Annotated in this window: 57 protein-coding genes (2 of these 57 running past the window's edge); 24 read left to right on the top strand and 33 right to left on the bottom strand. The window is 69.3% G+C overall.

All coding sequences use genetic code 11. The features are described from left to right. The 5 genes from ftsY to BLQ76_RS00305 all read right to left on the bottom strand — a co-directional run. Positions 1–730 carry the 5' portion of a signal recognition particle-docking protein FtsY gene (gene ftsY / locus BLQ76_RS00290; protein ID WP_244519421.1) on the bottom strand. The gene continues 608 nt to the left of window position 1, outside the view, so 730 of the gene's 1338 nt are visible here — the first part of the coding sequence; the start codon lies at positions 728–730; its stop codon lies beyond the left edge, outside the window. A 149-nt stretch (positions 731–879) separates the two neighbouring features. Further along, a complete protein-coding gene (locus BLQ76_RS22420) occupies positions 880–1152 on the bottom strand; it encodes a hypothetical protein (RefSeq protein ID WP_210285752.1) in 273 nt (90 codons plus the stop codon). 4 nt (positions 1153–1156) lie between these two features. Then, positions 1157–2449, bottom strand: a complete 1293-nt coding sequence (mtaB, locus tag BLQ76_RS00295; RefSeq protein WP_090667237.1) for a tRNA (N(6)-L-threonylcarbamoyladenosine(37)-C(2))-methylthiotransferase MtaB — start codon at positions 2447–2449, stop codon at positions 1157–1159. Further along, positions 2446–3321 carry a diaminopimelate epimerase gene (dapF, locus tag BLQ76_RS00300; RefSeq protein ID WP_090667241.1) on the bottom strand — a complete coding sequence of 292 codons (876 nt, stop codon included), beginning with the start codon at positions 3319–3321 and terminating at the stop codon, positions 2446–2448. Before dapF ends, mtaB begins: the two co-directional genes overlap by 4 nt. Positions 3322–3385: 64 nt before the next feature. Next, on the bottom strand, positions 3386–4150 hold the full coding sequence (locus tag BLQ76_RS00305) for a sulfite exporter TauE/SafE family protein (protein ID WP_090667243.1): 765 nt from the start codon (positions 4148–4150) through the stop codon (positions 3386–3388). Between the two features lie 194 nt (positions 4151–4344). On the opposite strand from BLQ76_RS00305, the gene rplS reads away from it, so the two are divergent. From rplS to leuC, 7 genes are all read left to right on the top strand, one after another. Further along, on the top strand, positions 4345–4803 hold the full coding sequence (gene rplS, locus BLQ76_RS00310) for a 50S ribosomal protein L19 (protein ID WP_090669369.1): 459 nt from the start codon (positions 4345–4347) through the stop codon (positions 4801–4803). Positions 4804–4893: 90 nt separating this feature from the next. After that, positions 4894–5715, top strand: a complete 822-nt coding sequence (locus BLQ76_RS00315) for a class I SAM-dependent methyltransferase (protein WP_090667247.1) — start codon at positions 4894–4896, stop codon at positions 5713–5715. 123 nt (positions 5716–5838) lie between these two features. Continuing rightward, the gene (locus BLQ76_RS00320; RefSeq protein WP_090667250.1) at positions 5839–6879 is read left to right on the top strand and encodes a bile acid:sodium symporter family protein; all 1041 of its coding nucleotides are present in this window, start codon (positions 5839–5841) and stop codon (positions 6877–6879) included. A 96-nt stretch (positions 6880–6975) separates the two neighbouring features. Then, complete coding sequence (locus BLQ76_RS00325) at positions 6976–7782, top strand: transporter substrate-binding domain-containing protein (protein WP_090667253.1); 807 nt, start codon at positions 6976–6978, stop codon at positions 7780–7782. A 4-nt stretch (positions 7783–7786) separates the two neighbouring features. Then, positions 7787–8611, top strand: a complete 825-nt coding sequence (locus BLQ76_RS00330; protein WP_244519422.1) for an amino acid ABC transporter permease — start codon at positions 7787–7789, stop codon at positions 8609–8611. Between the two features lie 44 nt (positions 8612–8655). Continuing rightward, positions 8656–8781, top strand: coding sequence for a hypothetical protein (locus tag BLQ76_RS22640; protein WP_280140041.1), 126 nt, complete (start codon positions 8656–8658; stop codon positions 8779–8781). A gap of 91 nt (positions 8782–8872) precedes the next feature. Beyond that, complete coding sequence (leuC, locus tag BLQ76_RS00335; RefSeq protein WP_090667260.1) at positions 8873–10291, top strand: 3-isopropylmalate dehydratase large subunit; 1419 nt, start codon at positions 8873–8875, stop codon at positions 10289–10291. Positions 10292–10316: 25 nt separating this feature from the next. On the opposite strand, the gene BLQ76_RS00340 is transcribed toward leuC, so the two are convergent. Further along, positions 10317–11498, bottom strand: coding sequence for a GGDEF domain-containing protein (locus BLQ76_RS00340; RefSeq protein ID WP_090667263.1), 1182 nt, complete (start codon positions 11496–11498; stop codon positions 10317–10319). 120 nt (positions 11499–11618) lie between these two features. Here BLQ76_RS00340 and BLQ76_RS00345 point away from each other — a divergent pair, with 120 nt between their 5' ends. The 8 genes from BLQ76_RS00345 to dps all read left to right on the top strand — a co-directional run bounded on the left by BLQ76_RS00345 (position 11619) and on the right by dps (position 18463). Then, on the top strand, positions 11619–12089 hold the full coding sequence (locus tag BLQ76_RS00345; RefSeq protein WP_090669372.1) for a GNAT family N-acetyltransferase: 471 nt from the start codon (positions 11619–11621) through the stop codon (positions 12087–12089). A gap of 231 nt (positions 12090–12320) precedes the next feature. Further along, a complete protein-coding gene (gene sdhC, locus BLQ76_RS00350; RefSeq protein ID WP_090669375.1) occupies positions 12321–12683 on the top strand; it encodes a succinate dehydrogenase, cytochrome b556 subunit in 363 nt (120 codons plus the stop codon). 11 nt (positions 12684–12694) lie between these two features. Then, the gene (gene sdhD, locus BLQ76_RS00355; RefSeq protein ID WP_090667266.1) at positions 12695–13072 is read left to right on the top strand and encodes a succinate dehydrogenase, hydrophobic membrane anchor protein; all 378 of its coding nucleotides are present in this window, start codon (positions 12695–12697) and stop codon (positions 13070–13072) included. A gap of 5 nt (positions 13073–13077) precedes the next feature. Next, positions 13078–14916, top strand: coding sequence for a succinate dehydrogenase flavoprotein subunit (gene sdhA / locus BLQ76_RS00360; RefSeq protein WP_090667269.1), 1839 nt, complete (start codon positions 13078–13080; stop codon positions 14914–14916). An 83-nt stretch (positions 14917–14999) separates the two neighbouring features. Beyond that, entirely contained in the window at positions 15000–15704 is a 705-nt protein-coding gene (locus BLQ76_RS21885) for a lysozyme inhibitor LprI family protein (protein ID WP_170842409.1), read from the top strand. 79 nt (positions 15705–15783) lie between these two features. Beyond that, positions 15784–16938 (top strand): App1 family protein phosphatidate phosphatase, encoded by a 1155-nt coding sequence (locus tag BLQ76_RS00365; RefSeq protein WP_170842410.1) that lies wholly within the window; start codon positions 15784–15786, stop codon positions 16936–16938. A gap of 131 nt (positions 16939–17069) precedes the next feature. Next, complete coding sequence (locus BLQ76_RS00370) at positions 17070–17849, top strand: succinate dehydrogenase iron-sulfur subunit (protein ID WP_090667275.1); 780 nt, start codon at positions 17070–17072, stop codon at positions 17847–17849. Positions 17850–17959: 110 nt separating this feature from the next. Next, the gene (gene dps / locus BLQ76_RS00375; protein WP_090667278.1) at positions 17960–18463 is read left to right on the top strand and encodes a DNA starvation/stationary phase protection protein Dps; all 504 of its coding nucleotides are present in this window, start codon (positions 17960–17962) and stop codon (positions 18461–18463) included. A 76-nt stretch (positions 18464–18539) separates the two neighbouring features. Here dps and fsa read toward each other — a convergent pair whose 3' ends face one another. Then, positions 18540–19193 carry a fructose-6-phosphate aldolase gene (fsa, locus tag BLQ76_RS00380; protein WP_090667281.1) on the bottom strand — a complete coding sequence of 218 codons (654 nt, stop codon included), beginning with the start codon at positions 19191–19193 and terminating at the stop codon, positions 18540–18542. A gap of 197 nt (positions 19194–19390) precedes the next feature. On the opposite strand from fsa, the gene BLQ76_RS00385 reads away from it, so the two are divergent. From BLQ76_RS00385 to BLQ76_RS00420, 8 genes are all read left to right on the top strand, one after another. Further along, the gene (locus BLQ76_RS00385) at positions 19391–21643 is read left to right on the top strand and encodes a primosomal protein N' (protein ID WP_090667284.1); all 2253 of its coding nucleotides are present in this window, start codon (positions 19391–19393) and stop codon (positions 21641–21643) included. 98 nt (positions 21644–21741) lie between these two features. Then, entirely contained in the window at positions 21742–22131 is a 390-nt protein-coding gene (locus tag BLQ76_RS00390; RefSeq protein WP_090667287.1) for an AGROH133_08824 family phage infection protein, read from the top strand. A gap of 225 nt (positions 22132–22356) precedes the next feature. Next, entirely contained in the window at positions 22357–22917 is a 561-nt protein-coding gene (locus tag BLQ76_RS00395; protein WP_090667289.1) for a F0F1 ATP synthase subunit delta, read from the top strand. Beyond that, a complete protein-coding gene (gene atpA, locus BLQ76_RS00400; RefSeq protein ID WP_090667291.1) occupies positions 22917–24449 on the top strand; it encodes a F0F1 ATP synthase subunit alpha in 1533 nt (510 codons plus the stop codon). Before BLQ76_RS00395 ends, atpA begins: the two co-directional genes overlap by 1 nt. Positions 24450–24486: 37 nt before the next feature. Continuing rightward, the gene (locus BLQ76_RS00405) at positions 24487–25365 is read left to right on the top strand and encodes a F0F1 ATP synthase subunit gamma (protein ID WP_090667294.1); all 879 of its coding nucleotides are present in this window, start codon (positions 24487–24489) and stop codon (positions 25363–25365) included. 98 nt (positions 25366–25463) lie between these two features. Next, a complete protein-coding gene (gene atpD, locus BLQ76_RS00410; RefSeq protein ID WP_090667297.1) occupies positions 25464–26915 on the top strand; it encodes a F0F1 ATP synthase subunit beta in 1452 nt (483 codons plus the stop codon). Next, on the top strand, positions 26915–27145 hold the full coding sequence (locus BLQ76_RS00415) for an eL24 family ribosomal protein (RefSeq protein ID WP_090667300.1): 231 nt from the start codon (positions 26915–26917) through the stop codon (positions 27143–27145). The genes atpD and BLQ76_RS00415 overlap by 1 nt, the downstream gene beginning before the upstream one ends. After that, positions 27138–27542, top strand: a complete 405-nt coding sequence (locus BLQ76_RS00420; protein ID WP_090667302.1) for a F0F1 ATP synthase subunit epsilon — start codon at positions 27138–27140, stop codon at positions 27540–27542. The genes BLQ76_RS00415 and BLQ76_RS00420 overlap by 8 nt, the downstream gene beginning before the upstream one ends. Before the next feature lie 57 nt (positions 27543–27599). On the opposite strand, the gene BLQ76_RS00425 is transcribed toward BLQ76_RS00420, so the two are convergent. The 23 genes from BLQ76_RS00425 to oiaX all read right to left on the bottom strand — a co-directional run bounded on the left by BLQ76_RS00425 (position 27600) and on the right by oiaX (position 50019). Further along, positions 27600–28109 (bottom strand): GNAT family N-acetyltransferase, encoded by a 510-nt coding sequence (locus BLQ76_RS00425; RefSeq protein WP_090667304.1) that lies wholly within the window; start codon positions 28107–28109, stop codon positions 27600–27602. After that, positions 28106–28618, bottom strand: coding sequence for an RNA pyrophosphohydrolase (locus BLQ76_RS00430; RefSeq protein WP_090667307.1), 513 nt, complete (start codon positions 28616–28618; stop codon positions 28106–28108). Before BLQ76_RS00430 ends, BLQ76_RS00425 begins: the two co-directional genes overlap by 4 nt. An 85-nt stretch (positions 28619–28703) precedes the next feature. Next, positions 28704–29879 carry a divergent polysaccharide deacetylase family protein gene (locus tag BLQ76_RS00435; protein ID WP_090667310.1) on the bottom strand — a complete coding sequence of 392 codons (1176 nt, stop codon included), beginning with the start codon at positions 29877–29879 and terminating at the stop codon, positions 28704–28706. Positions 29880–29987: 108 nt separating this feature from the next. After that, a complete protein-coding gene (locus tag BLQ76_RS00440; protein ID WP_090667313.1) occupies positions 29988–31334 on the bottom strand; it encodes a S41 family peptidase in 1347 nt (448 codons plus the stop codon). Then, entirely contained in the window at positions 31324–32775 is a 1452-nt protein-coding gene (locus BLQ76_RS00445) for a murein hydrolase activator EnvC family protein (RefSeq protein WP_090667316.1), read from the bottom strand. Before BLQ76_RS00445 ends, BLQ76_RS00440 begins: the two co-directional genes overlap by 11 nt. Positions 32776–32981: 206 nt before the next feature. After that, a complete protein-coding gene (rlmH, locus tag BLQ76_RS00450) occupies positions 32982–33464 on the bottom strand; it encodes a 23S rRNA (pseudouridine(1915)-N(3))-methyltransferase RlmH (RefSeq protein WP_090667318.1) in 483 nt (160 codons plus the stop codon). A gap of 10 nt (positions 33465–33474) precedes the next feature. After that, a complete protein-coding gene (gene rsfS / locus BLQ76_RS00455; protein WP_425285131.1) occupies positions 33475–33873 on the bottom strand; it encodes a ribosome silencing factor in 399 nt (132 codons plus the stop codon). 90 nt (positions 33874–33963) lie between these two features. Further along, positions 33964–34617 (bottom strand): nicotinate-nucleotide adenylyltransferase, encoded by a 654-nt coding sequence (locus tag BLQ76_RS22425; protein WP_425285125.1) that lies wholly within the window; start codon positions 34615–34617, stop codon positions 33964–33966. Beyond that, positions 34614–35885 carry a glutamate-5-semialdehyde dehydrogenase gene (locus BLQ76_RS22430; protein ID WP_244519424.1) on the bottom strand — a complete coding sequence of 424 codons (1272 nt, stop codon included), beginning with the start codon at positions 35883–35885 and terminating at the stop codon, positions 34614–34616. Before BLQ76_RS22430 ends, BLQ76_RS22425 begins: the two co-directional genes overlap by 4 nt. Then, the gene (proB, locus tag BLQ76_RS00470) at positions 35875–37041 is read right to left on the bottom strand and encodes a glutamate 5-kinase (protein WP_090667322.1); all 1167 of its coding nucleotides are present in this window, start codon (positions 37039–37041) and stop codon (positions 35875–35877) included. The genes BLQ76_RS22430 and proB overlap by 11 nt, the downstream gene beginning before the upstream one ends. Beyond that, entirely contained in the window at positions 37038–38108 is a 1071-nt protein-coding gene (gene obgE / locus BLQ76_RS00475; protein WP_090667326.1) for a GTPase ObgE, read from the bottom strand. The genes proB and obgE overlap by 4 nt, the downstream gene beginning before the upstream one ends. A 95-nt stretch (positions 38109–38203) precedes the next feature. Then, entirely contained in the window at positions 38204–38746 is a 543-nt protein-coding gene (locus tag BLQ76_RS00480) for a DUF3833 family protein (RefSeq protein ID WP_090667328.1), read from the bottom strand. Continuing rightward, positions 38743–39315 (bottom strand): GNAT family N-acetyltransferase, encoded by a 573-nt coding sequence (locus BLQ76_RS00485; RefSeq protein WP_090667331.1) that lies wholly within the window; start codon positions 39313–39315, stop codon positions 38743–38745. The genes BLQ76_RS00480 and BLQ76_RS00485 overlap by 4 nt, the downstream gene beginning before the upstream one ends. A 135-nt stretch (positions 39316–39450) precedes the next feature. After that, on the bottom strand, positions 39451–39717 hold the full coding sequence (gene rpmA, locus BLQ76_RS00490) for a 50S ribosomal protein L27 (RefSeq protein ID WP_090667333.1): 267 nt from the start codon (positions 39715–39717) through the stop codon (positions 39451–39453). A 127-nt stretch (positions 39718–39844) separates the two neighbouring features. Beyond that, entirely contained in the window at positions 39845–40303 is a 459-nt protein-coding gene (rplU, locus tag BLQ76_RS00495) for a 50S ribosomal protein L21 (protein ID WP_090667336.1), read from the bottom strand. Between the two features lie 184 nt (positions 40304–40487). Continuing rightward, positions 40488–42104, bottom strand: a complete 1617-nt coding sequence (locus BLQ76_RS00500; RefSeq protein ID WP_090667339.1) for an FGGY-family carbohydrate kinase — start codon at positions 42102–42104, stop codon at positions 40488–40490. A 23-nt stretch (positions 42105–42127) separates the two neighbouring features. Next, entirely contained in the window at positions 42128–42856 is a 729-nt protein-coding gene (locus BLQ76_RS00505; protein WP_090667342.1) for an SDR family oxidoreductase, read from the bottom strand. 66 nt (positions 42857–42922) lie between these two features. Next, positions 42923–44176: a sugar ABC transporter permease gene (locus BLQ76_RS00510; protein WP_090667344.1), complete on the bottom strand. Its 1254-nt coding sequence runs from the start codon at positions 44174–44176 to the stop codon at positions 42923–42925. Beyond that, positions 44173–44994 (bottom strand): ATP-binding cassette domain-containing protein, encoded by an 822-nt coding sequence (locus tag BLQ76_RS00515; protein WP_210184125.1) that lies wholly within the window; start codon positions 44992–44994, stop codon positions 44173–44175. The genes BLQ76_RS00510 and BLQ76_RS00515 overlap by 4 nt, the downstream gene beginning before the upstream one ends. 85 nt (positions 44995–45079) lie before the next feature. Then, a complete protein-coding gene (locus BLQ76_RS00520) occupies positions 45080–46147 on the bottom strand; it encodes an ABC transporter substrate-binding protein (RefSeq protein ID WP_244519425.1) in 1068 nt (355 codons plus the stop codon). Between the two features lie 144 nt (positions 46148–46291). Next, a complete protein-coding gene (locus BLQ76_RS00525) occupies positions 46292–47176 on the bottom strand; it encodes an AraC family transcriptional regulator (RefSeq protein WP_090667350.1) in 885 nt (294 codons plus the stop codon). A gap of 207 nt (positions 47177–47383) precedes the next feature. Beyond that, a complete protein-coding gene (locus BLQ76_RS00530) occupies positions 47384–48742 on the bottom strand; it encodes a four-carbon acid sugar kinase family protein (RefSeq protein ID WP_090667353.1) in 1359 nt (452 codons plus the stop codon). Next, positions 48739–50019: a 3-oxo-isoapionate-4-phosphate decarboxylase OiaX gene (gene oiaX / locus BLQ76_RS00535; RefSeq protein WP_244519426.1), complete on the bottom strand. Its 1281-nt coding sequence runs from the start codon at positions 50017–50019 to the stop codon at positions 48739–48741. Before oiaX ends, BLQ76_RS00530 begins: the two co-directional genes overlap by 4 nt. Before the next feature lie 88 nt (positions 50020–50107). On the opposite strand from oiaX, the gene BLQ76_RS00540 reads away from it, so the two are divergent. Continuing rightward, on the top strand, positions 50108–50821 hold the full coding sequence (locus BLQ76_RS00540; RefSeq protein ID WP_090667359.1) for a transcriptional regulator NanR: 714 nt from the start codon (positions 50108–50110) through the stop codon (positions 50819–50821). Here the strand turns inward: BLQ76_RS00540 and apnL are convergent. The 3 genes in view from apnL to BLQ76_RS00555 are tightly spaced (at most 12 nt apart) and all read right to left on the bottom strand, a layout consistent with a single transcriptional unit that may run on beyond the window. After that, the gene (apnL, locus tag BLQ76_RS00545; RefSeq protein ID WP_090667362.1) at positions 50809–52701 is read right to left on the bottom strand and encodes a D-apionate lactonase; all 1893 of its coding nucleotides are present in this window, start codon (positions 52699–52701) and stop codon (positions 50809–50811) included. The two genes, BLQ76_RS00540 and apnL, sit on opposite strands and share 13 nt — an antisense overlap. Positions 52702–52707: 6 nt before the next feature. Beyond that, positions 52708–53736: a Gfo/Idh/MocA family protein gene (locus BLQ76_RS00550; RefSeq protein ID WP_090667364.1), complete on the bottom strand. Its 1029-nt coding sequence runs from the start codon at positions 53734–53736 to the stop codon at positions 52708–52710. A gap of 12 nt (positions 53737–53748) precedes the next feature. Continuing rightward, positions 53749–54568, bottom strand: partial view of a phosphogluconate dehydrogenase C-terminal domain-containing protein gene (locus tag BLQ76_RS00555; RefSeq protein ID WP_090667367.1) — the 3' portion only. The gene runs 8 nt beyond the window's last position; only the last 820 of its 828 coding nucleotides appear in the window; its start codon lies off the right edge, out of view — the gene reads right to left on this strand; it ends in the stop codon at positions 53749–53751.

Here is a 54568-nt window from a genome sequence, read left to right on the forward strand (position 1 = left end):
CCAGCATGACATGCGGCTTCACCGACAGATCGAGCTCGAGCGGGAGGGCGACCGGCGCAAGGGCCTTCTCGACCTCCTCGGCGAGGATGGCGCGCACGGCCTCGCCGGAGATCTCGCGGCCGAAGCGCCCGTCCGACAGGCGGTCCGTGATCCGCAGCGCCGTTTCGACGCCGAGATCGGCCTGGATCAGAACGTCCTCGAACTCCTGCAGCGTGGTCTCGTCGAGGCGACGCTTGGTGAACAGCGCGGTGATCTGGCTGCCAAGCTGGTTCGAGGAGCGCGACAGACCCTCTCGCAGGCGCTGAAAGAAGGGGCGACGGGGCTCGGCCGTGAGCGCCGCCTCGACACGGGCTTCCTTGAGGCTCCACCCCTCGCCGTCCACCGGCAGGCGCGAGGGCGGCGCGGGGATCGGCGCAAGGCCCGGTATGCCGTCGAGCGGTCCGCCCGCCACCGGCGAGAGCGCGACGTCGACACGGTCCGGCGCATCGGATCCCGGCGCGAACGGGGCGGCGTCGGGCTCCTCGGGCGGCAGCGGCGCGTCGAGCCAGGCGAACTCGTCGTGGTCGGCCGGCGCCGGTTCGTCGCGATGCGTCGCGACCGCGACAGGCTCCGGCTCGATCGCGACGCCGCCGTCGTTCTCGGCAAGCGTGCGTTCGACCTCGGTCTGTGCGGGCAGCGCAGGCGCCGGCGTCTCAAGAGGGGTGATGTCGAAGGCCGGGACATCGCCCACCGGCCGGTCGTCGGCCTCGCGCTCGGGCGAAAGGCCCGGCTCCTCGAGCCACGAAAAGTCCCCGGCCGGCTCGGCCTCGGGTGCGAGCGGCTCATCGAGGAAGGCGGTGGAATCGTCGTCCCTCGGCGGATCGACGGGGGCCGGTGCCCCTAGTTCAGAGTTTTTTTTTCCGTATCGGCGCTCGGCGGCCGCGGCGTGAGCGGCGTGATGCCGCCGGTGACCGGCTCCGACGCATCGGCGCCCGCCTCGGCGTCGGCGTTGGTCGCGGCCGCTGCCGGCTGGTGGATCTCGGGGTCCAGGGCTCCGTCGCGCTTGGCGGTCGTGTCGTTGACGCGCGGCAGTTCGCTTTCGGGCGATACGCGCTCTTCTTCCTTCGCTCCGAAGGAGAAGATGCGACGGAAGAAGCCCTTTTGTTCGCTCATGACGTCAAGGTCCGATCAGGGGGCCGGAAGCGGCCGAGAGGGGCGCGGCGTGAAGCTCGCCGCCGCTTTGAAGGCTCAAGGTAGCGTCCACGATCGCGCCGGGGAGGCCGGCGGCGATCTGGACGCTCGTGAAGTCCGGACAGCGCCCGCGACCGCCGCGCTCGACGAGCACCGGCAGCCGTGCGCCGTCGAGCCTCGCCACATGGCGACGCTCGGCGGCCGCGCCGATCGCGCGTAGCCGCATCGCCCGCTCGCGAATCACCGGGCCTGGAACGGGCGGCATCCTGGCCGCGGGCGTACCGGGCCGCGCGGAATAGGGGAAGACGTGCAGGCGCGTCAGCCCCGCTTCGCCCACGAAGCGCTCGGTCGCCTCGGCCATGGCGTCGGTCTCGGTCGGGAAGCCGGCGATCAGGTCCGCGCCGATCACGATCTCGGGACGCCGATCAAGCACCTCCCGGCAGAAGCGCAGGGCGTCGTCGCGCGTGTGCCGCCGCTTCATGCGCTTCAGCACCATGTCGTCACCTGACTGGAGCGAGAGGTGAAGGTGGGGCATCAAGCGCGGCTCGCCGCAGATCAGCTCCACCAAAAGCGGGTCGGCCTCGATCTGGTCGATCGAGGACAAGCGCAGGCGCGGCAGGTCCGGCACGAGGCGCAGGATCTGGGAGACCAGGTTTCCGAGCTTCGGCGCGCCCGGCAGGTCCGCACCCCAGCTCGTCAGGTCGACGCCGGTCAGCACGATCTCGGCGACGCCGCCTTCCGCGATGCGGCGCGCCTGACGCACGATCTCGCCTGCCGGCACCGAGCGCGAGGGGCCGCGCCCGAAGGGGATGATGCAGAAGGTGCAGCGGTGATCGCAGCCGTTCTGGATCTGAAGGATGGCGCGGGCCCGGTTCTCGATCGCCTCCACCATGTGGCCGGCGGTCTCGCGAACGCTGGCCAGGTCGTCGATGCGCAGCTTCTCGCTCGGCCCGAAGTGCGACAACGTCGCCCAGGTCTCGGATCGCAGCTTGGCGTCGTTGCCGATCACGGCATCGACCTCGGGCATGGCGGCGAAGGCCGCGCCCTCGGTTTGCGCAGCGCAACCGGTCACGACGAGACGCGCATTGGGATGAAGGCGACGCAGGCGGCGCACGCTCTGCCGGGCCTGTCGCACGGCCTCGGACGTGACCGCGCAGGTGTTCACCACCACGAGCGGCTCGCCCGACGCCCCTTGGGCAGTGCGCCGGATGACCTCACCCTCGAGTGTGTTCAGGCGGCAGCCGAAGTCGTGGACCTCGACGGGCGAAGAGCGCGTCATGCGGGCTCGTCGCGGGTGAACGCGCCGGTGGCGGGATCGAGCCGGCCCGACCATTCCCACTCGGCCGGTCCGGTCATCAGGACGTGGTCGTCCTCGACCCGCCATTCGATCTGGAGGTCGCCGCCCGGCACCGTGACGGTCAACACGCGCTCGGTGCGGCGCGTGCGCGCGGCGGACACGGCCGCCGCGCAGGCCGCCGTTCCGCAGGCAAGCGTCAGGCCGGCGCCGCGCTCCCAGGTGCGGATGCGCAGGTGCGTGCGGCTGATCACCTGCGCGAGCGTGATGTTGGCGCGGTCCGGGAAGATCGGATGGTTCTCGAGGATCGGCCCGAAGCGATCCAGCGCGTGCGCCTCGACGTCGTCCACCCAGAACACCGCGTGCGGGTTGCCCATCGAGACGGCGGACGGCGAGTGCAGCACCGGCGCATCGATCGGTCCGATCTGCAGCTCGATGGCGCGCGTGTCGTGAAACTCCTCGGCGAGCGGGATGTCGGCCCAGCCGAAGCGGGGGCTTCCCATGTCCACGGTGATCAGGCCGTCGTCACGCTCGCGCGCCTCGACGATGCCGCCCAGCGTCTCGAACACGAAGTCCTGCAGGCCCGTTTCCGAGCTGAGCGCCTGCACGACGCAGCGGGTGCCGTTGCCGCAGGCACCCGCCTCCGACCCGTCGCTGTTGAGGATGCGCACATGGGCGACGGTGCCCTCCAGGCGCGGGTCGTGGATCGCCATGATCTGGTCGAAGCGCGTGGCGGGATCGGCGTCGAGCGCGCGCGCGGCGTCCGGCGTGATGCGGTCCGCCCGCCCGCGCAGGTCCGCGACCAGGATCTGGTTGCCGAGCCCGTTCATGCGGGCGAAGGGAACGTCTATGCTCATGGGGCGACCGGGGACGTGGGTTCAGGGCGCATATGGCAGGGCCGGATCGCGGATGCCAACGGCCTCACGCGATGCTGTTGCGCCAGAAGTAGTAGACCGCCAGCAGGAGTCCGACCGCGATCACCACGACGCGCACGGCGTTCTGCGGCACGCGCTTGGCGATCCACACCCCGGCATAGCCGCCGACCGCGACGCCGGGCGCCATCACCAGAACCTCGATCCAGGCCACCACGCCGCCCGATACGAAGACGAAGATCGCGACCACCGCGATCACGGTCGCCAGCATGTTTTTGAGCGCGTTGAGCCGGTGGTAGTCGCCGCCCTGCGTCAGGCCGAGGGTCGCCAGCATCATGATGCCCATGCCGGCCCCGAAGAAGCCGCCGTAGATCGCGGTCGGAAGCTGCACCACGGCCGGTGCCAGGCCACGCCCGCGCGCCGCCTCGGCGGCATGCCGGGGCTTGGGTTTCAGCCAGGGACCGGCCGCAAAGAGCGCGGTGGCCGCCACGAGGAGCCAGGGCACCAGGGCCTGGAATTGCGGGTTGTCGAGCGAGAGCAGAAGAAAGGCGCCGCCGAGCGAGCCGAGGACCGAGGCGGCGCACAGCACGAGCGCCCCGCGCCACATGCGCCGGATGTCGCTCCAGTAGGCCAGCGTCGAGGTGACATAGCCCGGCAGCTGGACCACGGAGGAGGTGGCGTTGGCCGAAATCGGCGGCACGCCCGCCAGCGTCATGGCGCCGAAGGTCAGGAACGTTCCTCCGCCCGCCACCGCGTTGATCGCGCCGCCGAGAAAGCCGGCCAGGAACAGGAGGATCGCGATCGAGAGGGTCATGGAAGCCGTGTTCCGGGGCGGAGCTGGACCTGCCCTTACGCGATGCGTTGCGCACGCGAAAGCGCTTCCGCGCCGGCGTCTCGACAAGCCGGGACGATGCGTGTATGGGAGCCGCCTCGAACCTCAAAACAACTTGACCGTGCTTCACGGCCATGACCGGCTCCGCCGGCATGCAACGAACCGAGGCTGACGCCATGGACATCATCGCCGAACTCAACGCGCAGGAAGAAGCGCGCATCGCGGCCATCCGCACGCTGCCGACCTTCTCTCCCGGCGACACGCTGCGCGTGAACGTGCGCGTTACGGAAGGCACGCGCACCCGCGTTCAGGCCTATGAGGGCGTCTGCATCGCGCGTTCGGGCGGCGGCATCCAGGAGAACTTCACGGTTCGCAAGATCTCCTACGGCGAGGGCGTCGAGCGCGTTTTCCCGGTCTACTCGCCGATGCTGGAGTCGGTCGAGGTCGTGCGCCGCGGCCGCGTGCGTCGCGCCAAGCTCTACTACCTGCGCGACCGTCGCGGTAAGTCGGCCCGTATCGTCGAGGCGACCAACGCCCGCTCGCGCAAGCTCAATGACGACGCCCGCCAGGTGGCCGCCGACGAGCGCGCCAAGGCCGACGCCGCCAAGGCAGCCTCGAAGGAAGCCGCCGAGTAAGGTCGGCGACGACATCGTCCTGCAACGCAGGGCCGCGATACGAGGCGTTCCGAGCGATCGGGGCGCCTTTTTCGCATGGAGGAAACCGTAATGGATCCGTACAGGCAAGCCAATCTTTTGAACTGGAACGAGCGGGCCGCGCTGCACAGCACCGACACGACAGGCTCCTACCGGATCGCCAAGGTGCTGGCCGGCGGGTCCTCGCTTCACGCGATCGAGGAAGGTGAGATCGGCGACATCACCGGGCTCGACGTCGTGCATCTCCAGTGTCACATCGGCCTCGACACGCTGTCGCTAAAGCACCTGGGCGCGCGCTCGGTCGCCGGGCTCGACTTCTCGCCGGTGGCGATCGCGGCGGCGAACGACTTCGCCCGGCGGGCCGGAACCGAGGCGCGCTTCGTGGAGGGCGTGGTGGAGGCCGCGCCGGACCTTCTCGGGCGCGCATGCTTCGATCTCGCCTTCGTGACCTGGGGCGCGATCAACTGGCTTTCCGACATCGAGCTCTGGGCGCGGACCGTCGCGGCGCTGCTGCGGCCCGGCGGGCGCCTCTATCTCCTCGAGGGCCATCCGCAGATGAACCAGTGCGAGCTGCGCGACGGGCGGCTTGCGTTCGAGTTCCCGCATACCGGCGCCACGCGCGACCCGCTCGCCTTCGACGAGGCGCAGACCTACACGGGCGACGCGCGCAAGCTGGAGGCAACGCGCAACTACGAGTGGATCCACCCGCTCGGTTCGATCGTCGGGGCGCTTCTGGCGGCGGGGCTGCGGCTCGACTTCCTCCACGAGCACGACCGCATCGCCTGGCGGGCCTTCGAGGGCATGGTCGAGGACGGGGAGGACCTGTTCCGCCTGCCGCCCGGCATCGCGGCTCCGCCACTCGCCTTTTCGATCGGGGCGAGCCGACCGCGCTAGCGGCGGCGGGCCGGAACGGCCGATCCCGCCCGACGGCGGGGCTGGCGGGTGGCCAAGGCGGCTCGGGAGGTATATCCCCCGAACCGTACCCATCAGTCTCGCGAACCTTCCGGCCGCTCTCCCATGTCGATCCGCTCCGCCATCAACCGCCTTCCCGTCGATCGCTTTCTCCTGATGATGATCGCGACCATCGCGCTCGCCGCCTTTCTGCCGGCGCGCGGACAGGTGGCGGAGGCCTTCGACTGGGTGGTGTTCGCCGCGATCGCGCTGCTCTTCTTCCTCTACGGCGCGCGCATCTCGCCCCAGGCAGTCTGGGCGGGCCTGCTTCACTGGCGTCTGCAGGGTCTGGTGTTCCTGTCGACCTTTGCGCTGTTCCCGCTGATCGGCCTCGTCGCCTCGCCGATCGCCGACGCCGTTCTACCGGCCGAGCTCGCCTTCGGCATCCTGTTCGTCACGCTGCTGCCGTCCACGGTGCAGTCGTCTATCGCCTTCACCTCGATCGCGGGCGGCAACGTGCCCGCCGCGCTCACCAGCGCCTCGGTCTCGAACCTTCTCGGCGTCCTCGTCACGCCGGCGCTCGTGCTGCTGCTCGCCCATGCGCAGGGCGGCGGCTTCTCGTTCGACGCCATCACCAAGATCGCGGTCCAGATCCTCGTGCCCTTCGCGCTCGGTCAGCTCTTCCGTCCGCTGATCGGCGGCTGGCTCGGACGCCACAAGAAGCTGACGCAGGTCGTCGATCGCGGTTCGATCCTGCTCGTCGTCTACGCAGCCTTCAGCGAGGGCATGGTGGCGGGCGTGTGGTCGCAGCTCGGTCTCGGGGACCTCGCCACCGTTGTCGCCTTCGACGTCGTGATCCTGGCGATCGTGCTTGCCTTCACGACGGCCGCCGCGCGCCTCTTCGGCTTCACGAAGCCCGACGAGATCGCGATCGTCTTCTGCGGCTCCAAGAAGTCGATGGCGACCGGCATTCCGATGGCGGGCATCCTGTTCCCCGGTCATGCGCTGGCGCTGATCGTCCTGCCGCTCATGCTGTTCCACCAGATCCAGCTCTTCGCCTGCGCGACGCTCGCCCAGCGCTACTCGCGCCAGACGGCCGCCGTTCCCGAGACGACGGCTGCGGAGGCGATGAACAAGGAACAGGCGGCCGTCGGATTGAAGGTCTGAGGAACCGCCTCGAATCGGCAGTCCATGCCTTGGCAAGTCGCTGTCCCGCATGAGAGTTTCGTCGCGTCTCCCACCCATCAGGAACGCGCTTCTCCCATGAACCGTCGCCAGACGCTCCGCCTCGCCCTCGCGTTGTCCTTCGCCGGTTTGGCCGGTTCCGCCCTCGCGCAGCAGGCGCCGCTGCCCGATCTCGGCGGGCGCGAGGTGCGGATCGTCACCGAGAATGCCTATCCCCCGCTCCAGTTCGTCGATCCGGCGAGCGGGCAGGCGATCGGCTGGGAGTACGACGCCATGGCGGAACTCGCCAAGCGGCTGAACTTCAAGCCGGTCTACGGCAACGCCTCGTGGGATGCGATGATCGGCGCCGTTTCCGCGGGCCAGTTCGACATGGGCATGACCGGCATCACCATTCGCGACGACCGGCGGGAGAAGGTGGACTTCTCGAACCCCTATATGCGCTCGCAGATGGTCATGCTCGTTCGGGGCGACGAGACGCGCTTCACCGACGTCGCTTCGTTCAAGGGCCTTGCGGATGGCCTCGTCGGTGCGCAGGCCGGCACGACGCCTTTCTACACGGCGGTCTACGAGGTGCTCGACGGCAACGAGCAGAACCCGCGCATCAAGCTCTTCGAAACCTTTGGCGCGCAGGTGCAGGCTTTGCGCACGGGCGACGTCGATCTCGTGCTCACCGACGGCACGGCCGGCGAGGGCTACGTGCGCATGTCGGATGGTGCGCTGAAGATCGTCGGCCAGCCGCTCGGCACCGAGGATTTCGGCTTCATCTTTCCCAAGGGCTCCGATCTCGTCGCGCCGATCAACGCCGGCATCGCGGCTCTTCAGAACGACGGCACGCTCGCCGCGCTGACGAAGAAATGGTTCCTCGACTACAAGCTCGGCCAGTAGCCGCTTGACCGCATCTCCTGCCCGGCGCGCCGCGCATGGCTTGCGGGCACCGGACTTTCCGTGGTGGCTGGCGGCGCTCGCATGCCTGGCGGTGGGCGTCGCGCTCGCGATCGCTCTCGATCCTGCCTATCGGCAGATCCTCGTCATCCTGTCGACCGGCGTCGTCACGACGATCGTCGTGACCGCCGTTGCCTTTGCGGGCGCGCTGGCGCTGGGGCTGCTCGTGGCGCTCGCCGGGCGTTCGCGCAACCGCGTCCTTCGCAACGCGGCGCGCTTCTATGTCGAGGTCATCCGCGGCGTGCCGGTGCTGGTGCTTCTGTTCTGGATCGCGTTCGCCGCGATGCCGCTGCTGGTCTCGGCCTGGAACGGCGCCACCAGCCCGTTGCGAGCGCTCGGGCTCGTCGGTGAGCTGCAGGTGCGCGACGTGTCGCTTCTGGCGCGTGCGGTGATCGCGCTGGTGATCGCCTATTCCGCCTTTGTCGCCGAGATCGTGCGCGCCGGCATCGAGGCGGTGCCGCGGGGTCAGGTCGAGGCGGCCGAGGCGCTCGGCCTCAACCGCTGGCGACGGATGCGCCATGTGGTTCTGCCCCAGGCGATCCGCACCGTCCTGCCGCCGCTCGGCAACGATCTGGTCGCGATGGTGAAGGACTCCTCGCTCGTCTCGGTGCTCGGCGTCGCCGACATCACCCAGATGGGCAAGGTCTTCGCGGCAGGCTCCTTCCGCTTCATGGAGACCTACTCGGTCGTCGCCTACCTCTATCTCCTGATGACGGTGACGCTGTCGCTCGGCGTGCGGGCCCTGGAGCGGCGGTTGCGCGCCGGGCGATAGCGCCGACCGTTGCCAAGGCGGCTGGGTGGGCGTATTTTGGAACCATGCCAAGCGCCGCACAGCCCTGTCTGCTGCCGACCACGCTGGGGTTTTCCCCGGTCGAGGACCGCGCGCGCATGCCCGGCCGCTTCTTCTACCGGCAGATCTCGCGCGTCCACCTTCCGCGCTGACGGTTCCGGCGCCTAGCGGCGTCCGCTCTCCTATTTCCGTCTCACCGGTCCCGGCTCTCCAGCCCGCGACCGCTGCTTTCGTAGGACATCCATGACCGATACCGCCAAGTCGCGCACCCTCTACGACAAGATCTGGGACGACCATGTCGTCTCGGTCGGCGAGGGCGGCGAGAGCCTCCTCTACATCGACCGCCACCTCGTCCACGAGGTGACGAGCCCGCAGGCCTTCGAAGGCTTGCGCGTCGCCGGACGCCGCGTGCGCTCGCCGGAGCGCACGCTGGCCGTGGTCGACCACAATGTGCCGACCTACGACCGGCGCGGCGGCATCCACAACGAGGAGAGCCGCATCCAGGTCGAGGCTTTGGCCAGGAACGCGGCCGAGTTCGGCGTCGAGTACTTCAACGAGGTCGATCGCCGTCAGGGCATCGTCCACATCATCGGACCCGAGCAGGGCTTCACGCTGCCGGGCATGACGATCGTGTGCGGCGACAGCCATACCTCGACGCACGGCGCCTTCGGGGCGCTGGCCCACGGTATCGGGACGTCCGAGGTCGAGCACGTTCTTGCGACCCAGACGCTGATCCAGCAGAAGGCCAAGAACATGCTCGTCCAGGTCGACGGGCAGCTGCCGCCCGGCGTCACCGCCAAGGACATCATCCTCGCCATCATCGGCGAGATCGGCACCGCCGGCGGCACGGGCTACGTCATCGAATATGCCGGCGAGGCGATCCGCGCCCTCTCGATGGAGGGGCGCATGACGATCTGCAACATGTCGATCGAGGGCGGCGCGCGCGCGGGCATCATCGCCCCCGACGACACGACGTTCCGCTATATCGAGGACAAGCCGCGCGCCCCCAAGGGCGAGGCCTTCGCGATGGCGGTCGACTACTGGCGCACGCTCCACACCGACGAGGGCGCCCACTTCGACAAGGTGGTGCGCCTCGACGCGGCCAACCTGCCGCCGATCGTCTCCTGGGGGTCGAGCCCGGAGGACGTCGTCTCGGTGGACGGCGTGGTGCCCGATCCCGATGCCATTCCCGACGAGGCCAAGCGCCAGACCAAGCGCCGCGCCCTGGAGTACATGGGACTGGAGCCGGGAACGAAGATCACCGACCTCACGGTCGATCGCGTCTTCATCGGCTCGTGCACCAACGGGCGCATCGAGGACCTGCGCGAGGTGGCCAAGGTCGTGGAAGGGCGCAAGGTCGCGACGGGCGTGTCGGCGATGATCGTGCCGGGCTCGGGCCTCGTGAAGGCGCAGGCCGAGGCCGAAGGGCTCGACACGCTGTTCCGCGAGGCGGGTTTCGACTGGCGCGAGCCGGGCTGCTCCATGTGCCTCGGCATGAACGAGGACCGGCTGAAGCCGTTCGAGCGTTGCGCTTCGACCTCGAACCGCAACTTCGAGGGCCGTCAGGGCTTCAAGGGCCGCACGCACCTCGTCTCGCCGGCGATGGCTGCCGCTGCCGCGGTCGAGGGGCGCTTCGTCGATATCCGCGACTGGCGGCGCTGATCGCGCCGGCGCGGGTGGCCCAACGTCAGGCCACCCGCGCCGACCGGCGACGCGCAGCATCGACCGGAACGTCACGAAGCGCCGAAACGACCCGGTTCCGTCCCGATGCCTTGGCGACATAGAGGTGCCGGTCGGCCCGGTGGATCGCGTCGCCCAGACCTTCGCCCTCCTGGATCTCGACGACGCCGACGCTGGCGGTCAAAGTCTGCTCGTGGAGCGGTACCGGCCAGCGCGTCATCTCGATCGTGCGGCGCAGCCGCTCGGCCAGCACCGTCGCCTCGCCGAGCGGCGTGTTGAAGCACAGAACCGCGAACTCCTCGCCGCCGAGGCGGGCGGCCACCATCCGCTCTCCGATCGAATAGCGGAGGATTTCCGCAAGCCCCGCCAGCACGCCGTCGCCCGCCGCATGTCCGAAGCGGTCGTTGACGCTCTTGAAGTGGTCGAGATCGATCACCAGCACGGCATCGCGCGTTTCGCCCAAAAGACGGACCGTACCCGCCACCGCGTCTTCCAGGCCGCGCCGGTTCAATAGTCCCGTCAACGGATCGCTCGCCGCATCGCGCGAGAGCTTCGACACCAGATCGAGCCCCTCCGCCAGGAGCAAGGCGACTGCGAAGGCGCTGCCCAGCAGCGTCGAGGCGAGCTGCAACGCGAAGGCGGCATCCGAGGTGCGCCACGAGGTGAAGGTCAGGTCGCCGCGCGGCGTCATCGCGATCGACAGCGATAGGAGCCCGAGTGTCACGGCGCTCAGCGCCATGATCAGGAACAGGGCGCTGTCGACGCCCTGCCGGCGGACACGACCGTCGACCCGGGTCGCCGCGAACAGGAGCAGGAGCCCGCAGGTCAGGTGGCTGACCAGGAGTTCGCCCCACACCCCGAGAGGACCGAGCAGCGCCAGCGCCACCACACCGAGCGACGCGGCGCTGAACAATGTGAGCGCGACGCCGTGAGCGGGCCGGCCGTAGCGTCGTGCGACTGCAACCGTCAGGAGAGCGGTTCCCATGATGTAAAGGCCGTCGCCGGCCAGCGCCTTGGCGACCTGATGGTTCGGCAACTGGGGGATGTCGAGCGCGAAGGCCAGCGCGAGAACGCCGTATCCCGCGGCTGCGTGGAGCGCCGTTCCGACCCGTCGGTAGATGAGAACGAACAGGAGCGAGAACCCGCCCAGAACAAGCGGCACCGTCCAGGCCAGGATGTCGGCTTGCATGAAGTCCTGTCGCTAGGGATTCGGCGTTACCACCCTGGCGATAAACCTCGCGTTGCGTCAAGGTCCCTCCTGCAATCTGGAGACCTTGACGAGGCGTGGCCCGGAGCGCAGATGGCTGCCATGAGTCTTGCCCAGGCCGTGCCCGATATTCAGATCGAGAAGTTGCGCTTGCGCGACGCGCGCGATCTCGCGCCGCTCCTGTCGGCCTACAACCAGGCGATGTTCCGCGGCGCCCCGGGCGCGCCCGACGCCTTCTATGCCGAGCAGCTTCTCCAGGACCGCACCGGCGAGGTTCTGGGCGCGCGGCTCGATGGCGCGCTGGTCGGCTTTCTCCTGTTCTACGACCTGCCTGATCCCTGGACCGGCATGCGCGCCGGGCTCGCCGACCATGTCTATGTCGAAGCCGCGCATCGCCGCAAAGGGATCGCCAAGGCCATGGTCGACCTCTTGGCCGACGAGGGCGACGCTCGCGGCTGGTCGCGGCTCGTGCTGCATGCGCCCCGCCACGGCGGCTCGGGCCGTCACCTCTACGAGAAGGTCGCCGAACCGGCGGACTGGTCGAGCTACGTGATCCGCTTCGGCGACCGCTGAAGCGAGCCGCCGGACGGCGACGGTCTCGGGAGGGATGCGACCTTCTCGCCTTTCAATCGGTTTGGCCCGGGACGACGCCCGTTTCGCAGCCGCGAATGCTTGATTTCGGGGCGGGGAGGGTCTTTTAGAAGCATTCCGGCCCGCCGCCGCATCGCCTCGACCCACTAGCCCTTTGCAGGAGCGCCCAGCTTGTCCGACGCCAAGACCGTTCGCGGAGCCGCCGCCCGGCCCATGTCGCCGCATCTGACGGTGTATCGCTTCCGCCCGACCATGACGATGTCGATCCTCCACCGCATCACCGGTGGCGCGCTCTATGTCGGCACCGTCCTGGTGGTCTGGTGGCTCGTGGCGGCGGCCAGCGGACCCGAGGCCTTTTCGTGGGCTTCGTGGTTCTTCAACTCGATCCTCGGACGCCTGGTGCTCTTCGCCTATTCCTGGACTCTGCTGCACCACATGGCGGGTGGTATCCGCCATCTCGTCTGGGACACGGGCGCCGGTCTTTCCAAGGAAACGTCCACCAAGTTCGCCGTGGGCACGCTCGTCGCCTCGCTTGTGGGCACCGTGCTTCTCTGGCTCCTCGTCGTCGTATTGTAAGGAAGATCCCGATGGACATGAGAACGCCGCTCGGTCGCGTCCGGGGTCTGGGTTCGGCTCGCGAGGGCACGGGCCACTTCTGGCTCCAGCGCCTGACCGCCGTCAGCAACCTGTTCCTGATCTCGTTCTTCCTGGTGCTCCTAATCGCCTTGCACGACGAGCCCTACGAGGTCGTGCGCAACGCGTTTCGCAACCCGTTCGTCGGACTTTTGACCGCACTTGTCGTGGTGTCGGCCGCTGTCCACATGCGGCTCGGCATGCAGACCATTATCGAGGACTACGTGCACGGCGCCGCCCGCGTGCCGCTCGTTCTCCTCAACACCTTCTTCGCGATCCTCGTCGCCGCGCTCAGCGTGTTCGCGATCGTCCAGATGAGCCTCGGAGCCTGAACCTCATGGCCACCGCCCAGCCCCATCGCACCGCCGCCCCCGCCGCCAACGGCCGCGCCTACAGCTTCGTCGACCACACGTTCGACGTCGTCGTCGTAGGAGCCGGCGGCGCCGGTCTGCGCGCCACGCTCGGCGCGGCGCAGGCCGGCCTCAAGACGGCCTGCATCACCAAGGTCTTCCCGACGCGCTCGCACACGGTGGCCGCGCAGGGCGGCGTGGCGGCCTCGCTCGGCAACATGGGCAAGGATGACTGGCGCTGGCACATGTACGACACCGTGAAGGGGTCGGACTGGCTCGGCGACCAGGACGCCATCGAGTACCTCGTGCGCAACGCGCCGGCCGCCGTCTACGAGCTCGAGCACTTCGGCGTGCCCTTCTCGCGCACCGAGGACGGGCGCATCTACCAGCGCCCCTTCGGCGGCATGACCACCGACTTCGGCAACGGCCCCGCCGCCCAGCGCACCTGCGCCGCCGCCGACCGCACCGGTCACGCGATCCTCCATACGCTTTACGGCCAGTCTCTGCGCTACGCATCGGAGTTCTTCATCGAGTACTTCGCGATCGATCTCATCATGGACGAGGAGGGCGCCTGCCGTGGCGTCGTCGCCCTGTGCATGGATGACGGCTCGATTCACCGGTTCCGCGCCAAGAAGACGATCCTCGCCACCGGCGGCTACGGCCGCGCCTACTTCTCGGCGACCTCCGCCCACACCTGCACCGGCGACGGCAACGCCATGGTGCTGCGCGCCGGCCTTCCGTTGCAGGACATGGAGTTCGTGCAGTTCCACCCGACCGGTATCTACGGCGCGGGCTGCCTGATCACGGAAGGGGCGCGCGGCGAGGGCGGCTACCTCACGAATTCGGAAGGGGAGCGCTTCATGGAGCGCTACGCCCCGTCCGCCAAGGACCTGGCTTCCCGCGACGTCGTTTCGCGCTCCATGACCATGGAGATCAGCGAAGGCCGGGGCGTCGGCAAGAACAAGGACCACATCTTCCTGCACCTCGACCACCTCGACCCGAAGATCTTAGCCGAGCGCCTGCCGGGCATCTCGGAGTCGGCGCGCATCTTCGCGGGTGTCGACGTGACCAAGGAGCCGATCCCGGTTCTGCCGACCGTCCACTACAACATGGGTGGCATCCCGACGAACTATCACGGCGAGGTGCTGACCAAGAAGAACGGCGACCCGGACTCGGTGGTGCCGGGTCTGATGGCGGTGGGCGAGGCGGCCTGCGTGTCGGTCCACGGTGCGAACCGTCTCGGCTCGAACTCGCTGATCGATCTCGTGGTCTTCGGCCGCGCGGCGGCGCTCCGCTGCGCCGAGACCGTTTCGGCCGGCGAGGGGCAGGCGCCGCTTCCCACGGATGCCGGCGACAACTCGCTCGCCCGCCTCGACCGCTTCCGCCACGCGTCGGGCGGCACGCCGACGGCCGAGCTGCGCGACCGCATGCAGCGCACGATGCAGTCGAACTGCGCCGTGTTCCGTACCGGCGAGATCCTTGAGGAGGGCCACCAGAAGATCCACGAGGTCTGGCGCGGCTCAGAGGACATCCGGGTGACCGACCGCTCGCTGATCTGGAACACCGACCTCATCGAGTCGCTGGAATACGACAACCTGATCGGACAGGCGGTCGTGACCATGGACTCGGCCCGCGCCCGCACCGAGTCGCGCGGCGCCCATGCCCGCGAGGACTTCCCGGACCGCAACGACCGCGACTGGATGAAGCACACGTTGTCGTTCTGCGACACGGCCGCCAAGACGGTGACGCTGGAGGACCGTCCGGTCCACACCTACACGATGTCGAACGAGATCGAGTACATCGAGCCCAAGAAGCGCGTGTACTGAGGCTCGCGAAACAACCGCGACATCGGCGCGAAATCGCGCTCCACTAGGACAAGGGCTCCCGACATATCCGGAGCCCTTTTTCCATGTCCGCTTCCGCCCGTACGAGCCTCGCGGCCGTCCTGCTCCTCGCCGTTTGTCCGAGTCTGGCCCGTGCGGAGGGGCCCTCGTTCGACTGCCGCAAGGGGCGAACGCCGGCCGAGATCGCGATCTGCCGCGATCCGGTTCTCGCGCATGACGATCTGCGCATCGCTCGTCGCTATGGCGTTCTCATGAAGGGATTGGGTGCCGTGCAGCGCGTGAGCCTCGCGGCCGATCAGGCCGCCTTTCTGCGCTTGAGGGATACGGCGGCGGACGGCAGCGATCCCGGGATGTATGCGTCGATCCGGAGCATTCTCGGCGAACGCGCCGCGTTTCTCGATCGGATCCGCCTCGCGCCCCCCAAAGGCCTCATCGGAACGTGGGGATCGCTCGAGGGGGAGGTGGAGATCCGGCCGGCCGATCGGGGTCGCCTCCGCCTGTACGGCAACATCGCCGATCCCTACGCCGCGCGTTGGACCTGCGAGTTCGACGAGCGTGGGTACGTGAAGAGCGGCGTTCTCGGTCTGCAGGACGGGGAGGAGCCCATCGCCTTTCTGGATGCGTCGCGCTTCGGGCCGTTCCTCGAGATCACGCAAACCGATGGCAAGGGGCAAGGCGTCGACTCGCCGAGCTGCGGCGGCTGGCAGTCCTTCGCCAACACCTACTTCTATGTCGGTCCCGTTCCGGACTCCGAGCCCGAGGATCGGTAGCCGGACGGCAGCGCGCATTGGGGAAAGCATCCCGCGCCCGCTTTTCCCTCACCGCTGCCTGCGCTATCTCGAAATCGTCATGATCGTGGATGCGTCGCAGGCGCTCGGCCGTTCCCTCCTTCGTCGCTCGCGCGCTTTCCGCTTCGCCGTGAAGCAGCGTCTGGGGCTGGCCGATCAGCCGACGCTCAAGGTCTATCCCGGTCACGTGGCGAACGGCCGCCTCCATCTTCTCGGACGGGTTCTGGAGGACGAAGGCGTCTTCGACGTTCCCCATTCCAACTCGGTCTGGCGCAACCTCTGGCGCACCTTCAAGCGCTACGAGACCGACGAGATCGGCGGGGCGATCCTGCGGTTCCGGGGGCAAGGCGTCTCGGGCACCGTGCGCTCCAAGCTCGACGGCTACTTCCGGATCGATGTGCCCTGGCCGGGCGAGGGGCCCTGGGCTGATGTCGACGTGACGCTGGAACAGGCCAAGGGCTACAGCTTCGAGGCGGTCACGACGGCGGGCCGCGCGCGGGTCGTCTCGCCCCGAGCCCGCTTCGGCGTCATCTCGGATATCGACGACACGATCATCCACACTGGCGCTTTCAAGATGCTGCGCCACTGGCGCATCGTCACCGCCAACTCGCCGGAGGCGCGGCTGCCCTTTCCCGGCGTTCCGCGCTTCTACCGGGCGCTCTGCGAGGGCATCGACGGACCCGAAACGAACCCCGTCTTTTACGTCTCCTCCAGCCCCTGGAACCTTGCCGACATCTTCGAGCGCTTCATGCTCCTGCGCGGGATCCCGGTCGGACCGATGTTCCTGCGCTCGCTCTCCGACGACGCGATGGGATGGCTTTTGCGCCGACACCGCGGCCACAAGGACGAGATGATCGACCAGGTCATGGAAGCCTATCCGGACCTGCCGTTCCTCCTGATCGGCGACTCCGGGCAGAAGGATGCGAGCGTCTACGCCGCCGCCGTAGAGCGCCATCCCGGCCGCGTGCTCGCCGTCCACCTGCATGACGTGCGCCCGGCCGCCATGCGCGACGGACGGGTCGAGGCGGAGTTGCGGCGCATCGAGGCGCGCGGCGTTCCCACGACGTTGAGCGATACGCTGGCGGGGGCTGCCGAGCATGCCGAGGCGAACGGTTTGATCCTGCCCGGCACGCGCGCGGCGGTCGAGGCGGAGATCGCCGCGGAGATCGGCAAGCCCGAGCGCTTCGGCCGTTTCCCTGTGATCGTCCAGCCCTGAAGCGAAGCGGGCCGCGCGCAATCGTCCCTCAATCGATTTGAGCCGGGGCTGCGACCTCGCGCGTGTTGCGCCGCGTCGTGAGGTATGTTTAGCCCCATTCCAAAGAACGGCTCATCCGAAAGCAGGCAACCATGGTCGAACTCACCCTTCCCAAGAACTCGGTGATCGGCAAGGGCAAGACCTGGCCCAAGCCCGAGGGCGCCAAGAACGTCCGCGAGTTCGGCATCTATCGCTGGTCGCCGGACGACGACGCGAACCCCGTTGTGGATACCTTCTACGTCGATACGGACGACTGCGGGCCGATGGTCCTCGACGGTCTGCTCTGGATCAAGAACAACATCGACTCGACGCTGACGCTGCGCCGCTCTTGCCGCGAGGGCATCTGCGGCTCGTGCGCCATGAACATCGACGGCTCCAACACGCTCGCCTGCACCAAGGGCATGGACGAGGTGAAGGGAACGGTGCGCGTCTACCCGCTGCCGCACATGCCGGTGGTCAAGGATCTCGTTCCCGACCTGTCGGTCCCCTATGCGCAGCTTCGCTCGATCGAGCCCTGGCTTCAGACCGAGACGCCCGAGCCCGAGAAGGAATGGCGTCAGAGCCATGCCGACCGCGAGAAGCTCGACGGGCTCTACGAGTGCATCCTGTGCTTCTGCTGCCAGACCTCGTGCCCGAGCTACTGGTGGAACGGCGACCGCTATCTCGGCCCCGCCGTGCTGCTCCAGGCCTATCGCTGGCTCATCGACTCGCGCGACGAGGCCACCGGCGACCGCCTCGACCAGCTCGAGGACCCGTTCCGCTTGTACCGCTGCCACACGATCATGAACTGCACGCAAGCCTGCCCCAAGGGCCTGAACCCGGCCAAGGCCATCGCCGAGATCAAGAAGATGATGGTGGAGCGCCGCGTCTGACGGCTGTGGACGACGCAACGTCGCGCGGAACCCATGGCGCGCGACGCGGTTGATGCGGCGATGCGGGAGGCCGGGTGCCTCCCGAACGCTGTTTCGACCAGGAGGCCCCGATGGCCAAGAATCCCAAGCCCTTCCTGCACCCCACCAAGAACACCATGAACGAGAACCTGCGGGCCTCCATGGTGGAGCTTCTGCAGAAGCATCTCGGCACCGCAATCGACCTGTCCTATGCGGCCAAGCAGGCCCACTGGAACGTCAAGGGTTTCAACTTCATCGCCGTCCATAAGCTCTTCGATGAGCTTCACGAGCAGGCCGAGGCATACGTCGACCTCATCGCCGAGCGTCTGACGGGCCTCGGCGGTCAGGCGCGCGGCACCGTGCAGGCGGCGACCGAAATCTCCATTCTGGAGCCCTATCCGCTGGACCTCGTCGACAGCGACGGCCACCTGAAGCGCCTCGCCGACAACTACGCCAAGTGGTCGACCGCCGTGCGCGAGGGCATCTCCGAGGCCGACGAGGCGGGCGACGACCTGACCGCCGACCTCCTGACCGAGGTGGGCCGCGGCCTCTCGACCTCGCTCTACTTCCTGGAAAGCCATTTCCAGCACGCCTGAGCCGGCGCACCGCTCATGAAAAAGGGGCGTCCCTCGCGGGACGCCCCTTTTTGTTGTTCGCTTGAGCGCCCGGCGACTACTCGATCGACTGGCCGGTCTTCTCCCAATCGGCGACGAAGGCCTTGAGGCCGGTGTCGGTAAGGGGGTGCTTGACGAGGGTCTTGAGCGTGGCGGGCGGCACGGTCGCGACGTCGGCGCCGAGCAGCGCGGCCTCGCGCACGTGGTTGGCCGTGCGGATCGAGGCCGCCAGGATCTGCGTCTCGAAGTCGTAGTTGTCGTAGATGCGACGGATGTCGGCAATCAGCTCCATGCCGTCGATGTTGGTGTCGTCGAGACGCCCGATGAAGGGCGAGATGTAGGTCGCGCCGGCCTTGGCCGCGAGCAGCGCCTGGTTCGCCGAGAAGCAGAGCGTGACGTTGGTCTTGAGGCCCTGCTCGGTGAACTTCTTGCAGGCCTTGAGGCCGTCCAGCGTCAGCGGCAGCTTGATGACGATGTTGGGCGCGATCTCGGACAGGATCTTGCCCTCGCGCATCATGCCGTCGAAGTCGATCGAGGCGACCTCGCCCGACACCGGACCGTCGGTGACGTCGCAGATCTCCTTCAGGAGCTCCTTGATCGGGCGGTTCGCCTTCAGCACCAGCGAGGGGTTGGTGGTGACGCCGTCGATGAGGCCAGCCTCCTGCAGCTCGCGAATCTCGGCGACGTCGGCGGTATCGACAAAGAATTTCATGCGATCGGCTCCTCGGGTCGAAGGGTGGGATGGCGCCAAGCGAGCCGAAGGTCGATCCGTGACTCGGTCCGCCGCCTGCCAAGCGTCCATGGGCCTTCTGATAGGTCGCCGGGCGTTGCGAAACAAGACGCGGGCGACGCTCTCGACTGATGCAGGCGACACGTTTGGCCCTTCCATCGCCTCGTTCGAGCGACGATATGAGGGACATACCCGAACCCGAACCCGATCGCCGCGACGACACCGCCTTGAACGAAACCCGCCCGACCGACACGCTCTTTGGCACCCTCGAGGAACGGGTCGTGCCGGTGCTCGTGCCGCTGCCGGCGGAGCGCCCCTATTCCTATCGCGTGCCGGAGGGGATGCAGGTCGAGCCGGGAACGATCGTGCAGGTTCCCTTGGGACCTCGACAGGTGGCGGGTGTGGTCTGGGACGCGCCGACCGATCCGGTCGAGCCGCGCAAGCTGCGTCCCATCACGCGGCGCTTCGATTGCCCGCCGCTGAGCACGGAAACGCGGCGCTTCGTCGACTGGGTGGCGGACTACACGTTGTCGCCGCCGGGCCTTGTCGCACGCATGGTTCTGCGGGCGCCGGCCGCCTTTGATCCCGAGCCCGCCGCCGAGGGATTGCGGTTGACGCAGGCGCGGCCCGACCGTCCGACGTCTGCGCGAACCCGCCTGATCGAGACCGCCGCCCATCCCGGCGAGTGGACGCGCGGCGGGCTTGCACGCGCGGCCGGCGTCTCGCTCTCGGTGGTGGATGGCTTGATGCGTCAGGGGGTGCTGGAGCCGGTCTGGCTACCGTCGCATCCCGTTGTTGCGCCGCCCGACACGGGCGCGGCGCGCGCCACCCTCAACCCCGAGCAGGGGGCCGTCGCCGAACAGCTCGCCGAACGCATCGGTCAGGGCTTTTCGGTGAGCCTTCTCGAGGGCGTCACGGGATCGGGCAAGACCGAGGTCTATTTCGAGGCGGTCGCGCGCGCGCTGGATGCCGGTGGGCAGGTCCTGATCCTCCTGCCGGAGATCGCGCTGACCCAGAGCTTCATCGATCGCTTCCATGCGCGCTTCGGGGCCGAGCCCGCGCAGTGGCATTCCGATGTGGCGCCGCGCACGCGCGAGCGCGTGTGGCGACAGGTGGCGGAAGGACGCGTACGGGTCGTGGCGGGCGCGCGCTCGGCTTTGTTTCTCCCGTTTTCGAACCTGTCGCTCATCGTCGTCGACGAGGAGCACGACCCCGCCTACAAGCAGGAGGACCGTACCTTCTACCATGCGCGCGACATGGCGGTGGTGCGGGGGCAGATCGGCGGTGCGCCGGTGGTGCTGGCATCCGCGACGCCGTCGCTGGAAAGCCGCGTCAATGCCGAGGCCGGTCGCTATACCCGCCACCTTCTGGCCAGCCGTTTCGCGGACGCCGTCCTGCCCCGGCTCGAACTCGTCGACATGCGCCGCCATCCCCCGGCCCGTGGGCGCTTCGTCTCGCCCGTCCTGTTGACGGCGATCGAGGAAACCGTGGCGCGCGGTGAGCAGGCGCTCCTGTTTCTCAACCGGCGCGGCTACGCGCCGCTCACGCTCTGCCGCGTCTGCGGCCACCGCTTCGGCTGCCCGCAGTGCTCGAGCTGGCTGGTGGAGCACCGGCTGCGCGGCACGCTCCAGTGCCACCACTGCGGCCATGCCGAGCGGAGGCCCGAGGCCTGCCCCCACTGCGGCACGTTCGATCATCTCGTGCCCTGCGGGCCGGGCGTCGAGCGGCTGGCGGAGGAGATGGTCGAGGCCTTTCCCGACGCGCGCACGATCCTTCTCTCGTCCGACCTGCCCGGCGGCGCGCGACGCCTGCGCCAGGAGCTCGATGCGGTGGCCGACGGCGAGGCCGACATCGTGATCGGCACGCAGCTGGTCGCCAAGGGGCACCACTTCCCGCTCATGACGCTGGTGGGCGCCGTGGACGCCGACCTCGGCCTTGCCAACGGCGACCCGCGTGCGGCCGAGCGCACCTTCCAACTGCTGCATCAGGTGACCGGCCGCGCCGGTCGAACGGGTCTCAAGAGCCGGGGCCTGATCCAGACCTTCGCGCCGGAGCACCCGGTGATGCAGGCGATCGCGGCCGGCGAGCCCGAAGCCTTCTACCAGCGCGAAACGATCGAGCGCGAGCGCGCCGGGTTGCCACCCTTCGGCCGGCTCGCCGCGATCATCGTCTCGGCGGATACGCGTCGCGAGGCCGAGGAGCATGGGCGCGAGCTGCGCCGCGCCGCGCCGCCGGACGACGACCTCGAGGTGCTCGGCCCCGCCGAGGCGCCGCTCGCCCTTCTGCGCGGGCGCCACCGCTTCCGTCTTCTCGTTCAGGGACCCCGGCGCGCCCCGCTTCAGGCTTACCTGCGCGAGATGACCGCGCGCGCGCCTCGGCCCCGCGGCTCGGTACACGTCCAGATCGATATCGATCCGCAAAGCTTCCTGTGATGCGTCTGGCCGCTCGCACGATTTCGTGACACAGGCTTGGCGCCTCGGCCCGAGCCGATAAGCCATCCCCGCCGCGAATCGCCGCTTTCGGAGACCCGATGCAGATCACCTTTCCCCAGACCACGACCGACCTCCTGCCGTTCCTGGTCGCCTGCTTCAGCGTCGGCTACGGACTTTACGCGCTGTTCGCACCCCGTCTCTTCCTGCGCATGGCGGGGCTCGATACGCTGAACACGCGTCGGGCCGGTCTGTCGGAAATCCGTGCGACGCTGGCCGGATTCCCGCTCGGCATGGGTCTGGCCACCTTCTTCTTCTACGACCAGCCGTTCATGCAGATGGCGCTCGGGGCGGGCTGGCTGCTGACGGCCTTCGGACGCCTCGTGTCGATTCTCTCCGACGACGCCTCGACCCTGGGCAACTGGCTCTGGCTCCTCGTCAACCTGGCCCTTGCCGCCGGGTGTCTCGCCCCCGTTCTCGGCCTGATCTGACGGGTTTGGGGGAGGGGGCGTAAACCACGGCGCAATATGGCGCTTCGCCGGGTTTGCGCCGGTTGTCGTCCTGAAAACGCTATGCTAGACGACCCCTCGATCCGGCGCGGGATGGGGCCCTAACCCCTTCTCCGCAGCCTTTTTTTTGATCTGCTCCGAGTCTCGCCGTCGCCCTTCGCTGCGCGCCGGACCTGGCGCCCGAAACGAGAAGAGAAGCGGTCGTCCGTGGCAAAATCATCCTCTCCGGTTTCCGGAGTCGCAGAGCGCTACGCCCAGTCCCTCTTCGAGCTGGCACGAGACGAAGGCACGATCGAGACGGTTGAGGGCGAACTCGTCGCCTTTCAGAAGCTGATCGACGAGAATGCCGACTTCCGTCGTCTCGTCGAGAGCCCGGCCTTTACCTCGGACGATCAGCTGCGCGCGATCTCGGCGGTGGTGGACGACGCCCGGCCCTCGGCGCTGACCGGCAACTTCCTGCGCGTGATCGCGGCCAACCGCCGCCTCTTCGCGCTGCCCGCCATGGTCAAGGCCTTCCGCCAGATGGCCGCGGCCCAGCGCGGCGAGGTCGAGGCCGAGGTCGTCACGGCCCAGCCTCTCAACGACTCCCAGCGCGCGGCGCTCCGCGACTCGCTCGGCTCCTATTCCGGCAAGACCGTTTCGATGCGCGAGAGCGTCGATCCGGCCATTCTCGGCGGTCTCGTGGTGCGCATCGGTTCGCGTCAAATCGATACCTCGCTTCGCACCAAACTCTCATCCCTTAAGCTCGCGCTGAAAGAGGTCGGCTGATGGACATCCGCGCCGCGGAAATTTCCGCAATCCTCAAGAACCAGATCAAGAACTTCGGATCCGAGGCGGAAGTCTCCGAGGTCGGCACGGTTCTCTCGGTCGGTGACGGCATCGCCCGCGTCTACGGCCTCGACAACTGCCAGGCCGGCGAGATGGTCGAGTTCCCCGGCGGCGTGCGTGGCATGGCGCTGAACCTCAAGAACGACAATGTCGGCGTCGTGCTCTTCGGCTCGGACCGCGACATCAAGGAAGGCGACACGGTTCGCCGCACGGGCGCCATCGTGGACGTGCCGGTCGGCAAGGGCCTGCTCGGCCGCGTGGTCGACGGCCTCGGCAACCCGATCGACGGCAAGGGTCCGATCGACGGGGTCGAGCGTCGCCGTGTCGACGTCAAGGCGCCGGGCATCATCCCGCGCAAGTCGGTTCACGAGCCGATGTCGACGGGCATCAAGGCCATCGACGCGCTGATCCCGGTCGGTCGCGGCCAGCGCGAGCTGGTGATCGGCGATCGCCAGACCGGCAAGACCGCGATCCTGCTCGACACGTTCCTGAACCAGAAGCCGGCGCACGATGCGGGCGCGTCCGAGAAGGACAAGCTCTACTGCATCTACGTCGCGATCGGTCAGAAGCGCTCGACCGTCGCCCAGTTCGTACGCACGCTCGAAGAGCGCGGCGCGATGGCCTACTCGGTCGTGATCGCGGCCACCGCCTCGGACCCGGCGCCGATGCAGTACATCGCGCCCTTCGCGGGCTGCGCGATCGGCGAGTACTTCCGCGACAACGGCATGCACGCCGTGATCGCCTATGACGACCTGTCCAAGCAGGCCGTGTCGTATCGCCAGATGTCGCTCCTGCTGCGCCGCCCGCCGGGCCGCGAAGCCTATCCCGGCGACGTGTTCTACCTCCATTCGCGCCTTCTGGAGCGCGCCGCCAAGCTCAACGACGAGCTGGGCGCCGGCTCGCTGACCGCGCTGCCCGTCATCGAGACGCAGGCCAACGACGTGTCGGCCTACATCCCGACCAACGTGATCTCGATCACCGACGGCCAGATCTTCCTCGAGACCAACCTGTTCTACCAGGGCATCCGCCCGGCGGTGAACGTCGGTCTGTCGGTGTCGCGCGTCGGCTCGTCCGCGCAGATCAAGGCGATGAAGCAGGTCGCCGGCTCGATCAAGGGCGAGCTCGCGCAGTACCGCGAGATGGCGGCCTTCGCGCAGTTCGGCTCCGATCTCGACGCCTCGACGCAGCGCCTCCTCAACCGCGGCGCCCGCCTCACCGAACTTCTGAAGCAGCCGCAGTTCTCGCCGCTCAAGACCGAAGAGCAGGTCGCGGTGATCTTCGCGGGAACGCAAGGCTACCTCGACACGCTGAAGGTCTCGGATGTCGGTCGCTTCGAGGAGGGTCTCCTCCAGTCGCTTCGCACCGAGCACAAGGGCGTGCTCGAAACGATCGCCACCGAGAAGCAGCTGTCGGACGACACGCGCGCCAAGCTCAAGGGCGCGATCGACAGCTACGCCAAGTCCTTCAGCTGAGCCTGCGGCCCGGCCGAAACGGAGACCGACCCGACCCATGCCGTCGCTGAAAGACCTGCGCAATCGCATCGCCTCGGTGAAGGCGACCCAGAAGATCACCAAGGCCATGCAGATGGTCGCGGCGGCCAAGCTGCGTCGCGCGCAGGAGGCCGCCGAGGCCGCCCGTCCCTACTCGGAGCGGATGGCCTCGGTGCTCGGCAACATCGCCGGCGCCATGGAGCAGGGGCAGTCGCTGCCCCTGATGTCCGGTACGGGACGGGACGACACGCACCTTTTGGTCGTCTTCACGTCCGATCGCGGTCTGTGCGGCGGCTTCAACGGGCAGATCGTGCGTCTCGTTCGCGAGCACGTGCGTCGGCTCGAAGCGGCCGGCAAGACGATCAAGATCATCTCGGTCGGCAAGAAGGGCACCGACCTGATGCGCCGCGACCTCGGCTCGCGCATCATCGCCCGGATGGATCTCAACGCCGGTCGCGGCATCGCCTTTTCGAACGCCGAAAGCGTCGCCGACGAGGTGATGGCGCGCTTCGAGGCCGGCGAGTTCGATGTCGCGACGATCTTCTACTCGGCCTTCGAGAACGTGATCACGCAGCGCCCGACCGCGCAGCGCATCATTCCGGCCGAGGTGCCCGTGGTGGAGGCCGCCGCGACCGGCGCCGCCGCGATCTACGAGTACGAGCCGGAGCCGGAATCGATCCTCGCCGACCTGATCCCGCGCAACATCAAGATCCAGATCTTCCGCGCGTTGCTGGAAAACGGCGCGTCGGAGCAGGGCGCCCGCATGAGCGCCATGGACAACGCGACGCGCAACGCCGGCGATATGATCAACAAGCTGTCGATCAGCTACAATCGCCAGCGCCAGGCGCAGATCACGACCGAGCTCATCGAGATCATCGCGGGCGCCGAGGCGCTCTGAGACTTCTGACGGGCGGACGCTCCGCCCGGACCGCATGACGAGGCGCGGGAGGCCGTTCGGCCCGGACGCGTCGAGACCGACCCTTAAAGGAGGCCAGGATGGCTGACACATTGGACATGAACGGCCGCATGGGCCGCGTCGCGCAGGTCATCGGCGCCGTCGTCGACGTCGAGTTCGACGGCCATCTGCCCGAGATCCTGAACGCGCTGGAAACCGACAACAACGGCAACCGGCTCGTCCTCGAGGTCGCCCAGCATCTCGGCGAGAACACCGTGCGCACCATCGCCATGGATCTCACCGAGGGTTTGGTCCGCGGCCAGGCCGTGACCGACACCGGCACGCCGATCCAGGTTCCCGTGGGCGACGGCACGCTGGGCCGCATCATGAACGTCATCGGCGAGCCGATCGACGAGGTCGGGCCGATCGAGTACACGGCCAAGCGCGGCATCCACCAGCCGGCACCTCCCTATGTCGAGCAGAACCCCGAGTCGCAGATCCTCGTAACCGGCATCAAGGTCATCGACCTTCTCGCGCCCTACGCGCGCGGCGGCAAGATCGGCCTGTTTGGCGGCGCTGGCGTCGGCAAGACCGTGCTGATTCAGGAGCTCATCAACAACGTCGCCAAGGCGCATGGCGGCTACTCCGTCTTCGCCGGCGTCGGCGAGCGCACCCGCGAGGGCAACGATCTTTACCACGAGATGATCGAGTCCGGCGTGAACAAGGACCCGCACGAGAACGGTGGTTCGACCGCCGGCTCCAAGGCGGCTCTCGTGTACGGCCAGATGAACGAGCCGCCGGGTGCCCGCGCCCGCGTCGCGCTGACGGGTCTCACGATCGCCGAGAACTTCCGCGACCAGGGCCAGGACGTTCTGTTCTTCGTCGACAACATCTTCCGCTTCACGCAGGCGGGCTCCGAGGTGTCGGCGCTTCTCGGCCGTATCCCCTCGGCGGTGGGTTACCAGCCGACGCTCGCCACCGACATGGGCGCGATGCAGGAGCGCATCACGACCACGACCAAGGGTTCGATCACCTCGGTGCAGGCCATCTACGTGCCCGCCGACGACTTGACCGATCCGGCGCCCGCGACCTCGTTCGCCCACCTCGACGCCACGACCGTGCTCAACCGCGCGATCTCGGAGAAGGGCATCTACCCGGCCGTGGATCCCCTGGACTCCACGTCCCGCATGCTGTCGCCGATGATCCTCGGCGAGGAGCACTACGACACGGCCCGCCGCGTCCAGTCGATCCTGCAGAAGTACAAGTCGCTGCAGGACATCATCGCGATCCTGGGCATGGACGAGCTGTCCGAAGAGGACAAGCTGACCGTGGCACGCGCCCGCAAGATCGAGCGCTTCCTCAGCCAGCCCTTCTTCGTGGCCGAGGTCTTCACCGGCTCGCCCGGCCAGCTGGTTCCTCTCGAGGATACGATCAAGTCCTTCAAGGGCCTGGTCGACGGCGAGTACGACCACCTGCCGGAAGCCGCCTTCTACATGGTCGGCTCGATCGAGATGGCGATCGAGAAGGCCCAGAAGATGGCCGCGCAAGCCTGATGAGCGAGGCGTCCTCCTCCCTTCGGATCGAGGACGCCGTCAACGAGACCTGTCCCTGGTCGGGCAAGCCGATCTCGGCGGACTCGCTGACGACCTACCAAGACGAGGTGGTCGGGTTCTGCAATCCCGGCTGCCGCGACAAGTTCGAGTTGGCGGTCCACCATTTCGAGGCTGCCCTTCAGGCGAAGCGCCGCATCGTGGCGCAGCGAAGTGAGACGGATCGTGGCTGACGGCTTCAAGTTCGAACTGGTGTCCCCCGAGCGACTGCTTCTGTCGGAGCAGGCGACGGCCGTGATCGTGCCGGGCACCGAAGGCTACTTCACGGTGATGGCCAACCATGCCCCGCTCATGGCGACGCTGAAGCCGGGCGTGGTGCGCGCGACGCTCGTCTCGGGCGGCGAGACGCGCATCTTCGTCCAGGGCGGGTTCGCCGACATCAACGCCGATGGATTCACGTTGCTCGCCGAGCACGCGACGCCGGTCGAGGAGATGAACGCCGAAGCGCTCGAGGCCGAGATCGCCCGCGCCGAGGCTGCTGCCTCCAACGCGGCGGAAGGCCCAGCCCGCACACGGGCGGATCAGCGGGTCGTGGACCTGCGCAACGCGCGCGCCGAACTCGGCGCCTGAAGCATCCCGCGTCACCAGCGATCAAGGCCCGGCACCCGAAAGGGGCCGGGCCTTTTGCTATTCAGGCAGCGCCGCGAACGGTTCGGGGTAGACGAGCGGTCCCTGCCAGCCCTGGAGCGCGCCGGGAACCAGTTCCAGCGCCTGGAACGCCGGCCCAGCCCAGGACACGTCCGCCCCTCGTGCCAGATCCGGTCGAAAGCCGAAGCGACCGTAGTAATGCGGGTCGCCGAGCACGAAGACCGACCGCCAACCGCGTTCGCGCGCCAGCTCCAGGCCGAAGTTGATGAGCCGCGCGCCGACGCCGGCGCCCTGACGATCGGGCGCGACGGCAACGGGACCCAACGCCAGACCCCGCTCCGGTCCGTCGAGTGCGCTGAACAACGCATGCCCGACCAGGAAGCCGTCGTGGGCCGCGACCACCGAGATCGTCTCGTGTCCCGACTCGATCACGGCCTTGGTCAGCTGGGCTTCGTCGATGCCGTCGAAGGCGGTCGCATGGATCGTCTCGACGAACAGAAGCTCGTCGGGTCGCATCTCGCGAACAACCAGACCGGTCTCCGCGCTCACGACGCCGTCTCCAGATGCCGGAAGGCGTCGATCACCTGCTCGTAGACGGCGCGCTTGAACGGCACCACCAGATCGAGCACCTCGCTCATGGGCCTCCAGTCGTACTCCGTGAACTCGGCGGAATGACCGCCGGGTGGCGGGTCGATCGCGATCTCGCTGTCGGATCCCGTGAAGCGGAAGGCGAACCAGAGCTGCTTCTGGCCGCGGAAGCGCCCCTTCAGCGCGATGCCGACGAGTTCGGGCGGAAGCTCGTAGGTCAGCCAGTCCGGCGTCTGCGCCAGGAGCTCGACCGACCGGATGCCGGTTTCCTCGAAGAGTTCGCGCCGTGCGGCTTCGAGCGCGTCCTCACCTTCGTCGATGCCACCTTGCGGCATCTGCCAGAGCTGCGTCGCGCCGTCCATCTCGCCGCGCGGTTCCACCACGCGACAACCGACGAAGACGCGGTTCTCGCGGTTCAGCACCATGATGCCGACGCAGGGCCGGTAGGGAAGGGTGGCGGGATCGATCATGCGGCTCCGGGTGGTCGTCACTGATGCTGCGGAGCCATATGGGTGATGGATGCAGTGCGAAAAGAAAAGCGGGGTGAAGAAGTTGTTAACCCCTCGCTTCGGGGTCGAGCGCCAAGGCCGACACGGGGACGATCTCGATGCCGCGCGCCTCCGCCTCCCGCGTCCAGGCCGCGATCGTGTCCACCGAGGTCTCGAAGGCGCTTGCGACGCCAACGGCGGTACCTCGTGCGCGCGCGACCCGCTCCAAGGCGTCGAGTTGCCGGCGAATGGCATCGGGCGTGCGGTCGCCGTCGAGCAGGAGATCCGAGGCCGCGAACGGCACGCGGCCGGCGACCGCGACGTCGCGGGCCAGCGAGCGCGACGACGACCCGTCGTCCATATAGAGAAGCCCGCGTCGTGAGATCTCGGCGAGGAAGGGCTCGAGAGCGGTCGGCTCCGCGTTGAAGCGCGCGCCCATGTAGTTCATCACGCCCACGTAGTTCGTCATGCGGCCGAGCGCTTGGTGCAGGGCATCGAAGCGCCCCGCCGCCGCGTCGTCCACGGTCTGCGTGTTGGCGGCCGGGGAGATCTCCGGATAGCCGAAGGGCTCGAGCGGGGCCTGGAGCAGCAGTTCGTGCCCCGTCTGGCGCGCGTTGCGCATCCAGCGGTCGAGCGAGTTGCCATCCGCCGCAAAGGCCAGCGTCACGCCGGCCGGCAGCCGTTCGACGGCTTGCTGCGTTCCCGTCTGCGAGATGCCGAGGCCCGCCACCACGATCGCGATGCGCGTGCCGAGCGCGCCCGATGTCGCTCCCGCATAGACGTCGAGCGGCCGGCGACCGTCGCCGGCCCGCACCGGCAGCATGCCCATGTCACTCGGCTCCAGCAGCGCCTCGTCGGGCGTGGCCGCCATGGCGGCGGGCTGGCGCAGGGAACCCGGAGCGAAGACCCGGATGGAGCCGGTTGTGGTCGGGTCCGGCGCCCCGGAGACCGGCAGGATCTCGTTGCCGCGCGTCACGGTCACGCCGCCGGTCTCGGCCATGCGCACGACATTGGGTTCGGCGGGACCGGCCGGCGCCGAGACAGCCGCCGAGGAAGCATCCGCCACGATCGGAGCGGGCGGGCGGGCGAAGTCCGGCTGCTGTAGGATCGCCAGGGCGGAACCGCCCGCGACGGTCGCGCAGGCAAGGGCTGCCGCCAGTTTCGGCAGTCGGCGCGCGCGGCGCGGCCCGTTTCGCACGGGCTGCAGGTTCTGGCCGAGGGGGCGGTAGAGTTCGTCACGCATGGGACGCGACCCTAGGACCGCAGTCTGGATCGGAGCTTTTGACGGCCCGACGAAAAAGGCCCTGGCGCGCGGCGCCGGGGCCTTTCAAAGATCAAACGACGGACGCCCTTAGTTGGCGATCGACGCGGAGTCCTGCTTCGGCGGGAACGCGGCGTTGGTCTTGGTGCCGCGCAGGAGCTCGAACGCGTACTGCATCTGCAGGTCGTCCTTGGCTTCAGGTGGCACGTAGTCGAGCGAGCCGGAGCCCTCCTCGTTCTCCTGAACGCCCTTGATGTGGCCGCGCAGGGAGGCTTCGCCGAACTTCGGATCCTCGCCCGGCTTGATGCCCATCTGCGCCTTGATGTCGTCCGGCAGGGGCTGATCGACCTCGATGTCGGGCACGATGCCGCGTCCCTGGATCGAGGCGCCGGACGGCGTGTAGTAGAGAGCCGTCGTCAGGCGGAGCGCGCCGTTGGCGCCCAGCGGGATGATGGTCTGCACGGAGCCCTTGCCGAAGGAGCGCGATCCGACGACCGTCGCGCGCTTCTGGTCCTGCAACGCACCGGCCACGATCTCGGAGGCCGAGGCCGATCCGCCGTTGACGAGCACCACCACCGGCTTGCCGTCGATGTCGTCGCCCGAGCGCGCGTTGTAGCGGCGGGTCTCTTCGGCGTTGCGGCCGCGCGTAGACACGATCTCGCCGTTCTGGAGGAAGGCGTCCGAGACGCTCACCGCCTCGTCGAGTAGACCGCCCGGGTTGCGGCGCAGATCCAGCACGTAGCCCTTCAGCTTGTCGGCCGGGATCTTCGCCTTGATGTCGGCGATCGCCTCTTCCATGCCGGAGGTGGTCTGCTCGTTGAAGCGCAGGAGCTTGATGTAGCCGACGTCGTTCTCGACCGTGTGGCGGACCGAGGGGACCTTGATCTCGGCGCGCTGGATCGACAGGCGCACCGGCTGGGTCGCGCCGTCGCGGATGATCGTGAGGTCGACCGAGGAGCCGATCTCGCCCTTCATCTTCTCCACGGCTTCGGCGAGCGTCAGACCGCGCACCTGCTCGCCGTTGATCTCGGCGATGAGGTCACCCGCCAGGACGCCGGCCTTGTCGGCCGGGGTGCCGTCGAAGGGCGAGACGACCTTGACCAGCTCGTTCTCCATGGTGACCTCGATGCCGAGGCCGCCGAACTCGCCGCGCGTCTCGGTGCGCATGTCCGCCGTTTCCTTGGCGTTCATGTAGCTCGAGTGCGGGTCGAGCGAGGTCAGCATGCCGTTGATCGCGGTCTCGATCAGCTTCTGGTCGTCGGGAACGTCGACATACTGGGCCCGCACGCGCTCGAACACGTCGCCGAAGATGGCCAGCTGGCGGTAGGTGTCGGACCCGGCGGCATTGGCGACGCCCGCGTGAGGGCCGACGAAGGCCGTCATCGCGGTGGCACCCAGAAGCGCTCCCGCGAAGAGAATGGAGAGCTTACGTATCATTCCTCGTCCTTCCAGATGATCCATCCGCCCACCAGGGGGCCGGGTCGACCGGTTTCCCGTCCTTGCGAAATTCCACGTAAAGCGACGCGCCGCCATCGCCCATCTCAGCACTCGACGCGCTGGCGACGCGGGTCGATCCCATCATCGCCAACGGCTCGCCCGACAGCACGAACTGGCCGACCTCGGCGTCGATCCGGCCCATGCCGGCCAAGACGATATGATAGCCATCGCCCGCATTCAGGATCAAGAGTTGGCCGTAGGAGCGAAAGGGTCCCGCATACAGAACCTGCGCGTCCGCCGGGGCGGTGACCACGTCGCCGGGACGCGCCCGGAACGTGGCGCCCGCCACGGTACGTCCCATCTCGTCCTTGTCGCCGAACCGCCGCTCGATACCGCCTGCAACAGGGGGCACGAGGCTCCTTTTCATTGTCGAAAATGGGGCGGAGGGACCGAGTTCGGTCATCTCGCGGCGTAGGGCCGCCACGTCGTAGGACGGTGCGGGAGCGGTCGTCTCCGGCGGTTCCGTGGGCGGGACGGTGCTGGCCAGGCGCGCGGCAGCCTCGGCTTCGGCCCGCGCCGCTTCGAGACGCTCCGCCGCCTCGCGCTCCTCGGCCCGGCGGCTCGCCGCGTCGAGCTCGGCGATCAGCGCCTCGAGGCTCGTCGCCTGCGAGGCGAGTTCGGCGGCCCGTCGCTTCTCGTCGCCGATCCGGCTGCGGCTCTCGGCCGCGATCTTGTCCTTCTCCTCCAGAAGGCGAACGAGCCGTTCCTCTTCCTCGCGGGCACGGGACACGGCGGCGGCGAAGCGATCCTTCTCGCCTTCGATCGATGAGCGCACGTCGCTGAGGCGTTGCAGATCGGCCAGAAGCGCGACGGTCTCGCCGCGGATCTCCGGAACCACGGCACCGAGCAGGATCGCGCTGCGCACCGACCCGAGCGCGTCTCCGGGCTTCACCAGGAGCGCCGGCGGGGGCTTGCGTCCCATCCGTTGCAGCGCCGCCAGCACCTCGGCCAGAACACCGCGCCGCTCGCGCAGCGAGCCCTTGAGTCCGCCCTCCTCGTCGGCCAGCGCGCGGATGCGCGTCTCGCTGGCGGTTACCTCCGCCGAGGCCTGCTTCTGGTCGGCGGCCGCGCGGATCAACTCGCCCTGAAGGCGGCTCCGGTCGGCCGCGACCTCCGCCACCAGCGCATCGAGGCGGGACACGGCGTCCTGCGACAACGCGATATCGCCCGAGATGCGCGCGAGCTCGGCTTGCGTGCGGCGTCGTTGCTCGGTGATCGCCTCGCTGGTGGTGGAAGCGGATGCCGGCGGTGCCGCCGTCGCGGACAGGTCGTCTTCGGGGCGGGCTGCCGCCGGCGCGCACAGAAGCAGCGTCGCAGCCAGTGCGAAGCGCGTGCGCCGCAGCTTCCGTTCCCTGTCGCGGATCCTCGATCCGATGGTCATGACGTCCCTGGTCCGACTTCGCTCCCCATGCGGCGAGCCTGCGGCGGCATGGCTTCAGGAAGCGTTAACCAGCGGGGGCGCGGGACAGCTTCAAGTCAGCTCCCGGAACCCTGTGCCAGTTCGAGGCGGCAGGAAAGAGGCAGAACCGAGCGGAAGGCGCGTTGGGGGGCGGCCGTGCACCGGCGTCCGGCGTCGTGGCCGCTTGTTCACGCCCGATGGTAGGGATGTCCGCTCAGGATCGTCGTCGCGCGGTAGAGCTGTTCCGCCAGCAGGATGCGCACGATCTGGTGGGGAAAGGTGAGGCGGCCGAAGGCGATGAGGCCGCTCGCCCGCGTTCGCATCTCGTCGCCGTGGCCGTCCGGCCCACCGATCGCGAGCGCCAGATCGCGCGCGCCGTCGTCGCGATGACGCGCAAGAAGGACCGCGAACTCGTCCGACGACGGGGTGCGACCGGTTTCGTCCAGAACCAGGAGCCTGGCGCCCTCCGGCAATAGAGCGAGCAGGCGCGCGCCCTCGTCGCGCTTGCGCTCCGCGGCGCTGGAGGCGCGCGACTCCGCGATCTCCGATACGCCGGTGAAGTCGAGGCCGAGCGGGCCGCCGGCCTTGCGTAGCCGATCGAGGTAGCGTGCGGCCATTTCCTGCTCGGGGCCGGCCTTCATGCGGCCGACCGCGGCGATCGACAGTCTCATGGCGCGTGGCTTAGTGGACCGAAGCCTCGGAGGCCTCGCCTACGCTCCACATCTTCTCGATATTGTAGAAGGAGCGGACCTCGGGGCGGAAGATGTGGACGATGATGTCGCCCGTATCGATCAGAACCCAGTCGCCGTTCTGCAGTCCCTCGACCTTGGCGTTGCCGTGGCCGGCTTCCTTCAGGTCGCGCAACAGGTGGTCGGCGACGGCGGCGACGTGACGGTGCGAGCGGCCGGATGCGATCACCATGTGATCGGCTAGCGCCGACTTGCCCTTCAGGTCGATGGAAACGATGTCCTCGGCCTTGGAGTCGTCGAGACTTCCAGTGACGAGGTCGATAACGGGCCGTCCGACGGAGACGTCGTTGGCGGTCGCGTCAGAAGGCTCGTGAGCCTTCAGTTCGGCGATGGCGTTCAGGTTAACCGTTCCTTCCGGTAAGACGGGCAAGAGGTTACTTGCCCTTGCAAGAGTAAAAGGTGGCAAAGGAGCGTGTCGGTTTCAAGACGTCGGCTCCGCCAGCGCGCGCAGCCTTGTGGATGACTGGGCCGAGCGGGGACCGTGCAGAAACACCCAGGCCGGCGGATCGGCCTGTGCGAGGCGCGCCGCGTCGCGTTCCAGAAGCCGGTGCGGCTTGAGAGCGCGGGCCGCCGGGGACGACAGGAGCGACAGCGTCGAGCCCGGCCTGTCCACGACGGCGATGGGCATGGCGCTCGCGATGCGCCGCCAGTCCTGCCAGCGGTGGAAGCTCGCCAGGCTGTCCGCGCCCATCACCCAGACGAACTGCGTGGTCGGTCGGCGCCGACGCAGCATCAGCACCGTGTCGGCGCTGTAGCGCACGCGCCAGGACGCCTCGAAGCCCGTGACCACGATGCGCGGATCGTCGCACAGGTCCTGCGACAGCCGCAGCCGCTCGGCGAGCGGCCGGAGGCGGCCATGGTCCTTCAGCGGATTGCCCGGCGTCACCATCCACCAGAGCCGGTCGAGCCGCAGGCGCTGCAGCACGGTCTCAGCCACAAGGAGATGCCCCTCGTGCGGCGGGTCGAACGAGCCGCCGAAGAGGCCCACGCGCCAGCCGGGCCCGGACGGCGGCAGGCGAAGCTCCTCGGCGGTCGCGGGCGCGGCCGGGGCGAGCGGGGCGAGGGGGCGTCTCACGGCCTCGTCTGGCCGGTGCCGGAAACGCGGTAGTTGAACGTCGTCAGCTGCTCGATGCCCACCGGCCCGCGCGCGTGCATCTTGCCGGTCGCGATGCCGATCTCGCCGCCGAAGCCGAACTCGCCGCCGTCGGCGAACTGCGTCGAGGCGTTGTGAAGGAGGATAGCCGAATCGACGTGGCGCATGAACCGGTCGGCGACCGCCTGGTCCTCGGCGATCACCGCCTCGGTGTGGTGCGAGGAGTAGCGCTCGATATGCGCGATCGCACCGTCGACGCCGTCCACCAGCGCGACCGAGATCACCGCGTCGAGATACTCGGTGCGAAAGTCCTCTTCGGTCGCGGGAAGGGCGGGGGTGAAGAGGGCCCGCACCTCGTCGCTCGCCCGCACCTCGCAGCCTGCGGCCGCAAGGTCGGACAGGAGCGGCGCGACGAGTTCGGGCGCGGAGCGGTCGATCAGCAGCGTTTCGGCGGCGCCGCAGATGCCCGTGCGCCGCATCTTGGCGTTGACGACGATGCGGCGTGCCATCGCGGCGTCGGCCGAGCGATCGACATAAACGTGGCAGAGCCCTTCGAGATGGGCGAAGACCGGGACACGCGCCTCGCGCTGCACCCGCTCCACCAGCGAGCGGCCGCCGCGCGGCACGATGACGTCGATCGAGCCGCCAAGGCCCGTCAGCATGGCGCCGACCGCCGCGCGGTCGCGCGTCGGCACGAGCTGGATCGCGTCGCGCGGCAGGCCGGCGGCCTCGAGCCCATGCACGAGGGCGGCGTGGATCGCGGCGGACGAGCGCGAGGAGTCCGAGCCGCCGCGCAGGATCACGGCGTTGCCGGCCTTGAGGCACAAGGCGCCCGCATCGGCCGTCACGTTCGGGCGGCTCTCGTAGATCACGCCGACGACGCCGAGCGGCGTGCGCACGCGGCGGATCACCAGCCCGTTCGGGCGCGTCCATTCCGATGCCACGGTGCCGACCGGATCGGGCAGGTCGGCCACCTCGCGCAGGGCGCCGGCGATGGCGGAGACGCGACCCGCGTCCAGCGTCAGGCGATCGATCATGGCCTTCGAGGCATCGGACGCCTGCGCGTCCGCGACATCCGCCCGGTTGGCGTCGAGGATCGCCTCCGCGTCCCGCTCGACGGCGTCCGCCATGGCGCGAAGGGCGGCGCTCTTTGCGGCTGGCTCGGCGACCGCCAGCTGCCGTGCGGCCAAGCGTGCCCGCTCGCCCATCTCGCGCATCGTCTCGTCGAGGCTCACGCCGTCATCCCGCATCGCGCAACTCCTCCATGGATATGTCGGCGCCGTTCTCGCCACCGCGCGTGAGCACGAGGTCGTCGCGGTGGATCATGGCGCCGCGCGCCCCCTGGCCCAGCCGTGCCTGGATCTCGGCCGAGCGCAGGCCTGCCACGATCGCGGCCTCGGCCGCATCGTAGGCGACGAGACCGCGCGCGAGTTCCTGCCCGCCCGCGTCCACTACGCGGATCGTATCGCCGCGGCGGAAATCGCCCTCCGAGCGCGTGACCCCGGCTGCCAGGAGGCTCTTTCCGGACAAAAGCGCGCGTACCGCGCCGTCGTCGACGTGCAGCGTGCCGCTCGCGTTCAGCGAGCCGGCGATCCAACGCTTGCGCGCACGCACGGGGTCGCTGGCCGGCTGGAAGAGCGTCGAACGCTCGCCCTCGCGCACGGCGCGGATCGGATGAAGGCGCTGACCGCTCGCGATGACCATCGCCGCACCCGCCGCGGTCGCGATCTTGGCGGCATCGACCTTGGTGCGCATGCCACCGCGCGACAGGGCGCTCGCGGCGCCCCCGGCCATGGCCTCGATCTGCGGCGTGACGGCGGTGACGAGCGGAATGTGCGCGGCTGCCGGGTCGAGGGCCGGCGGCGCGGTGTAGAGACCGTCGATGTCGGACAAGAGGATCAGGAGGTCCGCCGACATCATGGTGGCGACACGCGCGGCCAGGCGATCATTGTCGCCGTAGCGGATCTCGGCGGTGGCGACCGTGTCGTTCTCGTTGATGACGGGCACCGCCTTCAGCGCCAGGAGCGTTCCGACCGTCGCGCGCGCGTTGAGGTAGCGCCGCCGCTCCTCGGTGTCGCCAAGCGTCAGAAGAACCTGACCCGCCGTCAGGGCGTGCTCGCCCAGGGCCTCGCTCCATGCCTTGGCGAGCGCGATCTGTCCGACGGCGGCCGCCGCCTGGCTTTCCTCCAGCTTCAGCGCGACGGGCGGAAGCTGCAGAATGGTGCGGCCGAGCGCGATCGCGCCCGACGACACGACGATCACCTCGCGCCCTTCAGCCGACAGTTCGGCCAGGTCTGCCGCCAGCGAGCGGAGCCAGTCCGCCCTGAGGCCCGTCGCCGGATCGACCAGCAGCGCCGAGCCGACCTTGACGACGACCCGGCGGAAGAGGGCGAGACGATCGCTCACGCGCGCCAGTCCTCGTCGTTGAGCTGCGCGCCGAAGCGGCGGCGGTCCTCCGCGGCCTGGTCCTCGGCCACCTCGTCGCCGAGGTCCGAGATCTCGCGCTTCAAGGCGCGAAGCACGTCGTTCAGCCCGTTGCGGCTGACAGCCGAGAGAGCGAAGGGCTTGCGCCCGGCCACCGCCGCCAACTCGTCCAGCTTGTCGCGCCGCGTCTCGTCGTCCACGGTGTCGATCTGGCTGAGAGCCACGACCTCGGGCTTGGCGGCCAGCTCCTCGTCGTAGAGCTCGAGCTCGCGGCGTACCGTTTCGTAGGCGCCCGCCACGTCCTCTTCCACGGCCGAAACGAGGTGAAGCAGCACGCGCGTGCGCTCGACATGGCCGAGGAAGCGGTCGCCGATGCCCACGCCCTCGTGCGCGCCCTCGATCAGGCCGGGAATGTCGGCGATCACGAACTCCTGCCCGTCCACGGTCGCGACGCCGAGGTTGGGGTGAAGCGTCGTGAACGGATAGTCCGCGATCTTCGGTCGGGCGGCGGTGCAGCTGGCGAGGAAGGTCGACTTTCCGGCGTTGGGCAGGCCGACGACGCCGGCGTCGGCGATCAGCTTCAGCTGAAGCCAGATCGTCAGCTCCTCGCCCTCGAGGCCCGGATTGGCGCGATACGGCGCGCGGTTGATCGAGGATTTGAACTGCCAGTTGCCGAAGCCGCCGTTGCCGCCCTCCGCGATGCGGAACACCTGCCCGACCTCGGTGAGGTCGCACAGCAGCGTTTCCTCGTCCTCGGCGAAGACCTGCGTGCCGACCGGAACTTTCAGCGTCACGTCCGCACCCTTGCCGCCGGTGCGGTTGCGGCCCATGCCGTGCATGCCGGTCTTGGCGCGGAAGTGCTGCTGGTAGCGGTAGTCGATCAGCGTGTTGAGGCCCTGCACGGCCTCGATGAACACGTCGCCGCCGCGCCCGCCGTCGCCGCCGTCCGGCCCGCCGAACTCGATGAACTTCTCGCGCCGAAACGAGACGGCGCCCGCACCGCCGTCGCCGGAGCGGACATAGACCTTGACCTTGTCGAGGAACTTCATGGTGTTCCCTCATCTTTCTGGCGCGCCGGAGGGGCTGCGGCCGGTTTAGCGTCCAGGCTCCGAAAGGGGAACCGGCTTTGGCAGGCGAGCGGACGTCACCGCCCGGGATTGTCGTGGGCCGCGAGTGCGGCGTCACTCTTGGCGAAGGTGACGCGCGAGCGCGCCACCGGGATGCCCCAGAGCCGCACGCTCACGCGATTGGCCAGCGTCCCGTCGCCGTTGGGCGTGATCTCGTGCCGAAAGCCGAGCCGCCGCCCACCGCCGGGGGCGATGCCGCTGTAGTCGAGCCGCACGCCGTCACCGTTGCGCGTGCCCGTCACGGCCACCGGCGGCGCGAGCTGGCCGCTCTCGTTTTCGGTCTCCACCGTGCCCCGGATGGTGCCGGCCTCGTCGCGCAATCGCCAACGCTGCAGGCGCGGACCTTCCGGAAAGCGGAAGCGCTCGTCGAGCACCAGCGTCCCGTTCTGCAGCCGACCGGTGAAGGCGGCCGTGAAGCGGTCGCGGAACACCAGAAAGGTCCGCGTCTCGCCGGCGCTCACGCTCGACCCCTCGAAGAAGCCGAGCAGATCGAGCGGCGCGGCGCGGGAGGCCGTCGGCAGCAGCGAAAGGCAGAGCGCAAGCGTCGCCAGCCGTCTCACGCGCAGGCCCCCCAGCTCTTCAGGGCCGACCAGGTGCGCCGGTCCATCCGGTAGCGCTCGCTCGACACGCGGCCGGCGACCAGCGAGTCCGACAGCGACGTTCCGCTGTAGCCGAAGCCGCACTTGGCGATGACGCGCCGCGAGGCGGCGTTCACGGCCCGGCATCGCGCCTCGACGACCTCCGCGTCCAGGCCCGCGAAGGCGTGGTCGATCACCGCCTGAGCGGCCTCCGTCGCGTAGCCCCGGTTCCAGAACGGCCGCCCGATCCAGTAGCCGATCTCCAGTTGTGCGCGACGTTCCAGCGAGCGCAGGCTGACGATCCCGACCAGCACGCCGTCCTCCAGCCGATCCACCGCCCGCACCCAGTCGTCGGGCGGCGAAGAGACGTAGGTCTCGGCGTCGCGCAGCGTGTAGGGGTGGGGGATGCGCGCGGTCATCTCGGCGATGCGGCGATCCTGCAGGAGCGCGGCGATCGCGGGCGCGTCGGCCATGGACAGGCTGCGCAGCGCCAGCGATCGCGTGATCAGCCGGGGTGAGGACGGTTCTTCATCGTCGGGAAGGGAGCGCATCGCCGGAAGCTTTCGCGGTAAAAACGGAAAAGACGGGAGGATGGCGTCCCATCCTCCCGTCTCGATCCTGGTTCCGCGTCAGCGAGGGTCGAAGGCCGGGTCGGTGGGACGCCGGCACTTCGAAGGCACCGGCTGTTACTCGGCGGCCTCGGCCTGCGGCTGGACGGAGATGGTGGTCCGGTTCGGTGTCTTCTTGAAGACGACGGTGCCCTCGGCGGTCGCAAACAGGGTGTGGTCGCGGCCGATGCCGACGTTCACGCCCGGGTGCCAGCGCGTGCCACGCTGACGCACGAGGATGTTGCCGGCGATGACGCGCTCGCCGCCGAACTTCTTGACGCCGAGGCGCTTGGACTCGGAGTCGCGACCGTTGCGGGACGAACCGCCTGCCTTTTTGTGTGCCATGGAACTGCTCCTTGCGTTCTGTGTCTGGCGATCCCGGGGCTCGGGAAACGAGCCGCGCGCGGGGCGCCCTGCGATGATCTTTGCTGAAACGAGGCGGAGCCGCTAACCGGTTCCGCCCTGCCGAAACTTACGCCTCGTCGGCGACGGTCTCGGTCTTCTTGCGCGAGGCGCGGGGCTTCTTGGTGGCCTCGCCTGCCTCGTCGGCGGTGGCGACGGCCTCGGTGGCGGGAGCCGCGGCCTTCGCCTGGGCGGGCTTCTCGCTGGCCTTGGCCGAGGGCTGCTGACCGTCGGTCAGGATCTCGGAGATGCGGATCATCGTCAGGTCCTGACGGTGGCCGCGCGTGCGCTTGGAATTCTGGCGACGGCGCTTCTTGAAGGAAATCACCTTCGGGCCGCGCGTCTGCTCGACGATCTCGCCCACCACCGTGGCGCCGGCCACGAAGGGCGCGCCGATCGTGGTGCCGATCATCAGCACCTCGGTGAAGGAAACGGAGTCGCCGGCATTGCCCGGCAGGCGCTCGATCTCGAAGCGGTCGTTGGCGGCGACGCGGTACTGCTTGCCACCAGTCTTGATCACTGCAAACATCAGGTTCTTCCTTGGGATCGGCGCTCAGGTCGGATCGCTCCGCGCAGGGCCGTCTTCTTGTGGTTCTTGGGGTGGCCGAGCCATCCGGGCACGACGGGTCGTGCGCCGGGCGCAAGGCCGAACGGCGGTTGCATAAAGGCCGGACGCCACCGGGTCAAGCCTTCCGCCCCCGGATGCCCGGCTCTCAAGCGGTCCGGCGCATGGCCTCGCGCGTGGCGACCTCGGCGGCCTGCAGCGCGCGATAGGCTTCGTGCTTTCGGTCGTGGAACCGTCGGATCTCGCCCTCGTCCGGGGTGATGGTGTTCTCGACGCGGCACATGCGGTTCGCCGCCTCTTCCAGATCGGGATACAACCCGGAGGCCACGGCTCCCAGCATCGCGCTGCCGAGCAGCACGGGCTCGGCCGTCTCGGGCAGGGCGACGGCGAGCTGCGTCGCGTCCGCCAGGACGCGGCGCAGGAGGGCCGAGCGCGCGGCCCCGCCCGAGACGACGATGCGCTCCAAGGCGACGCCCTCGCGCCCCATCGCCTCGACGATATCGCGCGTGCCGTAGCAAAGGCCGCACAGCGTCGCGACGAAGAGACGGACGAGGTCGTCCTCGCCGGCCGAAAGCGTCAGCCCGCTGACGACGGCCGTGGCATGCGGGTCGGCGCGCGGGGCGCGGTTGCCGAGGTGATCGGGCACGACGTGAAGGGCGCTTGCCAGACGCGCCGCTGCCTCCACCGAGCCCGCCATCTCCACCGCGCGCGCCTCGAGGTGATCGAGGACCCCCCGGCCGGCCCGTTCGGCCGCCTCCCGCAGCGCAGGGAAGGCAGGGTGCGAGCTCACGACATGGTCGAGCGCCGCGCCATAGGCGGACTGGCCGCCCTCGAGCAGCCACGAGCCAGGCAGCATCGCGCCGAAGTAGGGGCCCCAGACGCCGTTCACGAAGCGGGCCTCGCTCGTGGTCGCCATGGCGCAGGCCGAGGTGCCCATGATGAGCGCGAGGTCCGCCCCGCTGCCCGCCACGGTTCCGACGCCGCCCGCGTGGGCATCGATCAGCGGGGCGCCGACCGGCGTTCCGGCTTCGAGCCCGAGGGCGCTTGCGGCCTCCGCCGTCAGGCCCGCGCCGACGGGTTGCGCGACGTCGAGCACCTGCTGGCCGATGCGTTCGAACCCCTCGTCGGCAAGTTCTGCCAAGCCGACGAGGCGGAAGTAGCTCTCGTCCCAGCACCGCTCGTGGGCGAGATAGGTCCATTTACAGGTCAGCGTGCAGACCGAACGCTCCGTGGACCCGGTGGCGCGCCAGGTGAGGAAGTCGGCGAGGTCGAAGAAATGGGCGGCGCGGCGGAACGTATCCGGCCGGTTCTCCTTCAACCACAGGAGCTTCGGCGTCTCCATCTCGGGCGAGATGCGCCCGCCGACATAGCGCAGCACCGGATGGCCGGTCGCGTTGATGCGCTCGGCCTGCGCGATCGCGCGGTGGTCCATCCAGACGATGATGTCGCGCGCGGGATCCTCCGAGGGGCCGACCGCCAGCGAACGCCCGTCCGCGTCGAGGACGACCAGCGAGCAGGTCGCATCGAAGCCGATCCCGCGAACCTGAGACGGATCGGCACCCGACAGCGCCAGCGCCTCGCGCACGCTCTCGCACACCGCCTGCCAGATGTCGGCCGACGACTGTTCCACGATCTCGCCGGCTTCGCGCCAGATCCGGATCGGGCGCTTGGCGGTGGCTCGGAGCCGGCCGCTCGCGTCGAACAGGCCGGCGCGCGCGCTGCCCGTGCCGACATCGACGCCGAGAAACAGGTCGCTGGATGGCATGAAACGGCTCCTGGGGTTGGATCCTAGAGATCGACGCCGTGCGGCAGGATCACGAGATCCCGGATGACGACGCCGGGCGGGCGCGTCAACATAAAGACCACGGCGTCGGCGACCTCCTTGGCCTCCATCAGGCTCCGGTTGAGCTGCGCCTCCTCGAGCTTGGCCTTCGGCCAGTCGTCGATCAGCGGGGTGATCACCGGACCCGGCGCTACAGCGCCGACGCGCACCCCGTGCGGGATCATCTGCCGGCGCACGGTATGGACGAAGGCCTGGATGGCGAACTTCGAGGCCGTATAGACCGGCTCCCAGACCACGGGGATGAAGCCCGCGACCGAGCTCGTGACGATCACGTCGCCCCGCTTCTGCGCGCTCATGTGCGGCAGCACCGCCCGGATCGAGCGGAAGGCGGCGTTGACGTTGAGGTTCAGCATCCGGTCCCAGCTGTCGGGATCGCCCTCGATCACCGGGCCGCCGACATAGGCGCCGGCATTGGCATGGAAGATGTCGAGCCCGCCGGCCAGCTCCACGACGCGCTCCGCCAGCCTGTCGACGGCAGGGCCGTCGGTGAGGTCGAGCCGCAGCGCATGGGCGCCGTCGCCGATCTCGGCGACCGCATGCTGAAGACGATCCTCGGCATAGTCGACGAGGACGACGCGGGCGCCCGCTCGCCGCATGGCGCGCGCGCATTCGAGGCCGATGCCGGAGGCCGCGCCCGTGATGGCGGCGACCTTGCCGGAGAGATCCTGGCTCATGGGTCGGGTTCCTGCTGGGAAACGATCGAAGAAGGGCCCGCCGCTGTTTCGCGGCGGGGATCGGCGTCAGCCGCGGCCGTGCGAGGCGCGCGAGCGGCGGGCGAGCGAGTCGACGATCACGGCCAGCGCCAGAACGCCGCCGAGGATCATGTAGCGAAGGCTCGACGAGAGGTTCAGAAGCGTCAGGCCGTTGGAGATGGCCTGGATCACGACGATGCCGAGCAGCGCCGAATAGGCCGAGCCGCGCCCGCCGAAGAGCGAGGTCCCGCCGATCACCGCGGCCGCGATGGCGTTGAGGTTCACGTCGCCCGTGCCGGCCTGCTGCGAGGCCGAGCCGAGGCGCGCGGCCGACAGGATGCCGCCGAGCGCGGCAAAGGTCGAGCAGAGCACGAAGGCGCTGAGATAGATGCGGCGCACGTTGATGCCGGCGCGCCGGGCCGCCTCGCGGTTGCCGCCGACCGCCATCATCGAGCGGCCCCACTGCGTGCGCGTGAAGAGGTAGTCCATGAGCGCGACGAGAAGCACGAACAGCGCGAACATCCAGGGCACGCCGCGCCCCTGCGCGAGGTAGAGGACGATGGCCTCCAGCGCGACGGCGAGCGCGATCGCCTTGGCGAGGACGACGCTGAGCGAGTTTCCGGTGAGCCCCGCCGCCTGCCGGCGCCGGCGGGCCGACAGGCCCGACCAGAGCACCACGGCGGCGGGAACGATCGCCAGCACGACCGAAAGCCAGTTCGGCATGTAGCTGTTCTGCCCGAACCGCACGAGCGCGAGGCTGAACGGCAGGTTGATCGAGCCGGAGTTGCCCAGGAGGTAAAGCTGCAGTCCGAGGAGCGCGAGAAGGCCCGCCAGCGTCGCCACGAAGGAGGGCATGCCGACCCGGTTGTAGAGCGCGGCGTAGAGCGCACCGACGGCGGCGCCCAGCAGGAGCGCGACCAGGATCGCGCCGATCACCGGCCAGCCCTGGTTGATCCAGAGGACGCCGAGGATGGCGGAGGCGAGACCCGACATCGAACCGACCGACAGGTCGATCTCGCCGAGCATCAGGACGCAGACGATGCCGAGCGAGATGACGCCGGTCGTGGCGCAGTCGTAGAGGAGGTTCGAGACGTTGCCGGGCCGCAGGAAGACCGGGTTCAGCCAGGCGAAGATCAGCGAGATCAGGACGAGGCCGACTGCGACCGGGATCATCCCGAGGTCGCCGGAGCGCACCCGGTCGAGGAAGCCGCGCAGCGCGCCGGCCAGCCCCTCGTCCTCGCGCACGCGGGCGTCGGCGCGGTCGAGGGCGCGACCGGTGGCGGAGTTGGGATTCACGGTCACGGGCGTGCCTCCTCTTGCGCGGCGCGGCGTGTCGCCCGGCGCGACACGGAGTTCTCGGTGGCGCCGGTGATCGCGGCGATCAGGTCGTTGTGGGAGTCGTCGGGCGTGAAGACGCCGTTGTTGCGCCCGAGCCGCAGCACCACGATCCGGTCGGCGACGGCGCGCACATCCTCCATGTTGTGGGAGATGACGATGACGCCGAGGCCCCGGTCGCGCACGCGCTCGATAAGGTTCAGGACCTCGGCCGTCTGCGCGACGCCGAGTGCGGCGGTCGGCTCGTCGAGCATGATGAGCTTGGGCTCCAGAAGCAGCGAGCGGGCGATGGCGACCGTCTGGCGCTGTCCTCCCGACAGCGAGGCGACGGGCTCGCGTACCGAGGGAATGCGCGCGGCGAGCTCGTTCAGGAGCGTCCAGGCCCGAACCTCCATCGCCACCTCGTCGAGGTGCCAGGGGTTGGCCTCGCGGCCGAGATAGATGTTGGCGACGACGTCGAGGTTCTCGCAGAGCGCGAGATCCTGGAACACGGTCGCGATGCCGAGGTCGAGCGCGGCCGAAGGGCTCGTGAGCGCGACCTCGCGGCCCGCGAAGCGGATCGTGCCCGATGTCGGCTGGTGCACGCCGGCCAGAACCTTGACCAGCGTCGACTTGCCGGCGCCGTTGTCGCCCACCAGCGCCACGACCTCACCGGGATAGACGTCGAGCTCGATGTCGGTGAGCGCCGAAACGGCGCCGAAGTGCTTGGACACGTTGCGCAGCGAGATCACCGGCTCGCCGCGCGGCGGCACCGGCGCGCTGGCGCCTTTGGCGGTCTGGGACACGGGGCTCGGCCTCGCTGGGGTCTGAGGGAAGGGGAGGCGGCCGCCGCGTGAGGGCGCGCGACGGCCGGCCGGGGTTTTCAGCGGATCACTGGATGCCCATCGACTGGCAGGCGGCCGCGTAGTCGCCGGTGCAGACCTCGGCGACGGGCGTGATGTTCTTGTCGAAGATCTCCGCCTTGATGTTCTCCTTGGTGATGACCTTGGGCACGAAGAGCTGGGACGGCGTGTTGTAGAGCGTCGTCTCGGCCTTCGGCGTCTGGCCGGAGATCATCTGGAAGGCGATGTTGGCGGCGGCCGCCGCTACGATCTCGCTGGGCTTGGAGATCGTGTTGTACTGGTCGCCCGCGATGATCAGCTGCAGCGCGGCGATCGTCGCGTCGTTGCCGGTGACGGGCGGCACGGGGTTCACGCCCGCCGCCTTGAAGGCCGCGATCGCGCCGCCGCCGGTGCCGTCGTTGGCCGCGACGACGCCCTTGATGTCGGCGCCGAAGCGTGTGATCTGGCCGCTCGCCCACTGCTGCGCCTGGGGCGGGGCCCATTCCGGCGTGTCGAACTCGGCCAGCGTCTTGTAGGGCGAGGCCTGGAGCGCGGCGTGGATACCGTCGCGGATGAGGCCGGCGGCGGCATCCGTCGGCGAGCCGTTGATCTGGAGGACGCCCGCGCCGTCCGGCACGCCGGTCGCCTTGAGGTGCTCCACCAGCGACTGCGCGATCGCCTGGCCGATACCCTTGTTGTCGAAGGACACGTAGTAGTTGGCCGGAGTGTCGGGGATCGGACGGTCATAGGCGATGACCTTGACGTCCTGCGACTGGGCCTGCTGCACGAGCGAGGCGGCGGCACTGGAGTCCACCGGATCGAGCACCACCACGGTCGCGCCCTGCGCGATCACCGAGTTGAACTGCTGCTGCTGGAGCGCGGCGTCGCCGTTGGCGTTCTGGTAGACCACGGTGCAGCTTGCGCAGAGCTTCTCCATCTCGCGCTTGAAGCCGGGAAAGTCGCGCTGCTCGTAGCGCGTGGACGCCTGGTCGGGCATCAGGAAGGCGACGGTCGCGTCCTGGGCCCTGGCCGATGTGGCCGATAGCGCGGCGGCACCGACCAGGAGGCCGAGGCTCAGGAGCGGCAGGCGGCGGAGCATTGGGGTCTTCGGTGTCATGACGTCGGTCTCTCCCTTGGGTTGACTCATGGACGCGCGGTTTGCGTGCGGGCCCGCGCGGGCCGCGTCCCGGATCCGCCGGCCGCGCCTCCCGCGCCGACGGATCCGAATTCGTTCGATGGTGCCGCGTGCGGCGGCGGTGCCTCACGCGGCGTAGGCGATGGCCCGGTTGCGCGCCGAGAGGCTGCGGAAGCGCGAGGGCGGCATGCCCTTTTGCACGAGGAACTGGCGGTTGAAGTTCGATACGTTGTTGTAGCCGACCGCGAAGCAGATATCGGTCACCGTGCGCTCGGGCTCGCTGGTCAGGAGCTGGCAGGCAAGGTTGATGCGCAGCCGGTTGACGTACTGGACGAGCGTCATGCCCGTGTGGCGACGAAAGCAGCGCGAGAACGCGCTCGGGCTGCGGCCCGACAACGCCGCGAGATCGCCTTCCGAGAAGTCGCGCGTCAGGTTCCGGTTGATGAAGGCGAGTGCCTCGTTGACGCCCCCGTGCATGAAGCCGGACGGATCGGGCAGGTAGCCCGAGCTGGTCAGCGGCACGGCATCGTCGGCCGCGGCCAGCACGTCCATCACGGCCATGAAGAGCGTGACGCGGCGAAGGCCCTGCGCGTCGACGAGTTCGGCCATCAGGGGCGCCACATGCGCCACGGTCCGCGCGCCGAACACGAGACCGCGACGGCTGAGCGCCAGAAGCTCGTCGAGGGCAGAGAACTCGGGCAGCGCGCGCGTCGCCGCGTCGACGAAGCCTTCCGAGAACTGAACGATCCGGCAGCGCAGCGGGATCTCGTCGCCCGCCGGCACGTCGCTCACCCAGTTGTGGGGCAGGTTGGGTCCGGTGAGCACGAGGTTGCCGGGCTCGAACTCGCCGATGAAGTCGCCGACGAAGTAGTGGCCGCGCGTCGCCACGACGTGGTGCAGCTCGTATTCGGGATGGAAGTGCCAGCGGACCGTGTGAAACGGGTAGCCGTGCACCCACGCCTTGAACGACTCACCTTGCCTGATCTGGACGAGTTCCAGGTCCGGGTTCATGTCGCTTGCCTCCCGGCGCCCGATCCTTATCGAGGATCCTGTCGGCGCCCGCTCCCGCAGGCCCGGTGGTCCGGTTCCTGCAGCAACGAATCTAGGAGCGTTCCAGCACCCGCACTACCTCACGCTTTTCCGCTGGCCGATACTTTTTTGACGGCTAACGATCGGTGTGAGGCCGATCAGGCCCGCAACGTCTTGTCCGTCAACGGTTTATGCGCGGTGCAGCATCCGCGCCGATGCAGTGCCCTCGCTGCCGTCGCGCAGCCGCACGAAGTAGTCGTCGTCGCCGATCTGCCCGCCCTTGAAGGCGATCTCCAGTTCATCGAAGCCCGGCTCGTCGCTGTGGGCGCGGCACACCGGCGAGCCCGGCGTGTCGGGCAGCGGCAGGCGGGGGGTCAGGGCGAAGATGCCGAGCTCGCGCAGCGCGTGGCTGGACGTGTCGCCGCCTGCCACCACCGCCCGGTCCAGGCCGGCTTCCCGCACGAGGCGAGCCTGGAGCCGGCCGAGGCCTCGCCCGATCGCATGTCGCGCATCCGGCCCGCCGAGCTCCGCGCCAATATCGTCGGCGGGACCGAGCGCGGTGTGCACGACGACGCTGCGGCCCGCCCCCAAATGCCCCAGCGCCAGCGACGCAACGCCGTCCAGCGCGGCCGCATCGCCGGCGGCCAGCGCGCGCGGATCGAGCGCGAGGGCGACGAAGCCCTGCGCTTCCGCGTGCCGGATCTGGCGCTCGGTGGTCGGCGAGCAGCTGCCCGAGACGACCGCGATGCGCTCGCGCGGGGCGAGCGGCGCAAACCGCGACGTGCCGCCGATCACCCCCGCCGACTGCCACGCGGCGGCGAGCGCGTATTCGACGCCCGACGAGCCGACCACGAAGCGCGAGCCGCGTCCCGCCAGCCGCCGGAGCTGCCGACCGGCCTCGGCCTGCGTCGTGCCGTCGAGGACATCGATCAGGATCGCGCCGGGCGCGGCGGCCAGCGCGGCGTCCACGGCCGCATCGCCCCCGTTCGAGAGCAGCGACGGAGCGTCCACCAGAGCCACCGGCAGGCTAGTCTGCGCGGCGAGGTGTCGGCGCAGGTCGGCCTCGCGCATCGGCGTGACGGGATGGCGGCTCATCACGGGATGGCGGTCGATGCGGAACGTCTCGCCCCGAAACGCGGCATGGAGCTCGCCGAACGCGGTGTAGCGCCTCAGCTGCGGCGCGCCGACCACGATCGGCACCGGCGTGTCGGCAAAGACCGCGCGCCCGAGCTCCAGCGCCCGGCCGATGCTGCCGACGGCCGGCGCGGAGTCGAAGGTCGAGCAGACCTTGTAGTGCGCGATCTCGGCGCGCTGCGCTGCCATCCAGCGGAACACGGGGGGCAGGTTCGCGTCCATCCAGTCCGGCGTCTGGCTGCGGCTGGTGCCTGCGATGCCGATCGCGCGCAGGTTCTCGAAGCCGGCAAGGCGCTCGGGCGTCGGCACGTCGAGAAACAGCGCGGTCTCGACGCCGCGCAGCGCCAGCGCCTCCATGACGTCGGTGGAGCCGGTCAGGTCGTCGCCGTAGTAGGTGAGGAGAAGCGGGCTCATGCGCCGTCTCCCGAGCCGAAGGCCGCCATCGAGGCGGCGAGCTCGGGATGGGTCCGGGCGTGATGCTCGAGGGGCACGCCCGCGACCGCGGCCTCCCAGGCGTCGCGCACGGCCCGCACGCCGCTGGCGGGCCCCATCGGGTGGCCGACGACGCCCCCGCCGCACAGGTACAGGAGGTCGGTCGTGCGCACCGCCTCGAAGGTCGCCGGTGCCTGCCCGCCCCACTGACCCGAGCACACGACCGGCAGCGGCCGGTCGGCGGGCGAGAAGAGCGGCCGGTCCAGGGCGCGGAAGGAGCGCACGAACGAGTCGTCGGGCTCCCAGTACTTCGCGCCGATCCCGTTGATCTGGAACTGGTCGACCCCGAGAAGGCGCCAGAAGGTCTCGTAGACCGAGAAGTCGAGCCCGAGCGCGGGGTGGCGGGTCAGGATGTCCCAGCCGTTGCGGTGGGCGTGAAGCGCAAGGCTCGAGCGCTTCCTCAAGAAGCTCATGGCCCCCATGCCGACCGAGTTGATGTTGACCACGGCGGCGTTGCCGCCGGCCGCCGCCACCAGATCGTGGTTGCGCATCATCGTGTCGGGATCGGTGGCCGAGATGCCGAAGGCGATCATGACCTTCTTGCCGGTGCGCTGCTCGTGGTCGAGCACGACAGGCATCACGGCCCGAACCCGCTCGGCGAGCGGCGAGTAGGCCGGGCTCATCAGCTTCTCGTCGTCCTTGATGAAGTCGACGCCCGCCTCCGCAAGCGCGCGCGTCATCGCGGCGCTCTCGTCGGGGCGAAGCCCCAGCGCAGGCTTCACGATGGTGCCGATCATGGGGCGCCCCTCGACGCCCATCAGGCGCTTCGAGCCCTCGATGCCGAACTGGGGGCCGGGCCACGCCTCGGCGAAGGCCGGCGGGAGTCTCAGCCCCGTGACGCGGATGCCGCTGAAGCCCTTGATCGACCAGACGCCGCCGATGGCGATCGTCATCAGGGCGGCAAGGTCCGTGCCGACCGCCTCGAGCGGAAAGGCGATGTCGGCCTCGCCTCGGTTGAAGCGCCGGGCGTTGCGAAGGTCGTTATGCGTGCGGCCGAAGCCCGGCTCCGCCACCGGCTCCAGAGGACGGATCGCGACGACGCGCGCGGCGACGCGCGCCTTGAGCTCGGGCGTCTCGCCGGGCAGGGTGGTGAAGGTGCCGGTGGACTGGTCGCTCGCGATCTTGGCGGCCAGGCGCTCGACGCTGCCCGGCGTCTCGATCCGATAGGTCAGGACGATCTCGTCATTGGCAGCGTTCAAGAGATCCCTCATCTTTCAACGCGCGCGGCCGCGCCCAAGCTGGTATCGTGATCATACCAAAACCGTTTCTCCATCGAGCGTCATACCCATGGACCGCGTCCTCGAACCCATCGTCCGGCGCAAGCTCTCCACAGAGGTCTTCGAGCGGCTGAAGACCATGATCACCTCTGGCGCGCTGAAGCCCGGCGACCAGATGCCCTCCGAGCGCGAGCTGATGGAGCGCTTCGGGGTCGGCCGCCCGGCGATCCGCGAGGGCATGCAGGCGCTGGCCAATCTCGGCCTTCTGACGATCCAGCACGGCGAGCGGGCGCGCGTCACCGAGCCGACGCCCGCCTCGCTCTTCGGCCAGGTCGACGACGCCGCGCAGATCCTCCTGTCGACCTCGCCGGCCGCGCTCGACCACCTGAAGGAGGCGCGCATCTTTCTGGAGCGCGGCATCGTGCGGCAGGCGGCCGAGCGGGCGGGCGCGAGCGACATCGCGGCGCTGCGGGCGATCCTCGCCGAGCAACGGGCGGTCCTGGGCGACGCCGAGACCTTCATCGCCGCCGACATGCGCCTTCACGCCCGCATCGCGGCGATTCCGGGCAACCCGATCTTCGCGGCCGCCGCGCGCTCCATGCTGGGCTGGCTGCGCCAGTACCATACCGAGATGCTGATCTGGACCGGCAAGGAGAACCTGACGCTGGTGGAGCACGAGGAGATCGTCGAGGCGATCGCGCGCGCCGATGCCGACGCCGCCGAGACCGCCATGGTGCGCCACCTGGAGCGTTCGCGCGCACTCTACGTCCATCAGGGAGCCTGACGGGGGCCGGGCCGCGCGAGCCGGGCGACGGCGAGGGCGCCGAGTTCGAGCGTCCCGTCGCCGAGGCGCACCGTTTCCGGCAGGCACCATCGATCCCGCAGCTCGAACGGACCCTCGAGGCGGACGTCCTGCGGCTCCGCCGTGAGGTTCGCGAGCCAGACCTCCGCCCGGCCGTCCCGGTCCATGAACGCGAAGCCGTCGACGCGCGCGCGGTCCTCCGACCGGAGCGCGATGCGCCGGCGCCCCGACGCCCGCGCCAGACCCTTCAGCACGCCGGCGAGCGCGGTCGGCCGTCCGGCATGGTCGAAGAGGCCGCGCGGGCCCGCAAAGCTCGACGCGCACCAGGCCTCGACGCCTGCGCCGTCCAGCCGCGCGGCGTAGCCCGCGAGAAAGGCCGCGCCGAACAGCCCGCGCGCCCGCGGATCGTCGGCCGCCATGGCGATGCGCCGGCGGTCCGGGTTCGGCATGGTGCGCGAGCCATAGGGATTCTGCCGCATGCCGATCGTGGTGGGCCCGAGCCGGTAGGGCTTGTCGCCGATGATGGCGCGCGCCGAGCGCGTGACAAAGGGAACGGCCTCCAGCGTCTGCATCACCGAAAGATCGTCGGCGGCGTGGACGATCGGGCAGGTCGCGTGGGTCACGAGGTCGAGGGCGTCGGTCGGCACGCGCTTGCGGTTGAGCTCGGTGAAGTAGCTCAGCATCCCGCCGCCGAGCCGCGCCGCGGGAAAGGCGCGGCGGGCGGCGGCGTAGACCGCGTCCAGCGGCGGGCAGTCCGGCCAGCGGCTGCCCGGCGGCGTCGACTGGCGGTCGACGTCCGGCCCGGCGATCAGCGTCTCGACGTCGAGGCCGGCCTCGCGCACGCCCTCGGCAAGCGCGGCGAAGGCCGCGTCCAGCGGCCGGTCGGTCGGCACCGCGAATTCGAGGACGCGTTCGGCCTCGGGGCACGCGGCGGCGATGCGCGCGAAGCTCGCCAGCGCCCGGCCGTCGTGTCCCGCGCCCGGATCGAACGAGAACAGAAGGAAGCGCGGCGCCAGGTCGCGAAGTTCGGCCAGGTGCGCCAGCGTATCGGCGCACTCGTCGGGCGCCAAGGCCACGCCGACGCGCGGCATCGGTTCGCCGGTCGGGTCGCCCGGCGCGACCGCGACCGGCCCGGCGCGCGTTTCCGTCGACAGGGGCGGCGCCACGCCCTCGATCGCAAGCGCGACGCTCTGCCGGTTGGTCTCGCCCGCCGGCATCCGGTAGGGCCAGGGCAGGGCGAGCGGGCGCACGTAGGTCTTAAAGGAGGCATCCGACCAGGCGCGCTGGTCCTCCATCTCGAACGTGTCGCCCTCCAGGCGGCAGGTCGCGCGAAGGCCGGGCACCGGCTCGTGCGTCAAGGCGCGGATGTCCTGGAAGGGCTGCCAGGGCTCGATGAGGTCGGGAAAGCGGCTCGCCTCGCGCGATCCGTCGCCGTGCAGCACCTCGACCGGCGCGCCCGCGACGCCCTCGATCGGATGCAGCACGCAGAAGCCGCAGCGGTTGGTCTCGAAGTCGCCCTCCGGCACGGCTTCGACGCGGAAATGAAGCGAACCCGCCGCCGTTCCCCGAATCTGTGCCTGCATCGCGAGGCGCGTCCCGTCGGGCGCATGGCAGGACGCGTCATAGCGCACCGCGAAGCCGTCGGGCTCCGCCTCGACCACGAGGTTCGCGATGGCGGGATCGAGCGTGCCCCAGTCGCGATCGCGCACGACATAGCTGATCGCGCGCAGCACCTCGCGCCCACCGAAGCGGATCGTGCGCAGGTTGCCGCTGACGAGATCGGCCGAGAGCGGGCCGGCGCGCAGCGTTCGCGCGAGGGCGGGCGGCTCGGCGGTGCCGAAGAGGGCGAGGAGATCGTCCATGCCGTGTCAGACGTCGGCGAGCGCGACCGGCAGGCCGGTGCGCGCGCCCTGGTAGGCGGCCTCGACGAGGGCGAGCGTCTGAAGGTTGTCGCGCCCCGACGTGTCGGGCTCCCGGCCATCCCGCAACGTTTCCAGCCAGTGCCGCTGGATCAGGAGGACGCTCTCCTGGATGTTGTGCCAGGGGCGGCTCGCCCAGGCGAGAAGCGGGGGCGAGAGGTCCTCGTGCCGCGTTCCCGCCGCGTCGGTGACGCTCAGCCTGTAGCCGGGCCCGAGCCGGATCGAGCCGAGCGCGCCGTCGATCTCGACCAGCGTCTGGGGAAATAGCTCCTCCTCGAGCCGCGTCGCATAGGAGCAGTCGACCACGGAATGCAGCCCGGCCGCGTGGTCGAGGAGCATGGTCGCCACGTCCTCGCCCCGGATCAGCGGGTTGACCCGCGCCATGCGCGTGGTGATCGCGGTGGCGTCGCCGAACAGGAAGCGCGCGATGTCGAGCGCGTGGATGCCGAGATCCTCGACGATGAAGCGTTCGCCCTCTGCCAGGTACGGCTGGCCGGAATAGACGTCGAAGGCCGATCGGAACGACACGCGCCCGAAGAAGGGCGTGCCGATCGTGCCCTCGTCGAGCACCGCTCGCAGCCGCCGGATGGGTGACTGCCAGCGGAAGTTCTCGTGCACCATGAGCGGCACGCCCGCGCGCTCGCAGGCCGCGACCATGGCGCGCGCGTCCGCCATCGTGGGGGCGAAGGGCTTCTGGCAGATGGCGGGGATGCCGAGCGAGGCGGCGAGTTCCACCAGCGCGCGGTGGCTCGGCGCGGTGGTGGCGATGTCCACGAAGTCGGGCCTCGTCTCGCGCAGCATGGCCTCGGCGTCGGTGAAGCGGGCCGGAACGCCGAAGTCCTCGCCCATGGCCTGCAGGCGTCCCGCATCGCGGTCGCAAAGCGCCACGATGCGCACGCCCGGCAGGTCACGCCAGGCGTTCATCTGGTTGCGCGCGAAGAAGCCGCAGCCGATCAGGGCGCCGCGCAGCTCGTTCATGGCCCCGGCTCCTTACGTGATGCGACGGATCGAGGCGGCGAGCTCGTCGGGCTCGAAGACGCGGCGCCAGTCGTCGCGCATCAGCATGGGTTTGCCGAACTCGATCGCCTTGTTGCACGCATCCGAGAAGACGCCCGGCGTTTCCTCGAAGATCACCGAGCCGAGCACGTTCATGTGGCCGAGCAGGAAGTCGCGCGCCGCCTCCTTCGGGACGCCGCGCCGCACCACCTCGTCCATCGCCTCGCGCATGACGACGAGGAGGCTGGCGCAGACGGTCTCCGACAGGCCGGGCTCCAGCAGCGCCATCTGCTCGACGGTGACGCGGTGCGAGCGCATGACCGGCGCCCAGATGACCTTGGCGACCTCCTCGCCCAACGCGTAGTGCGCCTCCGGGCCCTGCATCAGCGAGGACACGATGTGCTGCTTGGCGGCGACCCCGCCGAAGAAGTCGCGCTTGGCGGCCGGGTCGGTCTCGTCGTTGAAGATCGGCGGGTGGCAGGGGTGCGTGACGAAGTAGGTGAGGTCGGGGCGGTCCGGCAGGTGGCCGGCGAACGGCGCGGCCGCGTCCAGCACCACGACGATCGTGCCGGGTGCCAGGTCCTTTTCGATGCCGGCGGCCACCTTGCCGATCGCCGTGTCGGGCACGGCGAGGATCACGACCTCGGCTCCCCGGAGCGCCTCGTCCTGCGGCACGCAGTCGAAGCCGAGGCCGTTCTTCAGACGCTCGCGGCCCGCCTCGGACAGCTCGACGTGGCGCACGTCGAAGCGCGAGCCCTTGAAGTTGGAGGCCAGGCGGTAGCCCATCTTTCCGCCGGCGCCGAACAGCGCGATC

Source organism: Aureimonas jatrophae, from assembly GCF_900104035.1.
Classification (GTDB): domain Bacteria; phylum Pseudomonadota; class Alphaproteobacteria; order Rhizobiales; family Rhizobiaceae; genus Aureimonas; species Aureimonas jatrophae.

What these genes read in the sequence shown, in the direction of transcription:
- BLQ76_RS22420 (WP_210285752.1), bottom strand. Translation starts at nt 1,152, where the DNA reads ATGAGCGAACAAAAGGGCTTCTTCCGTCGCATCTTCTCCTTCGGAGCG.
- leuC (WP_090667260.1), top strand. Translation starts at nt 8,873, where the DNA reads ATGACCGATACCGCCAAGTCGCGCACCCTCTACGACAAGATCTGGGAC.
- BLQ76_RS00320 (WP_090667250.1), top strand. Translation starts at nt 5,839, where the DNA reads ATGTCGATCCGCTCCGCCATCAACCGCCTTCCCGTCGATCGCTTTCTC.
- rplU (WP_090667336.1), bottom strand. Translation starts at nt 40,303, where the DNA reads ATGTTTGCAGTGATCAAGACTGGTGGCAAGCAGTACCGCGTCGCCGCC.
- BLQ76_RS00370 (WP_090667275.1), top strand. Translation starts at nt 17,070, where the DNA reads ATGGTCGAACTCACCCTTCCCAAGAACTCGGTGATCGGCAAGGGCAAG.
- sdhA (WP_090667269.1), top strand. Translation starts at nt 13,078, where the DNA reads ATGGCCACCGCCCAGCCCCATCGCACCGCCGCCCCCGCCGCCAACGGC.
- dapF (WP_090667241.1), bottom strand. Translation starts at nt 3,321, where the DNA reads ATGAGCATAGACGTTCCCTTCGCCCGCATGAACGGGCTCGGCAACCAG.
- apnL (WP_090667362.1), bottom strand. Translation starts at nt 52,701, where the DNA reads ATGGACGATCTCCTCGCCCTCTTCGGCACCGCCGAGCCGCCCGCCCTC.
- BLQ76_RS00500 (WP_090667339.1), bottom strand. Translation starts at nt 42,104, where the DNA reads ATGCCATCCAGCGACCTGTTTCTCGGCGTCGATGTCGGCACGGGCAGC.
- BLQ76_RS00445 (WP_090667316.1), bottom strand. Translation starts at nt 32,775, where the DNA reads ATGACCATCGGATCGAGGATCCGCGACAGGGAACGGAAGCTGCGGCGC.
- rlmH (WP_090667318.1), bottom strand. Translation starts at nt 33,464, where the DNA reads ATGAGACTGTCGATCGCCGCGGTCGGCCGCATGAAGGCCGGCCCCGAG.
- dps (WP_090667278.1), top strand. Translation starts at nt 17,960, where the DNA reads ATGGCCAAGAATCCCAAGCCCTTCCTGCACCCCACCAAGAACACCATG.
- sdhD (WP_090667266.1), top strand. Translation starts at nt 12,695, where the DNA reads ATGGACATGAGAACGCCGCTCGGTCGCGTCCGGGGTCTGGGTTCGGCT.
- BLQ76_RS00325 (WP_090667253.1), top strand. Translation starts at nt 6,976, where the DNA reads ATGAACCGTCGCCAGACGCTCCGCCTCGCCCTCGCGTTGTCCTTCGCC.
- BLQ76_RS00550 (WP_090667364.1), bottom strand. Translation starts at nt 53,736, where the DNA reads ATGAACGAGCTGCGCGGCGCCCTGATCGGCTGCGGCTTCTTCGCGCGC.
- rplS (WP_090669369.1), top strand. Translation starts at nt 4,345, where the DNA reads ATGGACATCATCGCCGAACTCAACGCGCAGGAAGAAGCGCGCATCGCG.
- BLQ76_RS00525 (WP_090667350.1), bottom strand. Translation starts at nt 47,176, where the DNA reads ATGAACCCGGACCTGGAACTCGTCCAGATCAGGCAAGGTGAGTCGTTC.
- BLQ76_RS00540 (WP_090667359.1), top strand. Translation starts at nt 50,108, where the DNA reads ATGGACCGCGTCCTCGAACCCATCGTCCGGCGCAAGCTCTCCACAGAG.
- BLQ76_RS22640 (WP_280140041.1), top strand. Translation starts at nt 8,656, where the DNA reads ATGCCAAGCGCCGCACAGCCCTGTCTGCTGCCGACCACGCTGGGGTTT.
- BLQ76_RS21885 (WP_170842409.1), top strand. Translation starts at nt 15,000, where the DNA reads ATGTCCGCTTCCGCCCGTACGAGCCTCGCGGCCGTCCTGCTCCTCGCC.
- BLQ76_RS00415 (WP_090667300.1), top strand. Translation starts at nt 26,915, where the DNA reads ATGAGCGAGGCGTCCTCCTCCCTTCGGATCGAGGACGCCGTCAACGAG.
- mtaB (WP_090667237.1), bottom strand. Translation starts at nt 2,449, where the DNA reads ATGACGCGCTCTTCGCCCGTCGAGGTCCACGACTTCGGCTGCCGCCTG.
- BLQ76_RS22430 (WP_244519424.1), bottom strand. Translation starts at nt 35,885, where the DNA reads ATGCGGGATGACGGCGTGAGCCTCGACGAGACGATGCGCGAGATGGGC.
- BLQ76_RS00485 (WP_090667331.1), bottom strand. Translation starts at nt 39,315, where the DNA reads ATGCGCTCCCTTCCCGACGATGAAGAACCGTCCTCACCCCGGCTGATC.
- BLQ76_RS00440 (WP_090667313.1), bottom strand. Translation starts at nt 31,334, where the DNA reads ATGATACGTAAGCTCTCCATTCTCTTCGCGGGAGCGCTTCTGGGTGCC.
- rpmA (WP_090667333.1), bottom strand. Translation starts at nt 39,717, where the DNA reads ATGGCACACAAAAAGGCAGGCGGTTCGTCCCGCAACGGTCGCGACTCC.
- BLQ76_RS00390 (WP_090667287.1), top strand. Translation starts at nt 21,742, where the DNA reads ATGCAGATCACCTTTCCCCAGACCACGACCGACCTCCTGCCGTTCCTG.
- BLQ76_RS00505 (WP_090667342.1), bottom strand. Translation starts at nt 42,856, where the DNA reads ATGAGCCAGGATCTCTCCGGCAAGGTCGCCGCCATCACGGGCGCGGCC.
- BLQ76_RS00520 (WP_244519425.1), bottom strand. Translation starts at nt 46,147, where the DNA reads ATGACACCGAAGACCCCAATGCTCCGCCGCCTGCCGCTCCTGAGCCTC.
- atpD (WP_090667297.1), top strand. Translation starts at nt 25,464, where the DNA reads ATGGCTGACACATTGGACATGAACGGCCGCATGGGCCGCGTCGCGCAG.
- BLQ76_RS00315 (WP_090667247.1), top strand. Translation starts at nt 4,894, where the DNA reads ATGGATCCGTACAGGCAAGCCAATCTTTTGAACTGGAACGAGCGGGCC.
- BLQ76_RS00340 (WP_090667263.1), bottom strand. Translation starts at nt 11,498, where the DNA reads ATGCAAGCCGACATCCTGGCCTGGACGGTGCCGCTTGTTCTGGGCGGG.
- BLQ76_RS00345 (WP_090669372.1), top strand. Translation starts at nt 11,619, where the DNA reads ATGAGTCTTGCCCAGGCCGTGCCCGATATTCAGATCGAGAAGTTGCGC.
- BLQ76_RS00435 (WP_090667310.1), bottom strand. Translation starts at nt 29,879, where the DNA reads ATGCGTGACGAACTCTACCGCCCCCTCGGCCAGAACCTGCAGCCCGTG.
- obgE (WP_090667326.1), bottom strand. Translation starts at nt 38,108, where the DNA reads ATGAAGTTCCTCGACAAGGTCAAGGTCTATGTCCGCTCCGGCGACGGC.
- fsa (WP_090667281.1), bottom strand. Translation starts at nt 19,193, where the DNA reads ATGAAATTCTTTGTCGATACCGCCGACGTCGCCGAGATTCGCGAGCTG.
- BLQ76_RS00430 (WP_090667307.1), bottom strand. Translation starts at nt 28,618, where the DNA reads ATGATCGATCCCGCCACCCTTCCCTACCGGCCCTGCGTCGGCATCATG.
- BLQ76_RS00365 (WP_170842410.1), top strand. Translation starts at nt 15,784, where the DNA reads ATGATCGTGGATGCGTCGCAGGCGCTCGGCCGTTCCCTCCTTCGTCGC.
- sdhC (WP_090669375.1), top strand. Translation starts at nt 12,321, where the DNA reads ATGTCGCCGCATCTGACGGTGTATCGCTTCCGCCCGACCATGACGATG.
- atpA (WP_090667291.1), top strand. Translation starts at nt 22,917, where the DNA reads ATGGACATCCGCGCCGCGGAAATTTCCGCAATCCTCAAGAACCAGATC.
- BLQ76_RS00385 (WP_090667284.1), top strand. Translation starts at nt 19,391, where the DNA reads ATGAGGGACATACCCGAACCCGAACCCGATCGCCGCGACGACACCGCC.
- BLQ76_RS00530 (WP_090667353.1), bottom strand. Translation starts at nt 48,742, where the DNA reads ATGAGCCCGCTTCTCCTCACCTACTACGGCGACGACCTGACCGGCTCC.
- BLQ76_RS00405 (WP_090667294.1), top strand. Translation starts at nt 24,487, where the DNA reads ATGCCGTCGCTGAAAGACCTGCGCAATCGCATCGCCTCGGTGAAGGCG.
- BLQ76_RS00305 (WP_090667243.1), bottom strand. Translation starts at nt 4,150, where the DNA reads ATGACCCTCTCGATCGCGATCCTCCTGTTCCTGGCCGGCTTTCTCGGC.